At 66.5% G+C, this 55959-nt stretch carries 51 protein-coding genes, 5 tRNA genes and 2 pseudogenes (1 of these 58 only partly in view); 39 read left to right on the top strand and 19 right to left on the bottom strand.

The features are described 5' to 3' along the window. Positions 1–373, bottom strand: partial view of a ferritin-like domain-containing protein gene (locus tag ACFYOW_RS17245; protein WP_387288943.1) — the 5' portion only. The gene continues 62 nt to the left of window position 1, outside the view; only the first 373 of its 435 coding nucleotides appear in the window; its start codon is at positions 371–373; the stop codon falls past the left edge of the window. Positions 374–446: 73 nt separating this feature from the next. Beyond that, positions 447–1076 (bottom strand): hypothetical protein, encoded by a 630-nt coding sequence (locus ACFYOW_RS17240; protein WP_387288941.1) that lies wholly within the window; start codon positions 1074–1076, stop codon positions 447–449. A 240-nt stretch (positions 1077–1316) separates the two neighbouring features. On the opposite strand from ACFYOW_RS17240, the gene rimP reads away from it, so the two are divergent. The 8 genes from rimP to ACFYOW_RS17200 all read left to right on the top strand — a co-directional run bounded on the left by rimP (position 1317) and on the right by ACFYOW_RS17200 (position 9983). After that, on the top strand, positions 1317–2030 hold the full coding sequence (gene rimP, locus ACFYOW_RS17235) for a ribosome maturation factor RimP (protein WP_387288939.1): 714 nt from the start codon (positions 1317–1319) through the stop codon (positions 2028–2030). Beyond that, on the top strand, positions 2027–3058 hold the full coding sequence (gene nusA / locus ACFYOW_RS17230) for a transcription termination factor NusA (RefSeq protein ID WP_387288937.1): 1032 nt from the start codon (positions 2027–2029) through the stop codon (positions 3056–3058). Before rimP ends, nusA begins: the two co-directional genes overlap by 4 nt. A gap of 176 nt (positions 3059–3234) precedes the next feature. After that, positions 3235–3513: a YlxR family protein gene (locus ACFYOW_RS17225; protein ID WP_387288935.1), complete on the top strand. Its 279-nt coding sequence runs from the start codon at positions 3235–3237 to the stop codon at positions 3511–3513. Between the two features lie 108 nt (positions 3514–3621). After that, positions 3622–6660, top strand: a complete 3039-nt coding sequence (gene infB, locus ACFYOW_RS17220) for a translation initiation factor IF-2 (protein WP_387288933.1) — start codon at positions 3622–3624, stop codon at positions 6658–6660. Positions 6661–6747: 87 nt separating this feature from the next. Beyond that, entirely contained in the window at positions 6748–7038 is a 291-nt protein-coding gene (locus ACFYOW_RS17215; RefSeq protein ID WP_040693064.1) for a DUF503 domain-containing protein, read from the top strand. A gap of 101 nt (positions 7039–7139) precedes the next feature. Then, complete coding sequence (gene rbfA, locus ACFYOW_RS17210; protein ID WP_040693060.1) at positions 7140–7583, top strand: 30S ribosome-binding factor RbfA; 444 nt, start codon at positions 7140–7142, stop codon at positions 7581–7583. A gap of 22 nt (positions 7584–7605) precedes the next feature. Beyond that, positions 7606–8625, top strand: a complete 1020-nt coding sequence (locus tag ACFYOW_RS17205) for a bifunctional oligoribonuclease/PAP phosphatase NrnA (RefSeq protein ID WP_387288930.1) — start codon at positions 7606–7608, stop codon at positions 8623–8625. Continuing rightward, a complete protein-coding gene (locus tag ACFYOW_RS17200; RefSeq protein WP_387288928.1) occupies positions 8622–9983 on the top strand; it encodes an MATE family efflux transporter in 1362 nt (453 codons plus the stop codon). The genes ACFYOW_RS17205 and ACFYOW_RS17200 overlap by 4 nt, the downstream gene beginning before the upstream one ends. A 239-nt stretch (positions 9984–10222) precedes the next feature. Here ACFYOW_RS17200 and ACFYOW_RS17195 read toward each other — a convergent pair whose 3' ends face one another. Continuing rightward, positions 10223–11041: a hypothetical protein gene (locus ACFYOW_RS17195; protein ID WP_387288926.1), complete on the bottom strand. Its 819-nt coding sequence runs from the start codon at positions 11039–11041 to the stop codon at positions 10223–10225. 111 nt (positions 11042–11152) lie between these two features. On the opposite strand from ACFYOW_RS17195, the gene ACFYOW_RS17190 reads away from it, so the two are divergent. The 6 genes and pseudogenes from ACFYOW_RS17190 to truB all read left to right on the top strand — a co-directional run bounded on the left by ACFYOW_RS17190 (position 11153) and on the right by truB (position 18763). Further along, positions 11153–12967, top strand: coding sequence for an Hsp70 family protein (locus tag ACFYOW_RS17190; protein ID WP_387288924.1), 1815 nt, complete (start codon positions 11153–11155; stop codon positions 12965–12967). A 9-nt stretch (positions 12968–12976) separates the two neighbouring features. Further along, the gene (locus tag ACFYOW_RS17185) at positions 12977–15067 is read left to right on the top strand and encodes an Ig-like domain repeat protein (protein ID WP_387290024.1); all 2091 of its coding nucleotides are present in this window, start codon (positions 12977–12979) and stop codon (positions 15065–15067) included. Between the two features lie 260 nt (positions 15068–15327). Beyond that, positions 15328–15900 (top strand): annotated as a pseudogene (locus tag ACFYOW_RS17180) (TIGR03943 family putative permease subunit); the annotation flags it as partial. 157 nt (positions 15901–16057) lie between these two features. After that, a complete protein-coding gene (locus tag ACFYOW_RS17175) occupies positions 16058–17014 on the top strand; it encodes a metallophosphoesterase family protein (RefSeq protein ID WP_387290022.1) in 957 nt (318 codons plus the stop codon). A 172-nt stretch (positions 17015–17186) separates the two neighbouring features. Next, a complete protein-coding gene (gene npt / locus ACFYOW_RS17170) occupies positions 17187–17858 on the top strand; it encodes a 4'-phosphopantetheinyl transferase Npt (protein WP_387290021.1) in 672 nt (223 codons plus the stop codon). Continuing rightward, complete coding sequence (truB, locus tag ACFYOW_RS17165; protein WP_387288922.1) at positions 17858–18763, top strand: tRNA pseudouridine(55) synthase TruB; 906 nt, start codon at positions 17858–17860, stop codon at positions 18761–18763. Before npt ends, truB begins: the two co-directional genes overlap by 1 nt. On the opposite strand, the gene ACFYOW_RS17160 is transcribed toward truB, so the two are convergent. Next, complete coding sequence (locus ACFYOW_RS17160) at positions 18735–19337, bottom strand: TetR/AcrR family transcriptional regulator (protein ID WP_387288920.1); 603 nt, start codon at positions 19335–19337, stop codon at positions 18735–18737. The two genes, truB and ACFYOW_RS17160, sit on opposite strands and share 29 nt — an antisense overlap. 86 nt (positions 19338–19423) lie before the next feature. Here ACFYOW_RS17160 and ACFYOW_RS17155 point away from each other — a divergent pair, with 86 nt between their 5' ends. Together ACFYOW_RS17155 and ACFYOW_RS17150 are read left to right on the top strand one after the other, a co-directional pair. Further along, positions 19424–19837, top strand: coding sequence for a DUF4345 domain-containing protein (locus ACFYOW_RS17155; protein ID WP_387288918.1), 414 nt, complete (start codon positions 19424–19426; stop codon positions 19835–19837). Between the two features lie 131 nt (positions 19838–19968). Further along, on the top strand, positions 19969–20391 hold the full coding sequence (locus tag ACFYOW_RS17150) for an EF-hand domain-containing protein (protein ID WP_387288916.1): 423 nt from the start codon (positions 19969–19971) through the stop codon (positions 20389–20391). A 158-nt stretch (positions 20392–20549) separates the two neighbouring features. Here ACFYOW_RS17150 and ACFYOW_RS17145 read toward each other — a convergent pair whose 3' ends face one another. Then, positions 20550–21326: a metal-dependent transcriptional regulator gene (locus ACFYOW_RS17145; RefSeq protein WP_387288914.1), complete on the bottom strand. Its 777-nt coding sequence runs from the start codon at positions 21324–21326 to the stop codon at positions 20550–20552. A 149-nt stretch (positions 21327–21475) separates the two neighbouring features. Here ACFYOW_RS17145 and ACFYOW_RS17140 point away from each other — a divergent pair, with 149 nt between their 5' ends. From ACFYOW_RS17140 to ACFYOW_RS17120, 5 genes are all read left to right on the top strand, one after another. Further along, a complete protein-coding gene (locus ACFYOW_RS17140; protein ID WP_387288912.1) occupies positions 21476–22444 on the top strand; it encodes a bifunctional riboflavin kinase/FAD synthetase in 969 nt (322 codons plus the stop codon). Between the two features lie 127 nt (positions 22445–22571). Then, on the top strand, positions 22572–22841 hold the full coding sequence (gene rpsO, locus ACFYOW_RS17135; protein ID WP_327100954.1) for a 30S ribosomal protein S15: 270 nt from the start codon (positions 22572–22574) through the stop codon (positions 22839–22841). A gap of 539 nt (positions 22842–23380) precedes the next feature. Further along, complete coding sequence (locus ACFYOW_RS17130; RefSeq protein WP_387288910.1) at positions 23381–25654, top strand: polyribonucleotide nucleotidyltransferase; 2274 nt, start codon at positions 23381–23383, stop codon at positions 25652–25654. An 80-nt stretch (positions 25655–25734) separates the two neighbouring features. Continuing rightward, a complete protein-coding gene (locus ACFYOW_RS17125) occupies positions 25735–27045 on the top strand; it encodes a M16 family metallopeptidase (RefSeq protein WP_387288908.1) in 1311 nt (436 codons plus the stop codon). Between the two features lie 61 nt (positions 27046–27106). Further along, on the top strand, positions 27107–28606 hold the full coding sequence (locus ACFYOW_RS17120) for a tetratricopeptide repeat protein (protein WP_387288906.1): 1500 nt from the start codon (positions 27107–27109) through the stop codon (positions 28604–28606). Position 28607: 1 nt separating this feature from the next. Here ACFYOW_RS17120 and ACFYOW_RS17115 read toward each other — a convergent pair whose 3' ends face one another. Continuing rightward, positions 28608–28937 carry an ArsR/SmtB family transcription factor gene (locus ACFYOW_RS17115; RefSeq protein WP_387288904.1) on the bottom strand — a complete coding sequence of 110 codons (330 nt, stop codon included), beginning with the start codon at positions 28935–28937 and terminating at the stop codon, positions 28608–28610. A gap of 49 nt (positions 28938–28986) precedes the next feature. Here ACFYOW_RS17115 and ACFYOW_RS17110 point away from each other — a divergent pair, with 49 nt between their 5' ends. After that, a complete protein-coding gene (locus tag ACFYOW_RS17110; RefSeq protein WP_387288902.1) occupies positions 28987–30252 on the top strand; it encodes an MFS transporter in 1266 nt (421 codons plus the stop codon). An 11-nt stretch (positions 30253–30263) separates the two neighbouring features. On the opposite strand, the gene ACFYOW_RS17105 is transcribed toward ACFYOW_RS17110, so the two are convergent. Continuing rightward, entirely contained in the window at positions 30264–30803 is a 540-nt protein-coding gene (locus ACFYOW_RS17105; protein ID WP_387288900.1) for a helix-turn-helix transcriptional regulator, read from the bottom strand. A 124-nt stretch (positions 30804–30927) separates the two neighbouring features. On the opposite strand from ACFYOW_RS17105, the gene ACFYOW_RS17100 reads away from it, so the two are divergent. From ACFYOW_RS17100 to ACFYOW_RS17090, 3 genes are all read left to right on the top strand, one after another. After that, positions 30928–31791: an SDR family NAD(P)-dependent oxidoreductase gene (locus ACFYOW_RS17100; RefSeq protein ID WP_387288898.1), complete on the top strand. Its 864-nt coding sequence runs from the start codon at positions 30928–30930 to the stop codon at positions 31789–31791. Beyond that, entirely contained in the window at positions 31788–32642 is an 855-nt protein-coding gene (locus ACFYOW_RS17095; RefSeq protein ID WP_387288896.1) for an SDR family NAD(P)-dependent oxidoreductase, read from the top strand. The genes ACFYOW_RS17100 and ACFYOW_RS17095 overlap by 4 nt, the downstream gene beginning before the upstream one ends. Positions 32643–32772: 130 nt before the next feature. Then, positions 32773–34173, top strand: coding sequence for a pentapeptide repeat-containing protein (locus tag ACFYOW_RS17090; RefSeq protein ID WP_387288894.1), 1401 nt, complete (start codon positions 32773–32775; stop codon positions 34171–34173). 92 nt (positions 34174–34265) lie between these two features. Here ACFYOW_RS17090 and ACFYOW_RS17085 read toward each other — a convergent pair whose 3' ends face one another. Beyond that, positions 34266–34664, bottom strand: a complete 399-nt coding sequence (locus tag ACFYOW_RS17085; protein ID WP_387288892.1) for a VOC family protein — start codon at positions 34662–34664, stop codon at positions 34266–34268. Between the two features lie 216 nt (positions 34665–34880). Between ACFYOW_RS17085 and ACFYOW_RS17080 the strand changes: the two genes are divergently transcribed. Next, entirely contained in the window at positions 34881–35987 is a 1107-nt protein-coding gene (locus ACFYOW_RS17080; protein ID WP_387288890.1) for a zinc-binding dehydrogenase, read from the top strand. Positions 35988–36030: 43 nt separating this feature from the next. Here the strand turns inward: ACFYOW_RS17080 and ACFYOW_RS17075 are convergent, their stop codons facing one another. Next, positions 36031–36477 carry a MarR family winged helix-turn-helix transcriptional regulator gene (locus tag ACFYOW_RS17075; RefSeq protein WP_387288888.1) on the bottom strand — a complete coding sequence of 149 codons (447 nt, stop codon included), beginning with the start codon at positions 36475–36477 and terminating at the stop codon, positions 36031–36033. Between the two features lie 59 nt (positions 36478–36536). Here ACFYOW_RS17075 and ACFYOW_RS17070 point away from each other — a divergent pair, with 59 nt between their 5' ends. The 8 genes from ACFYOW_RS17070 to ACFYOW_RS17035 all read left to right on the top strand — a co-directional run bounded on the left by ACFYOW_RS17070 (position 36537) and on the right by ACFYOW_RS17035 (position 43671). Beyond that, a complete protein-coding gene (locus tag ACFYOW_RS17070; RefSeq protein ID WP_387288886.1) occupies positions 36537–36947 on the top strand; it encodes a MarR family transcriptional regulator in 411 nt (136 codons plus the stop codon). Between the two features lie 90 nt (positions 36948–37037). Then, complete coding sequence (gene dapB / locus ACFYOW_RS17065; RefSeq protein WP_063044537.1) at positions 37038–37784, top strand: 4-hydroxy-tetrahydrodipicolinate reductase; 747 nt, start codon at positions 37038–37040, stop codon at positions 37782–37784. After that, positions 37781–38299 (top strand): hypothetical protein, encoded by a 519-nt coding sequence (locus tag ACFYOW_RS17060; RefSeq protein WP_387288884.1) that lies wholly within the window; start codon positions 37781–37783, stop codon positions 38297–38299. The genes dapB and ACFYOW_RS17060 overlap by 4 nt, the downstream gene beginning before the upstream one ends. Before the next feature lie 598 nt (positions 38300–38897). After that, complete coding sequence (locus tag ACFYOW_RS17055) at positions 38898–39350, top strand: flavodoxin family protein (RefSeq protein ID WP_157124579.1); 453 nt, start codon at positions 38898–38900, stop codon at positions 39348–39350. Positions 39351–39467: 117 nt separating this feature from the next. Beyond that, the gene (locus ACFYOW_RS17050; protein ID WP_387290019.1) at positions 39468–40151 is read left to right on the top strand and encodes a response regulator; all 684 of its coding nucleotides are present in this window, start codon (positions 39468–39470) and stop codon (positions 40149–40151) included. Continuing rightward, positions 40115–41434, top strand: a complete 1320-nt coding sequence (locus ACFYOW_RS17045) for an ATP-binding protein (RefSeq protein WP_387288882.1) — start codon at positions 40115–40117, stop codon at positions 41432–41434. The genes ACFYOW_RS17050 and ACFYOW_RS17045 overlap by 37 nt, the downstream gene beginning before the upstream one ends. Further along, a complete protein-coding gene (locus ACFYOW_RS17040; RefSeq protein WP_387288880.1) occupies positions 41427–42440 on the top strand; it encodes a hypothetical protein in 1014 nt (337 codons plus the stop codon). The genes ACFYOW_RS17045 and ACFYOW_RS17040 overlap by 8 nt, the downstream gene beginning before the upstream one ends. Positions 42441–42471: 31 nt before the next feature. After that, on the top strand, positions 42472–43671 hold the full coding sequence (locus tag ACFYOW_RS17035) for a winged helix-turn-helix domain-containing protein (protein WP_387288878.1): 1200 nt from the start codon (positions 42472–42474) through the stop codon (positions 43669–43671). A gap of 6 nt (positions 43672–43677) precedes the next feature. Here the strand turns inward: ACFYOW_RS17035 and ACFYOW_RS17030 are convergent. Further along, positions 43678–44413, bottom strand: a pseudogene (locus ACFYOW_RS17030) (alpha/beta hydrolase). A 5-nt stretch (positions 44414–44418) separates the two neighbouring features. Continuing rightward, entirely contained in the window at positions 44419–44865 is a 447-nt protein-coding gene (locus tag ACFYOW_RS17025; RefSeq protein WP_387288876.1) for a toxin-antitoxin system HicB family antitoxin, read from the bottom strand. Between the two features lie 147 nt (positions 44866–45012). On the opposite strand from ACFYOW_RS17025, the gene dapA reads away from it, so the two are divergent. From dapA to ACFYOW_RS17000, 5 genes are all read left to right on the top strand, one after another. Further along, positions 45013–45921: a 4-hydroxy-tetrahydrodipicolinate synthase gene (gene dapA, locus ACFYOW_RS17020; RefSeq protein ID WP_387288874.1), complete on the top strand. Its 909-nt coding sequence runs from the start codon at positions 45013–45015 to the stop codon at positions 45919–45921. 67 nt (positions 45922–45988) lie between these two features. Then, a complete protein-coding gene (locus ACFYOW_RS17015) occupies positions 45989–47968 on the top strand; it encodes a ribonuclease J (protein WP_387288872.1) in 1980 nt (659 codons plus the stop codon). A gap of 59 nt (positions 47969–48027) precedes the next feature. Continuing rightward, complete coding sequence (locus ACFYOW_RS17010) at positions 48028–48654, top strand: TIGR03085 family metal-binding protein (protein WP_387288870.1); 627 nt, start codon at positions 48028–48030, stop codon at positions 48652–48654. A gap of 227 nt (positions 48655–48881) precedes the next feature. Further along, the gene (locus tag ACFYOW_RS17005) at positions 48882–51470 is read left to right on the top strand and encodes a DNA translocase FtsK (protein ID WP_387288868.1); all 2589 of its coding nucleotides are present in this window, start codon (positions 48882–48884) and stop codon (positions 51468–51470) included. 69 nt (positions 51471–51539) lie between these two features. Next, positions 51540–53234, top strand: coding sequence for a carbamoyltransferase N-terminal domain-containing protein (locus ACFYOW_RS17000; RefSeq protein ID WP_387290017.1), 1695 nt, complete (start codon positions 51540–51542; stop codon positions 53232–53234). A 218-nt stretch (positions 53235–53452) separates the two neighbouring features. Here ACFYOW_RS17000 and ACFYOW_RS16995 read toward each other — a convergent pair whose 3' ends face one another. The 8 genes from ACFYOW_RS16995 to ACFYOW_RS16960 all read right to left on the bottom strand — a co-directional run bounded on the left by ACFYOW_RS16995 (position 53453) and on the right by ACFYOW_RS16960 (position 55425). Beyond that, positions 53453–53812, bottom strand: a complete 360-nt coding sequence (locus ACFYOW_RS16995) for a hypothetical protein (RefSeq protein ID WP_387288866.1) — start codon at positions 53810–53812, stop codon at positions 53453–53455. Between the two features lie 173 nt (positions 53813–53985). Then, positions 53986–54561 (bottom strand): hypothetical protein, encoded by a 576-nt coding sequence (locus ACFYOW_RS16990; protein WP_387288864.1) that lies wholly within the window; start codon positions 54559–54561, stop codon positions 53986–53988. A 153-nt stretch (positions 54562–54714) separates the two neighbouring features. Next, positions 54715–54787 (bottom strand) — tRNA-Gln (locus ACFYOW_RS16985). Between the two features lie 4 nt (positions 54788–54791). Further along, positions 54792–54864 (bottom strand) — tRNA-Arg (locus ACFYOW_RS16980). Positions 54865–54887: 23 nt separating this feature from the next. Further along, positions 54888–54964: transfer RNA gene (locus tag ACFYOW_RS16975), tRNA-Leu, on the bottom strand. Positions 54965–54971: 7 nt separating this feature from the next. Next, positions 54972–55047, bottom strand: a tRNA-Arg gene (locus tag ACFYOW_RS16970). 80 nt (positions 55048–55127) lie between these two features. Further along, positions 55128–55201: transfer RNA gene (locus ACFYOW_RS16965), tRNA-Trp, on the bottom strand. Between the two features lie 77 nt (positions 55202–55278). Continuing rightward, positions 55279–55425, bottom strand: a complete 147-nt coding sequence (locus ACFYOW_RS16960; RefSeq protein ID WP_157187247.1) for a hypothetical protein — start codon at positions 55423–55425, stop codon at positions 55279–55281. Positions 55426–55959 lie beyond the last annotated feature (534 nt).

Below are 55959 nucleotides of genomic sequence, written 5' to 3'. Positions count from 1 at the left end.
CCAGGCGCAGCGCGCATTCGGTGAGGGCGTCGACACCCGTCCGGCGGATGGATTCGGAGCTGCCGTTCTCGACGACCGCGCGCCAGGCGACGGCGGTATCGGTTTCCACCGTGACGGCCAAGTTCGCCGCCGGAATCGGATCGTTCACCGGGAACGGCGTGGTGTAGGCGGCGTCCGGCGGCGGCACCGCGACTCCGGCCGCTTTCAACGCATCGATGGTGGTGTCGCGGCGGGCACGGTGGGCGGCGGTGTCCTGCGCGACCATGCGGACTCGCTCGGCGGACGCGTAGGCCGCGATCACGCCGTAGGCGTACACCGCTGCGTATTCGGCGCGCAACGCGTCGAGCAGGGCTTGGCGTTCGGCTTCGGTCATGTGCGCATCCCTGTCCGGATCAGTTGAGCGGTGCGCACGGCATGGCGCGCGAGGTAGGTCGAGGCGGCACGACTCATGCCAGCAACACCCCCGCGTGCGCCGCACACGACGCGCTGATCGAGGCCAATAGCCCTGCCCGATAACCGGATTGGGTGCGGGCGAGATCACCCGCGGACTGCTGCGACTTGGCCAGCCGAGTGCGCAACTCGTCGATGCTCGGCGGCGTGTTGGGTGATCCGGATCCGCCGCCCGATGCCGCGGGGGAAGTTCCGGAAGGGGGCGGGGACACTTCGCGGGTACGGTGCGTCGGAGTGGTGCCGTCACCGTAAACGCCGATCACACGGTTGATTTCGGCACGCAGCGCATCCGCGTGTGCGGTGCGTTCGTCCGCGATCGCGGTCAATGCGGCATGCCGCTGCGGCGTCACCGCGATCGCCGCCGTCGCGGCCGCTGCGTCGGCGCGCGCCAGGTTCTCTTGTGCGGCAAGCGGATCGGGCTGATGTACCGTCTTGTCCGTACATCCGGCCACCGCGCCGACGGCTAGCACACCCACGGTCGTGCCGCCGGCCAGCCGCAACGCGGTGCGGCGGTCGACGATGCCGATGCGGCCGACACCGGCGCTGCTGTGCTGGGATTGATGCCGGTCGTCGGGGATGCCGGAAGTGCACCCGGCGCGCGGCGGGGCGGGGAGGCGGATTGGCACGGCACCATCGTGCCAGATTCGCGCGGCACGGCCGACCGAGCGTCTACCGTGCGGTCGGTGCGAGGCCCGGCGCGCTGTATTGCGGGCGCGTGGCCAGGAAACTTGCTCGAGGCCGCTGGTCCATTACACTCTCGAGGCGCGTTACGCTAGATCTCCGGTAGAGAAATTTTCCGCTAGCGACTGCTTGCAGGTCGCTCGAAAAGATCAGCCGTCTGACAACTGAACCAGGAGCCGCCCCACATGCCCATGCCGACCGAGGAAAGGGTGAGCCAGCTCGTTGCTGGGCTCGTCGAGCGCCGAGGATTCGACCTCGAGGGTGTCGAGATCTCGACGGCGGGCAAGCATGTGGATGCCCAGGCTCGGGTGCAGGTCATCGTCGACAGCGATGCCGCTTCCGATCTCGATGCCATTGCCGGACTGAGTACGGAACTCTCCGAGGCCCTCGACAATGCGGGCGATTTCGGCGAGACGCCCTATCTGCTCGAGGTGACCAGCCCCGGCATCGACCGCCCGCTCACCGCCGATCGCCACTGGCGCCGCGCCCAAGGACGCAAGGTGCGGATCAAGCTACGCACCGGCGCGCCGTCGCCGGATCCGAAGTCATCGGACAAGTTCGAGGCCAGGGTCGGTGTTCTCACCGATGACGCGGTGGCGCTGGTGCTCGGCGGGAAGAACAAGCCGCACCGGGTGACGATTCCGCTGGCCGACATCGCCGAGGCCGTCGTCCAGGTGGAATTCAACCCGCCCGGCGCGCGGGAACTGGAACTCGCGGGCGGAGTCGCGCCCGGTCGTCCGCGGCCGGGGCAAGAGGAAGCGGTGGACCCCACCGCCGATGTCCGAGGAACAACCGATGTACCAAATGAACCGACAGGATCTGTAGCCGCCGGCGACCGCTCGCAGGTCGCTCGAAACAACACAGCGTCCGATTCGCCGACCGAAGGGATCGTGGAATGAACATCGAAATCGAAGCCCTGCGCGCGATTGTCGCCGATAAAGGGATCTCGATCGAGACCGTGATCTCCGCGATCGAGTCGGCACTGCTCACGGCCTACCGCCACACCGAGGGCCACCAGCCCAACGCGCGCATCGATATCAACCAGAAGACCGGCGTGGTCCGGGTGATGGCGCGTGAACTCGACGCCGACGGCAATGTGATCTCCGAATGGGACGACACCCCAGAGGGTTTCGGCCGGATCGCGGCGACCACCGCGCGCCAGGTGGTGCTGCAGCGGCTGCGCGATGCCGAGAACGAGAAGTCCTTCGGGGAATTCTCCACCCATGAGGGCGACATCGTCGGCGGCGTGGTGCAGCGCGATGCCCGCGCCAATGCCCGCGGCACCGTGGTGGTGCGGATCGGCAGCGAACTGCACGGCACCGAGGGACTGATCCCGCCCGCCGAGCAGGTGCCAGGCGAGAGCTATGAGCACGGCGACCGGATCAAGTGCTACGTCGTCGGTGTCTCCCGCGGCCAGCGTGGCCCGCAGATCACCCTCTCGCGCACCCATCCGAATCTGGTGCGCCGACTGTTCGCGCTCGAGGTGCCCGAGATCGCCGACGGTTCGGTGGAGATCGTCGCGGTCGCTCGCGAGGCCGGACACCGCTCCAAGATCGCGGTGCGTACCACCGTGCCCGGCGTCAATGCCAAGGGCGCGTGCATCGGTCCGATGGGTCAGCGCGTGCGCAACGTGATGAGCGAACTGGCGGGGGAGAAGATCGACATCATCGATTACGCCGATGATCCGGCGACCTTCGTCGGGAATGCGCTGTCGCCGTCGAAAGTTGTCTCGGTCACGATCGTGGATCCGGAGGCCCGCGCCGCACGCGTGGTCGTCCCAGACTTCCAGCTCTCGCTCGCCATCGGCAAGGAAGGGCAGAACGCCAGGTTGGCGGCCCGTCTGACCGGTTGGCGGATCGATATCCGCAGCGATGCCACCCCGGATGCGGGCAGCGGCAGTGTGCGGACGGAGGCGCATCGGAGTTGATCGATTCCCGCGAATCGGGCCCGCCGGATGACATGTTCGTAACTTCCGAAGGGGCGGGGTTCGGTGTTCCGAGCGGGACAGCGGTAGAGTGGTCTCAGGTTCAACGCGAGCCTTCGGTTTCTTTGCCCGAACGCATCACCGAGCTGACCCCGGCGCACCGACGTCGAGCGGCTCCGATGCGAACGTGTATCGGATGCCGAAAGCACGAGTTGGCCGTCGATCTGTTGCGGATCGTGGCGCAGGACTGTGAGACCGGTGACGGTTCCGAGGTTGTTGCGATAGTTCCCGACCCGCGGCGCAGACTTCCCGGACGGGGTGCCTGGCTGCACCCCGTTTCGGTTTGTTTGCGCACCGCAGAACGACGCCGAGCATTCGGCAGAGCACTACGAGTGTCCGGAAAACTGGATATCTCAGCCCTGGAGAAGTACCTCGAGAACAGGCACGAGCACTCATGAGCACACCGTGAAGCACCAACGATGAACGTCCATCGGAGATAACCCGAGGTCGTGCGGGCCCGCCACCCCTAGGCGGAGGCACTGCTCGACCTCTCAGTGAGGAGAGCAGTGGCAGGCAAGGCCCGCGTGCACGAGTTGGCCAAAGAACTCGGTGTCACGAGCAAAGAACTACTCGCAAGGCTCAAGGAGCAGGGCGAGTTCGTGAAGTCGGCGTCCTCGACGGTGGAAGCACCCGTCGCACGTCGACTGCGCGAGTCGGTGGCGGGGAAGTCCGCGCCGACCAACGGCACAGCGAAGTCCGGGGCCCGGCCCGGTCCCGCATCGAGCACCCCGTCCGCGAAGCCCGCCGCAGGTGGCGGTCCGCGTCCGGGCCCACGTACCCCGGCTCCTGCGCCCGCGCAGGCAGCGACCCCGGCGGCTCCGGCCGCCCGTGAGACGGCGGCTCCGGCCGCGCGTCCGTCCGACGCTGTGCGTCCCGGTCCGGCCGCACGTCCCGGCCCGGCCAAGCCCGCCGCCCGGGAGACCGCTCCGGTCCAGGAGACCCCGGCGGCTCCGGCCGCGAAGGCCTCCCCGGCGCCCAGCACTCCGGCGCAGAGCGGCCCTCGCCCGACTCCGGGTGGCGCACGTCCCGGTCAGCAGCAGCGTCCCGGTGCTCCGGCACACGGTGGTCCGCGTCCCGGTGGTCCGGGAGCCGGCCCCAAGCCGGGGCCGAAGACTCCGCGGGTCGGCAACAACCCCTTCTCGTCGGCGCCCGATCGTGAGCGTCCCGCGCCGCGTCCGGCCCCCAGCCAGGGTGGACCTCGCCCGGGTCCCGGCCAGGGACCGCGTCCGGGTCCGGCCCAGAGTGGTCCGCGTCCGGGTGGTACCCAGGGCGAGCGGCGTCCGTCTCCCGGCCAGGGTGGCCCGCGTCCCGGTGGGCCGCGTCCGAGCCCCGGCTCGATGCCGCCGCGCCCGAATCCGGGTGCCATGCCCGCGCGTTCGGCCCGTCCGGGTCCGGGCGGCGGCGCCGGTGCGGGTCGTCCGGGTCGTCCGGGCGGTGGCCCGGGTGGTGGCGGCGGTCGTCCCGGTGGTGGCGGCGGTGGCGGTGGCTACCGCGGCGGCGGCGGTGGTGGCGGCGGTGGCACGGGTGCGCCCGGTGCAGGTGCCGGTGCTCCCGCGGCCGGTGGTTTCCGTGGTCGTCCCGGTGGCGGTGGCGGCGGTCGTCCGGGTGGTCCCGGTGGCCGTGGTGGTGCGGCCGGTGCGTTCGGTCGTCCCGGTGGCGCCCCGCGTCGTGGTCGTAAGTCGAAGCGGGCGAAGCGCGCCGAGTACGAAAGCATGCAAGCTCCCGCCATCGGTGGCGTGCGGCTGCCGCGCGGTAACGGCGAGATCATCCGTCTCGCCCGCGGCGCTTCGCTGTCGGACTTCGCGGAGAAGATCGATGCGAACCCGGCGGCCCTGGTGCAAGCCCTGTTCAACCTCGGTGAAATGGTCACCGCGACCCAGTCGGTGAACGACGAGACCCTCGAGCTGCTCGGCAGCGAGATGAACTACGTCGTGCATGTGGTCAGCCCCGAGGACGAGGACCGTGAGCTGCTGGAATCGTTCGACCTGACCTATGGCGAGGACGAGGGCGGCGAGGAAGACCTCGAACAGCGGCCGCCGGTGGTGACCGTGATGGGTCACGTCGACCACGGTAAAACCCGACTGCTCGACACGATCCGTAAGGCCAACGTCCGTGAGGGCGAGGCCGGTGGCATCACCCAGCACATCGGCGCCTACCAGGTGCTCACCCATCTGGGCGATAACGACCGGCTCATCACCTTCATCGACACCCCGGGTCACGAGGCGTTCACCGCCATGCGTGCCCGTGGTGCGAAGGCCACCGATATCGCGATCCTGGTGGTCGCCGCCGACGACGGCGTCATGCCGCAGACGGTGGAAGCCATCAACCACGCGCAGGCGGCCGATGTGCCGATCGTGGTCGCGGTCAACAAGATCGACAAGGAAGGCGCGAACCCGGACAAGATCCGGCAGCAGCTGACCGAATACAACCTGGTTGCCGAGGAATACGGTGGCGACACCATGTTCGTCGACATCTCCGCCAAGCAGGGGACCAATATCGAGCAACTGCTCGAGGCGGTACTGCTGACCGCGGACGCGGCGCTGGATCTGCGGGCCAACCCGGACATGGACGCACAGGGTGTCGCCATCGAGGCGCACCTCGACCGCGGCCGCGGCCCGGTGGCGACCGTGCTCATCCAGCGCGGCACGCTGCGCGTCGGTGATTCGATCGTGGCGGGCGACGCCTACGGTCGCGTCCGCCGCATGGTCGACGAGCACGGCGACGATGTCGTCGCGGCGCTGCCGTCGCGGCCGGTCCAGGTCATCGGCTTCACGTCGGTGCCGGGCGCCGGTGACAACCTGCTCGTCGTCGACGAGGACCGGATCGCTCGCCAGATCGCCGACCGTCGCAATGCGCGCAAGCGCAACGCACTGGCCGCGCGCAGCCGCAAGCGGATCAGCCTGGAAGATCTGGATGCCGCGCTGAAGGAGACTTCGGAGCTCAACCTGATCCTCAAGGGCGACAACTCCGGTACCGTCGAGGCCCTCGAGGAGGCGCTGCTCGGTATCGAGATCGACGACGAGGTGCGCCTGCGGGTCATCGACCGCGGTGTCGGTGGCGTCACCGAGACCAATGTCAACCTGGCGTCGGCGTCGAACGCGATCATCATCGGGTTCAACGTCCGGGCCGAGGGCAAGGCGACCGAGCTGGCCAACCGCGAAGGTGTGGACATCCGGTACTACTCGGTGATCTACCAGGCCATCGACGAAATCGAGAAGGCCCTCAAGGGCATGCTCAAGCCGATCTACGAAGAGGTCGAGCTGGGCCGGGCGGAGATCCGCGCGATCTTCCGTTCGTCGAAGGTCGGCAATATCGCCGGTTGCATGGTCACCTCGGGTTCGGTCAAGCGCAACGCCAAGGCGCGCCTGCTCCGCGACAACATGGTGGTCGCCGAGACGGTCACGATCTCCACCTTGAAGCGGGAGAAGGACGACGTCACCGAGGTCCGCGAGGGCTTCGAATGCGGTATGACGTTGACCTACAACGACATCAAGGAAGGCGACGTGATCGAGGCCTACGAGCTGCGCGAGAAGCCGCGCGACTGATTTGTTCGTCGGTGGTCCGGTCCGGCCGTCAACGCTGGACCGGACCACCGAGACGATCTCTCGTAGGCGCCGATACAGGAGGCTTGGGTGTACCTGGGTGCACTGGAGTTCGACATCCTGCTCGGAGATGTGCACTCGCTGAAGCAGAAGCGTTCGGTGATCCGGCCCGTACTGGCCGAATTGCAGCGCTTCGGCGTGAGTGCCGCCGAGGGTGGGGAACAAGACCGCCACCGTCGCTCACTGCTCGGAGTCGCCATGGTCAGTTCCGGTATGGATCACCTGACCGAGGTACTCGACAAATGTGAGCGTCACGTCGCGGCTCGTCCGGAGTTAGAGTTGCTGGCAGTGCGCCGCAGGATCTTCGGACCCGAAGACTGAGCCGCGGCGGGAACGACGGGCCCGGAGGCGGTAGCTTGCGTAACCACGCAGGGCCCCGGTCCCGCCGCAAAATGAACACAGCAAGTGAGGAGGGTTCAGCCATGGTGGATCAAGCCAGGGCACGCCGACTCGCCAAGCGGATTTCCGCGATCGTGGCGACCGCGATCGAATACGAGGTGAAGGATCCGCGTCTGAATTTCGTAACCGTGACCGATGCGAAGGTCACCGGCGATCTGCGCGAGGCGACGGTGTACTACACGGTGATGGGCGAAACCCTCGACGTGGAACCGGATTACGCGGCCGCGGCCGCCGGTCTGGAGAAGGCGAAGGGTGTGCTGCGCTCGAAGGTGGGCGCGGGCACCGGCGTGAAGTTCACCCCGACGCTGGCGTTCGTGCTCGACAAGGTGCCCGACGCGGCACGGGATATGGAGGAGCTGCTGGCCAGGGCGCGGGCCGCCGATGACGCGGTCGCGAAGGTGGCGGCCACCGCCACCCACGCCGGCGATGCCGACCCGTACAAGGTCGAACGCGAATCCGACGAGTGACGTGCGGTAGACAATGACGACGATGCCCGTCGACCCGGGTAGGGGGGTCGCTGTCGATGCGGTCGATTTCGGACCGGCCCTTGCCGCATTGAACGCGGCACGTTCGGTCACCATCCTGTGTCATGTGCAGCCCGATGCCGACACCATCGGCAGCGGGCTCGCTTTGGCATTGGTGTTGCATCGGCGCGGTGTCCCGGTGTGGGTATCGTTCGCCGAGCCGGCCGAACTGCCCGCAACGATGCGGACGCTGCCCGGTGTGCAGCATCTGGTGCCGCCCGCGGATGTGCCCGCCGAGGTGGATCTGCTGGTTTCCGTGGACTGCGGCAGTGCCGGTCGGCTGGGTGCGCTCGCCGATCGATTGGCCGGGGCCCGAACAACTTTGGTTTTCGATCATCACCGCTCCAACACCCGGTTCGGGACGATCAATGTGATCGATGCGAGTGCGGAATCGACGACAAGTCTGATGGCGCGGCTGCTCGATTCCTGGCAGGAGCCGATCGATGCCGAAGTGGCACATTGCCTTTACGCCGGATTGGTCACCGATACCGGATCCTTTCGGTGGGTGCGCCCCGGCACCCATCACCTGGCCGAGCGGCTACTGGCCACCGGCATCGACGGTGCCGAGATCACACGCTCGCTGATGGATACGCATCCGTTCGGCTGGTTGCCGATGCTGTCGCGGGTGCTCGGCTCGGCTCGGTTGGAGCCCCAGGCCGGTGGTGGGACCGGGCTGGTGTACGCCATTGTGCGGCGCGAGGATGTCGATGGTGTGCGCTCGGAAGAGGTGGAGAGTGTGGTCGATATCGTCCGCACCACCTCCGAGGCCGGGGTTGCCGCGGTGTTCAAGGAATCGCGCACGATTCCGGATCGGTGGACGGTGTCGCTGCGGTCGCGCGACAGTGCGCCGGGGGCGCAGGACGGTGTCGATGTGGCCACTGTCGCAACATCTTTGGGCGGTGGGGGCCATCGGTTCGCGGCTGGATACACCACTAATGGCACGTCCGAATCGATCGTCGCGGCGCTGTTGGCCGAACTCGGGTGAGTTCGGAAGTCAGCGGGGTCGCGTCGAATCCGATCGGCGCGGTGGGGCCGCGACGGATTCTCGGACTCGCCTTGCCGACCTTGGGTGTGCTGGTGGCCGAGCCCATCTATCTGCTCTTCGACCTGGCCGTGGTCGGGCGGCTGGGGGCGTTGGCGTTGGCCGGGCTTGCGGTCGGCGGATTGATTCTGGCGCAGGTCAGTTCGCAGCTGACGTTCCTCTCGTATGGGACCACGGCGCGGGCGGCGCGGCGGCATGGGGCGGGGGATGAGCGCGGTGCGATCGGAGAAGGGGTGCAGGCGACCTGGGTCGCCGTAATCGTCGGGACGCTGGTTCTTGTTGTGGGGCAGGCGATTGCGGTTCCACTGACGAATGTGATCGCCGGTGGTGGGGATATTGCCGGGGAGGCGTTGGTCTGGGTGCGGATCGCGTTGTTCGGGGTGCCGCTGATTCTGATCGCGATGGCGGGTAACGGGTGGTTGCGCGGGGTGCAGGAGACGCGCAGGCCACTGCTGTTCGTTGTGGCGGGACTGCTGGTTTCGGGGGTGCTGTGCCCGACTCTGGTGCACGGGTTGCTGGGTGCGCCGCGGCTGGAGTTGGCGGGTTCGGCGGTCGCGAATGCGGCGGGCCAGTCCGTGACGGCCGGGCTGTTCCTGACCGCGCTGGTGCGCGCACGTGTTCCGCTGGCGCCGCACTGGTCGGTGATGCGGGCACAGCTGGTACTCGGTCGTGATCTGATCGCCCGCAGTCTCGCCTTCCAAGCCAGCTTCGTATCGGCGGCGGCCGTCGCCTCCCGGTTCGGTGCGGCATCGGTGGCCGCTCACCAACTGGTCCTGCAGCTCTGGAATTTCCTTGCCCTGACCCTGGATTCGCTCGCCATCGCCGCCCAAACCCTGGTCGGTGCGGCACTCGGCGCGGGCGATGCCACCGGAGCGCGCGGACTGTCGCGTCGCATCACCCGCTGGTCGGGCGGATTCGCGCTGGTCCTTGCGGCGGCCTTCGCGGCAGGCGTGACCGTCATCCCCGAACTCTTCACCGACGATCCGGCCGTCCTCGAACGCACCTACGTCGCCTGGTGGTTCTTCGTCGCTATCATCCCGATCGCGGGCATCGTCTTCGCCCTCGACGGCGTCCTCCTCGGCGCGGGCGACGCCGCCTACCTCCGCAACACCACCCTCGGCGCCGCCCTCCTCGGTTTCCTCCCCGCCATCTGGCTCTCCCTCATCTTCAACTGGGGCATAGCAGGCATCTGGACCGGCCTCGTAGCCTTCATGCTGCTACGTCTGGTCGCCGTAGTCTGGCGCGCAGAATCCGGCCGCTGGGCGCAAATCGGTACGGAGATCCCGCGTGTGAGTGCGTAGCCCGGTGCGCCACGGTTTCCCATCCCACGCATGTTTTCGCCGAGCGAACGTGCCCGGCGGCTAGCAGGTTGTGAGTGGTGTCGGCGGACGACCACTCCGGCTCGGCGAACTTGTTTGCGGCTGCAGCGGGTCGTCGGTGGTGTCGGCGGACATCTCACCCGCCGGGTGAGTTCGTGTGCGGCGGGTGTCGGCGGGCGCCGACCCTGCCGGACGAACTTGTTCGCGGCGGGTGGCGGGTGTCAGTGGTGTCGGCGGACGACCACTCCTGCCGGACGCACCGAGCGGCCGGAGACCGTCAGCCCGGTTTGGACGACCGATTCCACCGTGCGGTCCAATGCGGGATCGTTTGTCTTCGCGACATCCGCCGCTTCCATGGTGCGCGAGTCGAAGGCGTCATCGGGGCGCGGGGTGACGAGTGTGCCGCCGCGACCGACGATGAGGCGTTCGATGCGGGTGGCGACAGCTTCGAATGCTGTTCGCTCGCGCGGGGATTCGGCGGTGGCGGCGCAGGCGGCGGTGTCGGTGTGGAGGGCGAAGAGTTCCAGGATGAGCGGAAGGTCGGCGCCTGCGCGGTCGCGGCGGTCGCGGGCCTTGGCCTCGTCGGCCAAGCGGTCGATGGTGGTGGCTTGGCGGGCGGCTACTCGGGTGAGGTCGTCGATGCATTCCGCCAGGTGGGCGAGTGAGTCGGTGGATTCGAGCTGTGGTGTGTGGGAGTTGACAGGGAAATCGGTCTGCGGCGCGTTCAGGGCCTCGACCTGTGGCGTAAGGGGATTGGCGGTGTGACCGGCCCGTGGTGCGTCGTCGGTGGGGGTCTCGGCCTGTGCTGCGATTGGGTCGGTGCCGTGACCAGACGGTGGTGCCGCTGCATAGGTCTCGGCCCATGGAGTGCGGGATTTGGCGGGGTGACCAGTGGGCGGTGCGGTTGAGTTGGTGACGTTTTCGAGCGGTGGCGTGAGAGGGCTGTCGGGATGGCTGACCTGTGGTGCGGTCGGGGCCTCTACCTGCGGCGCGGCGGGGGTGGCTGGGTTCTCGGGGTCCGGCGCGGCGGGGTCGGTCATGTTCGCACTTTAACGCGATTTCGCGGGGGTGCTGCGATTGTTTTGGGCGGCATCGGGATCCACTGTCGGGAACTGGGCTGGTGTCGGATGTGGCTGCTACCATCGCGTCTCATGGGGGTCTACGGCATCGACCTTGGTACGACGAATTCGGCGATCGCGCGGATAGACGCCGATGGTCGGCCCGAAGTCATGATCGGTTTGAACGGCGAGGCGACCGTGCCTTCGGTCGTTTTGTTCGCGTCGGCATTCGATCATCTGGTGGGCGAGGGTGCGCGGCGACAGGCCAGGCTCGATCCGGAGCATGTGTGCGCGCTGGTGAAGCGGCGGATGGGCGATACGGATTGGCGTTTCGCCGCGCACGGCCAAACCTGGTCCGCGCCTGCGGTTTCGGCGCTGATTCTGAAAAGCCTTGCCGCAGATGCCGAGTTCAGCGGTGGCGAACCGGTGAAGCGCGCGGTCATCACCGTGCCCGCCTACTTCGGTGACGAGGAGCGGCGCGCGACCATCCAGGCGGGCACGTATGCGGGCTTCGATGTGGCGGGCGTTCTCTCCGAGCCGATCGCCGCGGCATTGTCCTACGGTTTCGGCCGGCTCGACGGCAGCCCTGCGGTGCGAGCGACGGGCCCGGAGGCGGTAGCGCCCGGACAGGCACAGTCGGCCGAAGGCGGCCCGGTGTGGGTGGCGGACGGTGACGGGCGGGCCCACGGAGGGCACCGGGAGCACCGCGAATTCAGCACCGACGTCGGCAAGCCGGGCCCGCGCGAGACGGTTCTCGTCTACGACCTCGGCGGCGGCACGTTCGACGCGACGGTCATCGAACTCGCCGACCGCCGCATTTCGGTGCTCGCGGTCGAGGGCGATCACCAACTCGGCGGCGCCGACTGGGATGAGCGCATCGCGCTGTACCTTTCGCAGAAGTTCTGCGAGGCGAATCCGGATGCCGAAGACCCGCTGGACGATTCGGCGGGTTCGCAGATGCTGGTGCTGGCCGCCGAACGCGCCAAACGCGAGCTGACCGATGCCGAGCGCACCGATGTGGTGATCGCGCACGATGGCGCCCGCGCGGTGATCCCGCTGACGCGCGCCGAAGTCGATGCGATGACCGCCTCGCTCATGCGTCGCACCATCGACCTGACCCGCGATTGCCTGACCGCGGCGAGCAAGCGTGGTGTCGCATCCGTCGACCGTCTGCTGCTCGTCGGCGGCTCTTCACGTATGCCGATGGTCGAGCGCGAACTGCGCAAGGAACTCGGCCTCACCGGTGAACTGCGCGATCCCGACCTCTCGGTGGCGCGCGGCGCGGCGCTGTACGGCGAGAAGCTGGAAATGGAACGTCTCGTTCTCGCCGACCTCACTACCCGCGGCCGACTGCGCGACGGCGCGAATATCGAGGACGCCGCGCCGGCCGATCTGGACCAATCGATCGCCCGCGTGGCCGCCTCCTTCGGGCAACCGGTCGGGCTAGTGCGCCGGATGCTCGAAATCCAGGTCGATACTGTCGTTTCACGCGGTTTCGGTGTCCTCGCGCTCGACTATCAGTACGGGCTGGCGGCGACCTGGTTGGTGCATCGCAATTCGACGCTGCCGGTGAAGGTGCGTCGTTCCTTCGGCACCGTGCGGGCCGATCAGGACGAAATCGCGCTGACCATCGTGGAACAGCAGGGCCAGGCGGCATCGGCGCGCCCCGAGGATGCGAAGGTGCTGGTGGAAGGGCGCATTCGCGGCATCCCCGCGGGCTATCCAGAGGGCAGCGAGGTGCGGGTGACCTTCGAGATGGGCTTCGACGGCGTCCTGCGCGTCACCTGCCATCACGTCGACGCCGATATTCCGTTGGTTCTGACCGCGCAGACCGGCGCGACCCTGTCACAGGCGGATGTGGCGCGCGAACTCGATCAGGTCCAGCGCACCCGCCGCCGCGACAGCTGAGCCGTGACCATGCAGGCGTTCGACCCGAACGACTACCGCAAGCGGGTGCTCGCCGCAGTCGAACGCCGCGGCGGGCTCGAGGAGTCGGATCCGTTCGAGCTTTACGACATTCCGCTGGAGGAGGCGGAGACGCTGAGCGATGCCGAGATCGCCGCGCGGGTGGAGGAGGTCTGGGGTTTCTGGCAGCGCCAGCGCGACCATCCGAAATACCGGGTGCTGGTGGGGCTGCTGGTCGACGCGCACCCGAAGCTGTCTCGCGTACTGCTGGATTCGGCGCTCCGCCGGGTGGAAGCGGCGCGAATCCGGGAGATGCGCGAGCGCCGGGATGCGGACCGCTACGAGATGCTCGACGCGGCGATCTCGCGATTGTTGCAGCGTCACGGCGGGGTTCCGGCCGGGAAGGTCCCCGGGCTGGAGGAGATCGGTGCGATGGGCGGGCTCAGTGCCGCCGAGGTCGCGACTCGATTGCGCAGGCATCGCGTCATCGAGGATGCCCCCGCGCCCGCCGGTGTGCTCACCGACCAACGCAGACAACAGATTCGGCAGTTGCTCGGCGAATGGGAACGGCTCGTCGACGGTGAACCGACGCCGACGTTGTTCGCGCTGCTCCGGGTGGATCCGGCGAAGGCCGGTCAGACCCAGGAGATTCGACTGCGCGCCGAGGCATTGCGCGCGCGGTCCCGGGAGCTGCCGCCCGGTCGCATCCGAGTTGTGTTGGACGAGTTGCTGATTCACATCCACGATGTGCTCGAATCGGGTGACGCGCCGCTGCGGGCGTATCTGCGGACGGTAGCCGAGGATGTCGCCAAGGAATTGCGACCCAAGGTCAGGGCGGCGGTGCTGGTAGAGGACGAACTCGTCGGCGACGACTTCCATTATCTGCTCGACGAGGCGATGCGGTTGGGCCTCGAACGGGCCGACGCCACCCGTGTGCTCACCGAGATTGCCGCGGAACTCGGTGCGCGAGTAGCCAATTCGCCGCCAACCGCGCCACCGCGACCGATATCGCAACCGCCTGCACCCAGACTTTGGGAACCACCGCTCAAGGCTGCCCGAGCGGCGCTGCGTGGGGGTCGCCCACAGGAAGCCGCGCGGCATGTCGAGCAGGCGCACCGGCTGGTCGGGCCCGACGGGGAAGGGCTCACTCCGATCCGTTCGGTATCCGATGAGGTCGACCGGGTGCTGAACGAGGCACAGGCGCACTGGCGTGATGCGACGGTCGCGTGTGCGGCACGGCGATATGTCGAGGCGCTGCCGCATCTGGAACAGGTGCGCCGCACCGCAGCCGATCTGCTGCCACCGAATCAGGTGCCGAGTATCGACCAGTTGCTCGCCGAGGCCCGAGCGGCCATTGCCGAGGCGGACCGGCTCGTCGCCGAGGCACAAGCTGGACCGGCCGATGCCAGGATGCGCGGGCTGCTCGCCGCGGTCGAGGTATGCGCCGATCACGCCGGTGCGTCCGCCGCGCTCGCGGAGTCGCCGATCGAGGCCCCGCAGCGCGTCGAGGCCACCAGATTGGCGAATGGGTCGGTGCTCGTGGCGTGGTCGCCGACATCGACGGATAACGTCGCCTACCGGGTAACCAGGTTGCAGCCGGACGGATCGTGGCGCGTGGTCGGCCGCACACAGGCGACCGAACTCGAAGACGGTGGCGCACCCGCCGCCGGGCAGCCGGTGTACGCGGTGGCCGCCGCTGTCGCCGGCAGATACTCCGAGACCACCCGATCGGATACCGGCCAGGTCGCGAAACCGCAAGGCAGACGGGAACAACCGCGCGACGATCCGTCGCCGAGTGGTATTCCGACCGTGACCGGACTGGCCGAGCAGGCGGGGCTACTGGTTTTCACCTGGCCCATCGGCGTCACCGAAGTCATGGCCGTTGTGCGACCCGACCAGCCGCCGACCGCCCCGGACGACCCCCAGGCCCGCTGCTGGAAGGTCACCAATATGCGCTACGAAATCGACGGTGGTGTCCGGATACCGCCCGATATCCCGCGACCATGTCATATCGCGATCGCATCCTGCCGCCGTGAGACGAACGGAAAGCTCACTGTCGCTGCGGGTTTCGCACCGACGGCGCGAATCCGCTGGCTCGGCTAGCCGGGTGCGAGGATCCGCTGGCTCGGATAGCCGAGATCGGTCTGCGTGCCGTCGATTCCGAGATACAGACTATCTGCGGCCGGGGCGTCGGCACCTCGATAGTGCTGCGTGCGGCCCGCGCCGTCCATTGTTGTGTGGATTCCCAATTCGCACCCGGACCCTGCGCGGAATTGTGTGCGGACGTGCGAGGTTGCGCGCCAACCGGGTCGCCGCGAAATGGGCGGCGCCTCGGCCAGGCGAATTCGCACGGCGACGGTGACATGCTCGAGGGAGCATTCGGCGGCGAGGATGCACTGAGCCACGCCAACGCACGGAGCCACGACGATGCATTCGGGCACGGTGCCGCGCAGGGCGACCATGAGCACGGTTCGGGCCGCGCGCAATGGTTGTTGCTCGCCCCCGTCGCTGCCCTCCTGCTCATCGCACCACCCGCACTGGGCGCGGGCGCGGCGGTAACCAGTTCGCCCGTCCAGGTCGTCCCGCGCGACATCGCCGCGGAGCAGCCGAAGCTCTGGGCCTTTCCACCGTTGCCAGCTGAGCAGGCGCCGCGGTTGCCGATTGTGGATCTGGTGGATCGGGCGCTTCGGGACTCCAGTCACTCGCTGGACGGTCGTGAGGTCACTATCGGTGGGTTCATTATTCGGTCCAAGGATCTTGAGCAGCAGCATCCGGATACGCCCGATGCGGATCTCGCGCGCGTGGTCATCACCTGCTGTGTCGCTGATGCCCGGTATGTACTCGTGCACCTGTCGGGGATGCCGGAGGTGATCGAGGACGATGCCTGGCTCGAGATCAGGGGGGTCGTCCAAACCGGTAGCGCCCAACGGGATCCGGATCACACGCCCACCCTCGTCGTCACCGACTACCAGCGGATCGAGGCTCCGGACCGGCCTACGAACGCGGCCGTTAGCGGGCGGACTCGAACCGGTATCGCCCATGATCATCGAGCCGAACGGTGGCAACTCCCGCGGATATGCCAATGTAGGTGTGGTGATACCCAAGTTGATGGCGGTGAGCGACATTCACGTCGGGCACCAGGGGAATCGTCCGGTCGTCGAGCAGATTCGGGCGGATTCGCCCGAGGACTGGCTCATCGTGGCCGGGGACGTCGGGGAGAAGTCCGACGATATCCGCTGGGCGCTGGAGTTGCTGCGCGGCCGCTTCGCCAAGGTGATCTGGGTGCCGGGGAACCACGAATTGTGGACCACGGCGAAGGATCCGGTGCAGATGCACGGTGTCGCGCGCTACGACTACCTGGTGTCGATCTGCCGGGACCTCGATGTCATCACTCCGGAGGATCCGTTCCCGGTGTGGACCGGAGCGGGGTCCGAACAGCACGGCGGTCAGGTGACGCTGGTCCCGATGTTCCTGCTGTACGACTACTCGTTCCTGCCGAAGGGCACCAAGACGAAGGCCGAAGGCCTCGCCCTGGCCCGGGAACGCAATGTGGTGGCCACCGACGAATTCCTGCTGTCGCCGGATCCGTATCTGACCCGTGATGCCTGGTGCCACGCCCGAGTGCAGGTCACCAAGCGGAAACTGGACGCGCTGCCACCCGAGACGCCGATCGTGATGATCAATCACTTCCCGCTGGTCCGCCAGCCCACCGAGGTGCTGTGGTACCCGGAATTCGCGCTCTGGTGCGGCACCGATCTGACCGCCGACTGGCACACCAGCTACAACGTGGTCTGCTCGGTCTACGGCCACCTGCACATCCCGCGCACCTCCTACTACGACGGCGTGCGCTTCGAAGAGGTGTCGCTCGGCTACCCGCGCGAATGGCAGCGTCGCGGACTGCCCGACCAGTTGCTGCGCCAAATCCTCCCGACCCCGGACTACCCGCCGGGTTCGCTGAACAAATGGGGCGGCCACTTCAAGGTGACACCCGAGATGGAGGCCGCAGCAGCCGAGATGCGCGCAAAAGCCGAGCGTCGCCGCGGCGTTTGACCTCTGTCCGGCATCGCGGCGGCAAATTTGATTCGCAGCGCAACTACTGATTTGGTGTGTACATGGGTAACTCGTCGGGTACGGGCAAACTTGCCTGTCCCCTGATCGCCGGACGCCGACGCTGCTTGCGTGGCAGACGAGTCTGGCCTGAAGGTTCGGGGAGGCGGAGGAGCTGATCGAGAAAATTCTTCCCGCTGGCGTGGCTTCGGCAGAGCTCCTGGAGTATCCCGAGGATCTGCAGCCGCATCCGGCCGAGGCGCACCTCATCGAGAAGTCGGTGGAGAAGCGCCGCCGGGACTTCATCGGTGCTCGGCACTGCGCCCGGCTGGCGCTGGTGGAACTGGGTGAGGCTCCAGTCGCGATCGGCAAGGGCGAGCGGGGGGCACCGGTGTGGCCGCGCGGCATCGTCGGCAGCCTGACGCACTGTGACGGCTACCGGGCGGCGGCCTTGGGCCACAAACTGCGGTTCCGCTCGATCGGCATCGACGCCGAACCACACGGCACGCTCCCCGAGGGCGTGCTGGATTCGGTGAGCCTGCCCCCCGAGCGGGACTGGTTGGCGCGGGTCGATGGTTCCGGACTGCACCTGGACCGCTTGCTGTTCTGCGCGAAGGAAGCCACCTACAAGGCGTGGTGGCCATTGACCGCTCGCTGGCTCGGCTTCGAGGACGCCCACATCACCTTCACCATTGATGAGAGTTCCGACGGTGCGGGTTCGGGTACGTTCCACAGCCAGATCCTGGTGCCGGGACAGGTCACCGATGGTGGCGCGCCGCTGATTTCCTTCGACGGCCGCTGGATGATCGGCGACGGACTCATCCTGACCGCGATCGTGCACGACTGATGGCCGACGCCCGGATCGACGCACTCGGCGGTCTGCTGATCGTTGACAAGGACGGCGGCTGGACCAGCCACGACGTCGTCGCGAAATGTCGAAAACTATTGCGTACCAAGAAGATCGGCCACGCCGGCACGCTCGATCCGATGGCCACCGGCGTGCTGGTGCTCGGCGTCGAACGCGCCACCAAACTGCTCGGCCTGCTCACGCTGACCACCAAGGCCTACACCGCGACCATTCGTCTCGGCCAGGCCACCACCACCGACGATGCCGAGGGCGAAGTACTCTCGACCGCGTCGGCGATCCATCTCACCGACGCCGAAATCGCCACGCACACTGCGAAATTGACCGGCGATATCGAGCAGGTGCCTGCCACGGTCAGCGCCATCAAAGTGAACGGCGAGCGCGCCTATGCCCGGCACCGGGCCGGTGAAGACGTGCAGCTCGCCGCTCGCCCGGTCACCGTCTCGCGCTTCGATATCCTGGCCCGCCGGGATATTTCGGGATTCGTCGATCTGGATGTGGCCGTCGAATGTTCGTCCGGCACCTACATTCGTGCCCTGGCGCGCGATCTGGGCGCCGCACTCGGCGTCGGCGGCCATCTGACCGCCTTGCGCCGCACCAGGGTGGGCCCGTTCACCCTCGAACACGCCAGAACCCTTGACGAATTGGCCGAATCCGAGAACGCGTCGTTGAGTCTGGATATCGACGACGCCATCCGAACCGCGTTCCCGCACCGCGATATCGATGACAAGCAGGCCGACGATCTGCGCAACGGTCGCTGGCTCGAGCCGGTCGGCATATCCGGTGTCTACGCCGCCATCGACCCGTCCGGACGCGCAATCGCGCTATTGCAGGAGAGCGGTAAGCGCGCGGCCTCGGTCATGGTCGTGCGTCCGTCGAATCTTTGACCGCACCGAGCGGTTCCAGCGCGCCGAGCAGCGCGCCGACGCAGATATCGCGGAGTTCGTTGCGGGTGCAGGTGCGGTTTTCCAGCCAGTCGACCGATAGCACACGGACGAAGGTCAGCCAGCCCGTCAGCACCGATGAGGTGAGCTCGCGGATTCGGCCTTCGACGCCCATGACGTCGAGCAGGCGCACCCGGAGTTCGCCGAGTTCGCCCGAGATGATCGCCTGTATGGTCGGATCGCCCGAGAGCAGGCGGTTGGCGGCCACCACCGTATTGGCATTGGCCTCGAAATAGTCGAAATGCTCGTCGAGTCCGGCCGCGAGCTGTTCGGGCAGCGGGGTTTCGGAATCGAGTTTCGTGGCGACCAGCAGGCGATCGGCGGCCAGCTGGTAGATGCCCGCGAAGAGGTCGCGTTTGGTCGGGAAGTGGCGGTAGAGCAGGGCGCGCGAAACACCGGCCGCCGCCGCGACATCCTCCATCAGCACCGCATCGTAGGCGCGTTCGGCGAATAGTTTCGCGCCCGCGTCGAGCAGCAGGCGGCGGCGTTCGTCGGGGGCGAGGCGGCGGCGGGTCATCCTGGGAAGCTTAGTTGACGTATGTCTACTAAGCGTCGTAGGGTCGAGGTTAGTAGACATACGTCTACTAGTGAAGGGAGGAATTCATGACCGCGGCACTCAAATGGCTGTCCATGGCGATGGGCGTTGTCATCGTTGGTATCGGCATATTCCACATGGCCGCCGGAATCGACGGCATCCCCGATATGCGCTCCTCCGGCGTCACCGCCGACAGTCAGACTCGCTTCTTCGGCGGCATTTTCCTCGGCTACGGCCTCGCTTGGATCTGGGCAGCCCGCCAAAATCCGATTTCCGCACCCGCGGTGCGCTGGCTCGCCGGAATCTTCCTACTGAGCGGCGTCGCCCGGTTGATCTCGGTCGCGGTTTACGGCTGGCCGCACTGGTTCCAAATCGTCCTCACCGCAATAGAATTCGCCCTCCCACCGATCTTCTTCTGGCTGGCCGCCGCCCACGAAAAGCGCACTGCCTTCACAACCGACCGCGTGCCCGCCGCCAGCTGACCGGTGTCGCATATCGGATGACTACCTCGCATGGGGTGTGCCCTATGCGAGGTAGTCAGTGGCTATGCGTCAACAAGGCCGGCGATCCGTACAGTGGGCGCGGTAGATAATGCGACGAAGGCAGTGGGGCGATGAGTGGACAACCGGTCGATACGTTCGAGCTCTGGGACCGGGACGGCGACGGTCTGGTGTCGGTCGAGGACATAATCACCGGAATCCGTTCGCTCGGACTGGAAGTCGATGACGAGGCCGTCGAACGGATGGTCGCCGCCGCCGATACCAATGGCGACTTCCTGGTCTCCCGAGCCGAATTCGATGCCGCACTGGTCGGCGGCCGTATCGAGGTCACCGATGCCGATGCGGCCTTCACGGTCTTCGATATCAACGGCGACGGCAGAATCTCGGTCGACGAACTCGAATCCCTGATCCGCCATGTCGGTGCCGGACTGATCGACGAGCCCGCCGAATCGCTGCTTGCGGCGGCAGATACAGACGGGGACGGCTACCTGTCGCCGTCGGAATTCCGTGCGCTGCTGAATTTCCTGTCGCGCTGATCGATTCGGCGCGCGAAATTTCTACGGGGCTTGACCTGTGGTAACTCCCAGGCCCAATGATGCGATAGGTGGATATCGGAGTTTGTTCTTGCCGCGGACGCGGTGGCCGCGGCGGCGTGCGGTGGTGACAACGAATCGTCACCACCGGCACGCGATCGTCAGTCGCTGAGCCAGATGGCTTCGGCCGCAGGGCGGCCGAGATCGATGGTGCGCTCCCCGATGCGAATCGCGATAGTGCCCGCGAAGTCTCGGCGTTCCACCACGACGATCGGTGTATCGAGGGCGATGCCGACCGAATCGAAGTAGCGCAGCATATCCGGATCGGCATCGGAAATCCGTGCGACATGGCCGGATTCGTCCGCGCGGAAGTCGCTGAGCTGGCGGGCGGGCGGCGTCGGCACCGCACCGTCGACCGAGGGAATGGGATCGCCGTGCGGATCCCGGTCCGGATAGCCGAGTTTCGCGTCGATGCGGGCCATCAGCAGCTCCGAGACCGCGTGCTCGAGCACCTCGGCCTCGTCGTGTACCTCATCCCAGCCGTAGCCGAGTTCGTTGACCAGGAATGTCTCGATCAGCCGATGCCGGCGCACCATGGCGACCGCCGCGCGACGCCCGTGTTCGGTGAGGGTGATGGATCCGTACCGGGCGTGTTCGACAAGGCCTTGATCGGCGAGCTTGCGTACCGCCTCGGAGACGGTGGAAGCCGAGACGCCGATCCGTTCGGCGAGCAGTTTCGTAGATACCTTTTCCTGCGACCACTCCTGAGCGGTCCAGATCACTTTCAAATAGTCCTGGGCGACCGAGGTGAGCTCCGGCGCAACCGTCGCGGTGCTGCCGTGGGGGCCTGTGGTCTCGGTCGGCTGCGCTGCGGTGTCGGCCAGCTCGCGTCGGGTTGCGATGTCTCGTTTACCGGGCACATCTTCGAGCTTATGCATTGGACTCCCGATTCACACATTCAGACACTTGAACACTGCTCACCCAGCTGAACCCGCAATTCACCCCATGTACACACGGGGCTCTGGCCGGAGTGCGGATTGACACCTCCGAATACTGTTCGCCCCTCGTTTTGCGTAGGCTGCGGACTGTGCAGAGATGGCGAAGCCTCGATGACGTACCTGCGGACTGGGGGCGGTGCGTGCTCACGATCGGCGTATTCGACGGTGTGCATCGCGGCCACGCGCAGCTGATCAGCAGGGCCGTGAAGTCCGCTGCCGCGCGGGGTGTTCCGGCGGTGCTGATGACCTTCGACCCGCACCCGATGGAAGTGGTGCGCCCCGGCTCGCATCCGGCGCAGTTGACCACGCTGACCCGGCGCGCGGAATTGGCCGAGGAACTCGGCGTCGACGTGTTCTGCGTCATGCCGTTCACCCAAGAATTCATGAAGCTGCCCCCGGGGCGCTACGTACACGATCTGCTGGTCGAGCGGCTACATGTGACCGAGGTCGTGGTCGGTGACAACTTCACCTTCGGCAAGAAGGCTGCGGGCACCATCGAGACCATGCGTGAGCTGGGTGAGCGCTTCGGCTTCGAGGTCGACGGCGTGAAACTACTCGGCGAGCACGCGGTCACCTTCTCCTCCACCTACATCCGCGCCTGCGTCGACGCGGGAGATATGGCCGCGGCCGCCGAGGCGCTCGGCCGTCCGCATCGGGTCGAGGGCGTGGTCGTGCACGGCGACGGCCGCGGCCGTGAGCTCGGCTTCCCGACCGCGAATATCGCACCGCCCATGTACGCCGCCATTCCGGCCGACGGCGTCTATGCGGGCTGGTTCACCGTGCTCGGTCCCGGCCCGACCATCGGCACCGTGACGCCGGGGCAGCGCGCGATGGCCGCGATTTCGATCGGCACCAACCCCACCTTCTCGGGGCGCGCCCGTACCGTCGAGGCCTATGTGCTCGACAGTGAGGCCGACCTGTACGGCCAGCACGTCGCGGTCGATTTCGTCGAACATCTGCGCGGTATGCGCAAATTCGATTCCATCGACGAACTTCTCGAGGCCATGTCTCGCGACGTCGAGAACTCCCGCAAGGTCCTCACCGCCGCCGACTCCTGACCGGATTCGGTTCGGCGTGGCGGTGTCGGGTAAGGTGGCTCCTCGGGTTTGCTGCGGTCCGCGGTGGCACCCGGCCGGGTAACCGGAATCCTCGAGCGCGGAACTGAGAAATAGGAGTGGATGCCCCATGGCGCTGACCACCGAGCAGAAGTCGGCCATTCTCGCCGAGTACGGCGTGCACGAGAAGGACACCGGTTCCCCGGAGGCGCAGATCGCGCTGCTGTCCAAGCGGATCGCCGACATCACCGAGCACCTGAAGAAGCACAAGCACGACCACCACACCCGCCACGGCCTGATGGCGCTGATCGGTCGTCGCAAGCGCCTGTCGAAGTACCTCGCCGACAAGGACATCCACCGCTACCGTTCGCTGATCGAGCGCCTGGGTCTGCGTCGGTAACTGTGTTTGATTTGCCGCGCCTGCGGCGCGGCGTGTTCGCGGCCCCTTGGTGTCTCGCGTCCGAGCCGTCGAGACTCGCGACTTCGTCGCATGCGCTTCGACGGCTCGGCCGCGAGACGGGCCGCGAACGTCGCTCGTAAGACTCGCTCCGTGATGGCGGGGTTGGGTGCGCAAGCGCTCGACACGCTGCTCACCCGAGGCGGTCGATCAGGTAGCCAACGGGGAGAAGTACAATCTCCCCGTTGGCTATATGTGTATGAGCGGTATTTACTCCCCGTTTGCACGACAACATTGCACAGCCGTATGCACCCGCCCGCGTGGCGTCGGTCTTCGGTAGTGGCCTCCCGGCAGGCGAGCAGTCGCCGGCGGGCTTCGATCGATGACCGCCTCCGCGTCGCCGGTTCCAAGGGGATTCGGCCGGGTGTGCGCGTCGCAGCCAGGAGGGTTGCCGCGCGTCCGTATCCGGTACGGCTGACGAGAGCTGGATCGCGCCCACCCGGCGCTCGATCCAGCGAAGACGAGAGGTTGAGAGCAGAAAAATGTCTGAAACAACTACATCTTCGGCTATCGAGGTCGAACCCGGTGTGTTCGAATCCGTCGCGCTGATCGATAACGGCACCTACGGAACCCGCACCGTCCGCTTCGAGACCGGCCGTCTGGCCCGCCAGGCTGCCGGTTCGGTCGTCGCCTACCTGGACGACGAGACCATGCTGCTGTCCGCGACCACCGCGGGCAAGCACCCCAAGGATCAGTTCGACTTCTTCCCGCTGACGGTCGATGTCGAAGAGCGCATGTACGCCGCGGGTCGCATCCCGGGTTCGTTCTTCCGTCGTGAGGGCCGCCCCTCCACCGACGCGATCCTGACCTGCCGTCTGATCGACCGTCCGCTGCGTCCGTCCTTCGTGGACGGCCTGCGCAATGAGATCCAGGTCGTGGTCACCGTGCTGAGCCTGGACCCGAACGACCTGTACGACGTCGTGGCCATCAACGCCGCCTCCGCGTCCACCCAGATCTCGGGCCTGCCGTTCTCCGGCCCGGTCGGCGGCGTGCGCGTCGCGCTGATCGACGGCCAGTGGGTCGCGTTCCCGACGGTCGAGCAGCTCGAGGGCGCGGTCTTCGACATGGTCGTCGCGGGTCGGGTCGTCGAATCCGGTGACGTGGCCATCATGATGGTCGAGGCCGAGGCCACCGATAAGGTCGTCGCACTGATCGCCGACGGTGCGCAGGCGCCGACCGAGGCCGTGGTGGCGCAGGGCCTCGAGGCCGCCAAGCCGTTCATCGCCCGCCTGTGCAAGGCGCAGCAGGATCTGGCCTCGCTGGCTGCCAAGCCGACCGAGGAGTTCCCGCTCTTCCCGCCGTACGAGGCCGATGTCTACGAGGCCGTCGAGGGCACCGCCAAGCGCGAGCTGGGCGAGGCGCTGAGCATCGCCGACAAGCAGGAGCGCGAGGCGAAGATCGACGAGATCAAGCTCGCCGTGCTGGACCGGCTGGCCGACGACTTCTCCGGTCGCGAGAAGGAACTGGGCGCGGCATTCCGCTCGGTCACCAAGAAGCTGGTGCGCCAGCGCATCCTGTCCGACGGCTTCCGCATCGACGGTCGCGGTCTGGCCGATATCCGTGCCCTGTCCGCCGAGGTCGCCGTGATCCCGCGCGCCCACGGCTCGGCGCTGTTCGAGCGTGGCGAGACCCAGATCATGGGTGTCACCACCCTCGACATGGTGAAGATGGCCCAGCAGGTCGACTCGCTCGGCCCGGAGACCTCCAAGCGCTACATGCACCACTACAACTTCCCGCCGTTCTCCACCGGTGAGACCGGTCGCGTCGGTTCGCCGAAGCGTCGCGAGATCGGCCACGGCGCGCTGGCCGAGCGGGCGCTCATCCCGGTTCTCCCGAGCCAGGAGGAGTTCCCCTACGCCATCCGTCAGGTCTCGGAAGCGTTGGGGTCCAACGGTTCCACTTCGATGGGTTCGGTCTGCGCCTCGACCCTGTCGCTGCTGAACGCCGGTGTGCCGCTGAAGGCGCCGGTCGCCGGTATCGCCATGGGCCTGGTGTCGGACACCATCAAGAACGACAAGGGCGAGGACGAGGTCCGCTACGTCGCGCTGACCGACATCCTCGGCGCCGAGGATGCTTTCGGCGACATGGACTTCAAGGTCGCGGGCACCCCGGACTTCGTCACCGCGCTGCAGCTGGACACCAAGCTGGACGGCATCCCCTCGCAGGTGCTGGCGGGTGCGCTGAGTCAGGCGCACGATGCCCGCACCACCATCCTGGAGGTCATGGCCGAGGCCATCGCCACCCCGGACGAGATGAGCCCCTACGCTCCGCGCGTCACCGCGATCAAGATCCCGGTCGACAAGATCGGTGAGGTCATCGGCCCGAAGGGCAAGGTGATCAACCAGATCACCGAGGAGACCGGCGCCAATATCTCCATCGAGGACGACGGCACGGTCTACGTCGGTGCGACCAACGGCCCGGCGGCGCAGGCGGCGATCGACCAGATCAACGCCATCGCCAACCCGCAGCTGCCGAAGGTCGGCGAGCGCTTCCTCGGCACGGTCGTCAAGACCACCGCCTTCGGCGCGTTCGTCTCGCTGCTGCCCGGTCGCGACGGCCTGGTGCACATCTCCAAGCTGGGCAACGGCAAGCGCGTGGCCAAGGTCGAGGACGTGGTGAACGTCGGCGACAAGCTGCGCGTGGAGATCGCCGATATCGACAACCGCGGCAAGATTTCGCTGGTGCCGGTCGACGAGAGCGCCGACGAGCCGGAGGCCGCCGAATCCGTTGATGCGGGCCAGGCGGAGACCGAGTAGTACTTGTCTCTGTGACGAAGAAGAAGACGACAACCCCTCTGCTCCGCGGCGAGCAGGGGGGTTCGTCTCTGGAGCTGCGGATGGACCAGATGCGGGGCACCGACGCGGGGGTACGGCGCACCGTACTACCCGGCGGGCTGCGCGTGGTCACCGAACATGTGCCCGGCGTGCGTTCGGCGTCGATCGGGGTCTGGGTGGGGGTCGGCTCGCGCGACGAGGGACCGACCGTCGCGGGTGCCGCGCATTTCCTGGAACACCTGCTGTTCAAGGCGACTCCGACGCGTTCGGCGCTGGATATCGCGCAGGCGATGGACGCGGTCGGCGGCGAGCTCAACGCGTTCACCGCGAAGGAGCAGACCTGCTACTACGCCCATGTCCTCGACGAGGATCTGCCGCTGGCCGTCGATATGGTCTCCGATGTCGTACTCAACGGCCTGTGCCGGGCCGAGGATGTGGACGTCGAGCGGCAGGTGGTGCTCGAGGAGATCGCCATGCGCGACGATGATCCGGAGGATCTGGTCGGCGACGCATTTCTGTCCGCGCTCTTCGGTGATCATCCGATCGGGCGGCCGGTGATCGGCTCCATCGAAACCATCGAGGCGATGAATGCGGCGCAGTTGCGCGGCTTCCATCTGCGGCGCTACCGGCCCGACCGGATGGTCGTCGCGGTCGCGGGCAATGTGGAGCACGACCACACCGTGGAATTGGTGCAGCGCGCATTCGCGCCCCGGCTCGACCCGGCCGCCGAGCCGGCCCGCCGTCGTGAGGGCCGCTTTCGGCCGCACAGCGCACCTGAGCTGCACTGGTGCCATCGCGACAGCGAGCAGGCGCATCTGGCCTTCGGCGTGCGCGCCTTCGGGCGGCACGAGGGGGAGCGTCGCTGGCCGCTGTCGGTGCTCAATACCGTGGTCGGCGGTGGCCTGAGTTCGCGGCTGTTCCAACGCATTCGGGAGGAACGCGGACTGGCGTACTCGGTGTATTCCAGCGTCGACACCTTCGCCGATACCGGCGCGTTCTCGGTGTACATCGGCTGTCAGCCGGAAAATCTCGGCAAGGTGGCGACATTGGCGCGCGGGGTGTTGGAAGAGATTGCGGCCAATGGCATTACCGACGCGGAGTGCGCGCGCGCCAAGGGTTCGTTGCGTGGCGGACTCGTGCTCGGCCTGGAGGATTCGGCATCGCGGATGAACCGGATCGGTCGCAGCGAACTGAGTTACGGCAACCACCGCAGCGTCTCGGAGACGTTGACGCGCATCGATGCGGTGACTACCGATGAGGTTTCCGCGATCGCCCGTACCCTGTTGGCGCGACCGTTCGCGGCCTCGGTGGCCGGACCGTACCGGCGCACCCGGGACTTGCCCGCCGCGGTGCGGCGATTGGTCGAGGACTGAGGTAGATCAACAAGGTGGCCGGTGCGATTCGCGCCCGGCCACCGATCCGATCGGGGTGGATATGACGGGATCGGCGCTGGGGCGTGCCGAGGTGGCGGTCGAACTCGGACGGCTCGACGAGGCGCGCCGGATCATCGGCGAGGCATTGGTCGAGCAACCGGACGATCCGGTGTTGCTGGAACGCATGGCCGACATCGCCTATCGACTCGATCAGACCGACGAGGCGCTGCGCTATGCGACCGCGGCGATCGCCGCCGACCCGGCGCGCATCGACGCGTACCTGACCGCGGCCCTGGCCTATGACGCCTACACCATGCGTGACGAAGCGCAACGGCACGCCCGCATGGCGACTCGGTTGGCACCCGATAATGTCGCCGCCCTGCTGGTGCTTGCGCGAGTCGTCGCCGATGCGGCGACCTCCGATAAACCACGAGCCGAAGCCCGCGATGCTCTCGAACGGGCGATCCAACTCGCCCCAGCACATGCGGGCACACACGCCCACGCGGCGGAAACCTATCGGCGACTACATGATTCGGATGCGGCCCGACGCCACGTCGAGGCCGGTCTCGCCGAGGACCCGGCGCATGCCGAACTGCTGCAGACCCGCGCGCGGCTGGATTTCGAGAACATCGCGACCAGGGATAAGGCAGTCGCGACGCTGCGTGGACTGCTCGGCTCGAATCCGGGCAATGCGGGTGCACGTCGGCTGCTCGCCGAAATCATGTGGCGGGCGCTGATCAGGCTGGCCGCCTGGGTGTGGTTCTTCGCGGCCGCCGTGGTCTCCCTATCGATGTGGATTCCCACGGGTGGTGTGCGGGTGCTGACACCGGTGCTGTTCGTTGGTGTCCTCGGTGCGTGGTTCGGCGTGTTCCGGAAACTGAGTAGTCAGTTGCCGCCGGGATATATGCGTAAGCGGTTGCTAGGGCGTCCGGAAGCGTTGTCGGCGTTGGTGATCGGGCTGCTCTCGAGTTTCGTCGCCGATATCGGTGCGCTGGTATTGCGATCGGATTGGTCGGCCGAGGATGTGCGCGGCGGGTACATCGTGGTGCTGGTCGGGGTGGTGGGTGCCGCGCTGGCGCATCTGCTGCTGTTCGGGGCGTGGGTCGTGCGGCGCGACAGTGAGTCGGATCGCAGTGCGGGGGAGGAGTTCGCCCTGTTGAGCGTGATCATCGTGGTCGTCGGCGGGCTGCTGCTCGTCGGAATGCTTGCCGCGCTGCGGCATTGGGCTCGTCAGCCTGCGGCGTTCGGGGTGTTCGTCGTGATCGTGGGCATTGTGGTTGCGACGTTGCTGCTCGAGATTCTGCTGGTGCAGGCGCTGGAGTACCGGTGGCGGATGTTCGACGCATATGCCGGGGGCGTGCTGTTGGTCGCGGCGTTGATGGCGCTCGCGATCTGGTGGGGTTTGCAGCAAACCGCGACGCAGACCTTCCACAGCGATGAGCGAACTCCGGTGCCGACCGCCCCGAAATCACCGCCGACTGTGCCGACCTTCCACTTCGCACCGCCGCCCATTCCGACGTTCCATTTCACGCCGCCGGCGCGGCCGACGCCAACGGGTTGACTCAGTCGCTGTGGGCGCGGTTCGCCGCCTCGACGATCGAGGGCAGCAGGCCGGGCAGGGCATTGTCGAGGTCCTCGGAGCGCAGACGCTGGCAGGTCTGCCCATCGATAATCAGTCGCTCGATGACACCGGCTTCGCGCAGAATCTTGAAGTGATGGGTGGCTGTCGACTTGTTGATCACCTCATAGAGCGCACCGCAGCGCACGGCGGTGCCCGCATTGCTCAGCCGTCGCACCATCTCCAGCCGCACCGGATCCTGCAGGGCGCCGAGCACGGCGGGTAACGAGGCGACCGGGAGCGCCTCGGTGGCCGATTCCTTAGTTTCGGTCATGATCTACCTCACAGTGGTTTGATGGTCATCGTACCGGCTGTATCGTCTAATGAAGTTCGATCATCATCAAACTTACCTGATCGGGGTTCCGATGGCAGCGACAATGACGGTGGCGGCCGACCAGCAGACCTCTCAGCGCTGGGCCTACGCGCTGATTCTGGCGGCGAGCGGGGTGGCGCTCGGTGTCTCCGGGGTGCCCGCGCCGCTGTACGGCATGTACCAGAAGGAGTGGCATTTCACGCCACTCACGACGACCTTCGTCTTCGCGGTATACGCATTCGCGGCGCTGGCCGCGGTGCTGGTATCCGGTCGCATCTCCGATGTGGTCGGTCGCAAGCCGGTGCTGCTCGGCGCATTCGCCACCATGATCATCGGGCTCGTGGTGTTCCTGTTGGCCGACAATGTCGCGATGCTGTTGGTTGCGCGGGCGTTGCACGGGCTGGCGGTCGGCTCGACGGTGGTCGCCGGTGCCGCGGCACTGCTGGATCTGCGGCCGAAGCACGGTGCGCGGTCCGGTCAGCTCAGTGGTGTTGCCTTCAACGTCGGCATGGCCGTGGCGATTCTGGGCTCGGCATTGCTGGCGCAGTACGCGCCGCATCCGCTGCGCATGCCGTATGTCGTCATCACGGTGGTGTGCCTGCTCATCGGCGTCGGTGTCATCGCCTTGCGGGAACCGCATACCGCTCGGATCGCCGGACGCATCACGATCGCGAAACCAGCGGTGCCGCAGGAGATTCGCGGTGACTTCTGGTTCTCCGCGCTGGGTGTGATGGCGGCCTGGTCGGTGCTTGGCGTGCTGCTGTCGCTGTATCCGTCGCTCGCTTCGGCGGAAACCGGCATCCACAATCTGGTCTTCGGTGGCGCGGTCGTCGCGTCGACCGCGGTGGCCGGTGCCACGGCGCAGCTCTTCGCGACCGGAATTCCGGCGCGGCGCGCGGCAATCGGCGGCGATACCGGTATGGCGGTGGCGCTGGTGCTCACCGTGCCCGCATTGCACACCGGCAACTGGGTAGTGGTGCTGCTGGCCGGAGTATTACTCGGCGCGACCTTCGGACTCGGCTTCGGCGGTTCGCTGCGGCATCTGTCCGAGGTTGTGCCGCAACACAAGCGCGGCGAGACCATGTCGGCGTACTACCTGCTCGCGTATACCGCCATGGCGCTGCCGACCATCCTCGCCGGCTGGGCGGCCACCGAATGGGGTCTGAGCGAGGTGTTCCCATGGTTCGTCGGTGCGGTCGCCTTCGCGTGCCTGGTGGCGGCGGGGCTCGGACTGCGCCGGAATCAGGAAGCGAAAATGCAAGGGGCGCAGGGGTAGCCGATTCGGCGCTACCCGTCTGGCGACTCCTGCGACAGGCGCGCTTTGGTCCAGTCCGCCCACTCGCCGAGGGCCGAGGACAGCCGGATTCCGGCCTCGGCGGCGATGCGCAGCGAATCCGTCTGCGGGCTTCGACCGTATTCGCCGCGATCCTTGGCGGCGGCGATCTTGCGGTAGTTCTCCGCGAGGCCGTGGTAGTAGGCGGCCTCGCGGTCGAGGTGCTCGGCTACCTGTTCAGGTGTCATCAGCCAGAAGAACACCGAACGCAGCAGCGGTTCCAATCGAATGGTGTGGTCTACTTCGGTCTCGGTCAGCCAGCGCCTGACCTCGGTCAGGCCCGCCTCGGTGATCCGGTAGTCCTTGCGTCCGCGCGGGCCCTCGGCGTCGACGGCGATGTATCCGTTCTCCTGCAATTTGCGCAGCTCGCTGTAGATCTGTGGATGCCCGGCGGGCCAAACCGAACCCAGTACCTCGTCGAATCGCTGGCTCAGATCCCAGCCGCTCGCCGGGTTCTCGGCGAGTAGTCCCAGCAGGGCATGCCTCAGTGACACAGTTGATCACCCGCGTTGTGTTCATGTGGACATGTTCCTGTTGACATGTCGATAGACATCTGAGAGGCTTCCTTCGCATTCACCTGTTCAAAGTAACATGTTGATTCGAACATCTGGAGGAGCCGTGCCGAAACACGGTCAGGGCAATGTCTTCATTACCGGGTCCACCGGCGGCATCGGCGCCGCGGTCACCGATCTGCTGATCCAGCGGGGCTACACCGTCTATGCGGGTGTGCACTCCACGGCACCCAGTCATGATTCCGCCGAAATTCGTTCGGTAGCAATGGATGTCACCGATCCCGACAGCGTGGCACGAGCGGCCGCCGCCATCGCCGAGCAGGTCGGCTCCGAGGGGCTGCACGCGGTGATCAACAACGCCGGAATCATCGTGCAGGGGCCGCTCGAGCTGGTAACGCCCGATCAGCTGCGCCGCCAGTTCGACGTGAACACGCTCGGCCCGGCCTACGTCTGCCGAGAGTTTCTGCCGCTGGTGCGCGCGGGCCGAGGCCGCATCGTCAATATCAGTGCGCCGACCGCGCGCCTCCCGATACCGTTCATGGCGCCGATTTCGGCCAGCAAGGCGGCTCTGGCCTCGTGGTCGAATGCACTGCGGCTGGAACTGTCCGCCTGGAATATTCCGGTGGTTCTCGTTGAGCCGGGCGGCACCCGCACGGAGATCTTCGCCAAAGCGGAACTGGGTGCACAGCAAGCGTTCTCCGAGTCCGATCCGGAGCGCGTCGCGCTCTACCGCAGCCAGCTCGACGCCGTCGCGGCAGCCGGTGAACGCATGCGACTCGGTCCGGTCGGTCCGGTCGCGCGCGCGGTGGTGCAGGCGGTGACGACGCGAAAGCCCAAGCGACACTACGCCGCGGGAACCGGCGTCCGCACTTTCGCGCTGCTGGTCCACCTGCCCGCATCGCTGCGCGAACGCGTGATATCCGCCGTCTACGGGCTGCGCTCGGCATCTGGTGTGGCGGGTGCGGCATGAGCGCATCGGTATCGCGAACCATCGTCTTCGTCGGGGCCACATCTGGAATGGGCAGGCATGCCGTGCGGCGGCTGGCGCGCGACGGACACCGGTTGATCCTCATCGGGCGTGACCCGCGCCGCACCGCCGAGTTGCGCGTCGAATTGCCGGATGCCACCGTGATCACCGCCGATGTCGCCACGGCGGCCGGAATCGACCGTGCCGCAGGGCAGATCGTCCAGGTCACCGACGCGGTGGACACGCTGGTGAACAACGCCGGAGTGATGGTGCCCGACCGAGAGGTCACCGCCGAGGGCGTCGAGCTGAACTTCGCCGTGCACCACCTGGCGCCCTTCTCGATGACCAGCGTTCTCCTGTCGCTGTTGCGGCGCGGTGCCGGGCGAGTGGTGAATGTCAATTCCGAGGGCCATCGCGCAGCGCTGTTCCACTCGGGTGCAATAGATCTCGACTTCGCCGACCTCGGCAGCGAACGTCACTACGATCCGTTCATCGCCTATAGCCGCAGCAAACTGGCAAATCTCTTGTTCAGCTATGAATTGCAGCGTCGGCATCCCGAGTTGGCCATCCTCGCATTGCATCCTGGAATGGTTCGCTCCGATCTCGGACGGCAGTTTCCGCGCCTGCGGGTGGCGGCCATGCACGCCATTTCGCTTCCGACGGCCAAGGGGGCGGCGCCGATCATCGAACTTGCCACCAGCTCTGACATCGAAAGCGGTTCTTACTACAACAGATTCAACCCTGTCAGGTCGTCCCCACAGTCTTACGATGTGGCCACCGCGCGGCGGCTGTGGGAGGTGACCGAACAATTGCGCGGCCGGTTCGACCAGCAGCCGATCCGGGGGCGTGCCTGACCGATCTGCCGTGACCGCCGGATCGGTCACCCCGCCACGCATCATGAATCGCATTCGAAAAGGTAAGGGGCGCAGGGGTAGCTGATCCGGCCGGGTAGTCGGCGAGCGACAATCCAGCTACCATGCGGGGATGCGATGGGGGCGGTTCGGCAACCGACTATACCGCGCGGCACTGTTGCTCGCGGTGGTGGGCGCGGTGGTCGGTGGATTGGTGATCGCCGGGCTGACCTGGTGGTTGTTGTGGTGGCTCTTGGGTGCGAAGGCCGAGACGCCGAATCAGTTGGACCTCACCAAGATCGCGCTGTCGGTGGCCGCCGGGGTTGGCGGAGCGGTCGCGCTGGTGGTGGCGTATCGGCGGCAGCGGGATCTGGAGCGCGGGCGGTTCGCGGAGTTGTTCGGAGCGGCGGCGCGGCAGTTGGGGGATGCGGATGTGGCGGTGCGGATCGCCGGGGTTTACGCGATGGCGGGGGTGGCCGATGAGTTCTCGGCACCGAGTCGAAGACAGCAGTGCGTCGACGTGCTGTGTGGGTATCTGCAGTTGCCGTACGAACCGGACGATGGCGCGAATCATCTTGTCTCGCGGGCCGAATCGACGGAGGAAACGGGGATCAAGGTCGAGCGGGTCTACCAGTTCCGGCAGAACGATCGGGAGGTGCGCCGCGCCATCGTTCGCGTGATCGCACAGCACCTGAGACCGTCGGCGGACATCTCGTGGTCGGCGTGCAACGTGTCTTTCCGAGGTGCGGTGCTGGAGACGGCTGATTTCCGAGACGCGGTGTTCTCGGGGCGGCACACGGCGTTCGCCGGGGCGAGGTTTATCGGACCCTCGACCTTCGAGCGCGCGCGGTTCGACGGTCACCATGTCACCTTCCGTGGCGCGACCTTCCGGGACGGCCCGGCGCTGTTCGACCGCGCGACGTTCGATACCAGCCTCATCGAGAAGCGGGAACCAGCAGGCTATGGTACGACCTTCGCTGACGTCACTTTCGAAAGTTCGGTGTCATTCGAGAGTGCGACTTTCAAAGGTCCGCGCACAAACTTCAGCGGCGCCCGCTTCCTCGGCGCGCGAACCTCGTTCCAGGACGCGAAGTTCCGGGCGGAGCTGACCTTGTTCGAGCGTGCCGCCTTCGACGGTGACCACATCGCCTTCGATCGCGCTGAATTCGTGAGTGCCCGTGTCACATTCGGAGGCGCGCAGTTCTACGCCACACTCACGGCCTTCGACGAGGCCAGAGTAGGTGCGTCGAATCGACTGCGAAACAGGGGCACCCGCGAAACGGACTTTGCGCGCGCCGAGTTCCACGGTGGCGTCAGATTCCCGCAGACGGTGCTCGGCGGGCGCATAGTCGATTTCACCGAAGGCGACTTCTTCGGCGACATCTCCTTCGTCGGCACCCGTTTCGCCGCCCAGGAAATCAACTTCGATCGTCCGAAGGCCTGGGTGGGCATCCACTTCGATTGGGATGATGTGCCGACCCGCAAACCGACCAGCGTCAAACCCAATCCCTGGCCACCGACCGCCGCGGTGTGACGCTCAGCCGATCCGCGCGAACAGGCAGGCAGGGCTCCGCAAAACCAGCCCGTCGGGGCATCCGCAGGTGACGGCTGCCCCGACGGAGCGCACTACGTCGGCCACCCGCCGTAGGGAACGGTGATCAATTCCATGAAGTGACCACTCGGGTCGAGGAAATAGACGCCGCGACCGCCATCGTTGTGGTTGATCTCGTTGACGCCCTGTTGTCGAGGGTCGGCCCAATGCTCCAGTTTGTAGCGCTGGATCTTGGCGTAGGCCGTGTCGAACTCGGCCTCGGAGATCAGGAATGCGTAATGCTGGGGCTGGATTTCGGTGATGTGCGGCGGCACGTTCGCGAAGTCGAAGGTGACTCCGTTACCCGTCGGCAACGGGATGAACGGACCCCACTCTTTTCCTAGTTCCAAACCAAGGATGTCCGACCAGAATTCGGCTGACACCCGATTGTCGTGGCAGCCGACGATGGTGTGATTGAACTGGACAGAGGGCATCGCGGAGCGATTCCGTGAGGGGTGGTGGTCGGGTGACGGGTGGGCCAGGGGATTTCTCCTTGTGTCGTGACGGTCCCGACCCCGGGCTCGGTACAAGGCGGCCTACGGGAGCACCGTCACGGGCGTCGAGGTTAGCCAATCGCGCTCTATGGTGCCACCCCCGAGTGATGCGGGCCATGCTGGTCGGTCTGTGACGCTGCGCGGTAGCGTCGTGGAATGAAGATTCGAGGGGCGGTCCTGGAGCGGATCGCAGCGCCCACGCCGTTCGCCGAGTCGGCGCCGATCACCGTCTGTGAGCTGGATCTGGGGGAGCCGGGTCCGGGTGAGTTGCTGGTGCGGATCGAGGCCGCCGGGCTGTGTCATTCCGACCTGTCGGTGGTGGACGGAAACCGGGTGCGACCGGTGCCGATGCTGCTCGGGCACGAAGCGTCGGGCATCGTCGAAGCCATCGGGCCCGGTGGCAGTGATCTCGCGGTGGGGCAGCGCGTGGTGATGACCTTCCTGCCGCGCTGCGGGGAGTGCGCGGGCTGTGCCAGTGAGGGCCGAACGCCGTGTGGGCCGGGCAGCGTTGCCAACAATGCGGGTGAGCTATTGAACGGTGGACGACGGCTGCACCGCGAGGGTGCGGAGGTGCATCATCACCTCGGCGTGTCCGCCTTCGCGACGCACGCCGTCGTCGATCGCCGATCGGTGGTGCCGGTCGACGCCGATGTCCCGCCGGAGGTTGCCGCGGTACTGGGCTGCGCGGTGCTCACCGGTGGTGGTGCGCTGCTCAACTCCGCGAAACCCGGTGCGGCAGATCGGATCATGGTCGTGGGGCTCGGCGGCGTCGGCATGGCGGCGGTGCTCGTCGCGGTGTCGCTCGGTGGGCATGAGGTGATCGCCGTCGATACCGTGCCGGAAAAGCTCGCTCTCGCAAAGGAACTCGGCGCGAGCGCCGTGTACACACCGGCCGAACTCGCGGAACAGGACATACAGGCCGATGTCGTGGTCGAGGCCGCAGGCAATGTCCGTGCCTTCGAAACCGCCATTGCCGCAACAGGACCCGGCGGTACGACCGTTACCGTCGGACTGCCTGCCCCCGATGCCCGTGCGAGCATTTCGCCCCTCGCACTGGTCGCGCAGGGCCGCACCATCATCGGCAGCTACCTGGGCTCGGCGGTGCCCTCCCGCGATATCCCGGAGTACGTTCGGATGTGGCGCGAGGGTCGGTTGCCCGTGGAGAAGCTGGTTTCCTCGCACGTCGGATTGGACGAAATCAACCGCGCCATGGATGAACTCGCTGCCGGGCATGCGCTGCGGCAGGTCATCGTGTTCGATTAGCGCGGCGGTGTTTTCGTCCTCTCGTGGGGTCTGTGCAGGGTTTTCAGTCGCGCGGACCGGGGTGTTGGTCGAGTGCGTCGACGAATCGTCCTAGCAGGCGGGCGAATTCGGTGCGCTCACGGTCGGTCCAGTCCGCCATCGCGGCCGCCATGGCGCTGCGGCGGCCGTCGCGTGCTGCGGTCACGACGGCGCGTCCGGCGGGGGTCAGTCGCAGCACGGCTCGCCTGCCGTCCTGCTGATCCGCCACCCGCTCCAGGTGACCGGATGAAACCGCCTGGGCGACAAGGCGACTCGCGCGAGGCTGATCGACGCCCAACGCCGGGGCCAGGGCTCCGACGGTGTCCGCATTCGCGCCTGCTACCGCGTCCAGCACCCGGAACACCGCGATCGGCACCGGCGAATCTTTGCCGAGTGCCCCGCGGGTCTGCCGCCGCCGGATCCGCACCATCGCCGCCTCGACGTCCGCGGTCACCGCATCGCGCTCTTCCATCGGGCCTACTTTCATGTCATATTACATGTAGTTGTAATTCTACATGCTTTGGAGGAACGATGGCAGCACTACGTCCGATCGGCTATTGGCTCAAGGAACTCGATCGCCGGATCGACGCCCGCTTCGAGGACGATCTCGCCGCGTCCGGTCTGACCCGCCGCCACTGGCAGATCCTCAACTCACTCGCCGAAGGCCCGCGCCCCGCCGCCGACGTCCGCGACGGCCTCGCCCCCTTCTGGAACGACCCCGCGGAGTGGGGCATCCAACTCGCGCAGCTGGTGGATCGCGGTGACATCAGCGACGATTCGGGCACCCTCGCCCTGACCGGCACCGGCCGCACCACCCACCACCAAGCCTTCACCCTGATCGGCAAGCGCCGCCGCGCCATGCTCGACGGCATCACCGACGACCAGTACGTCGAGACCGTTCGCCTGCTGGAGCAGATGGCCGAGAATATGGCAGGCGCCTGAGCTGCGTGCCGCCGATCACCGGAGGTCAGCGGACCGGGAGGGAGCGGGGTCGATAGGCTGGCGGAGTCGTTGGTGGAATTAGGAGGTGCGGTGACCATTCGGGTCGGAGTGCTCGGTGCGCGGGGGAAAGTCGGTCAGGCGATCTGTGCGGCGGTGCAGGCGGCCGACGATCTGGAGTTGGTCGCGACCGTCGACAAGGACGATTCGCTCGAGTCGTTCACCGAGTCGGGCACCCAGGTGGTCGTCGACTTCACCAATCCCGATGTGGTGATGGGGAATCTGAAGTTCCTGGTGGAACGCGGAATTCACGCGGTCGTCGGGACCACCGGATTCGATGAGGGGCGCCTCGACGAGGTGCGCGGCTGGTTGGCCGGACGGCCGGAGACCGGTGTGCTCATCGCCCCGAACTTCGCCATCGGCGCCGTGCTGTCCATGCGGTTCGCCGAGCAGGCGGCGCGGTTCTTCGATTCGGTCGAGGTCATCGAACTGCATCACCCGAACAAGGTCGACGCGCCCTCGGGCACCGCATATCGCACCGCGGGCCTGATCGCCGCCGCGCGGGACAAGGCCGGAGTCGGCCGCAGCCCCGACGCCACCACGCAGGAACTCGAAGGCGCGCGCGGCGCCGATGTCGACGGCGTTCGGGTGCATTCGGTGCGCCTGGCCGGACTCGTCGCACACCAGGAGGTGCTCTTCGGCACCCAGGGCGAAACCCTCACCATCCGCCACGATTCGATCGACCGCTCCTCCTTCGCCCCCGGCGTATTGCTCGGCGTCCGCGAGATCGCCAATCGCCCAGGCCTGACCGTCGGGCTCGACCCGTTCCTGGATCTGTGACACAGGAACCGGTCCAGCCGGAAGACCAGGGCTCGGACACCGACGCGCGCGGCACCGACGTCCGCAAGGTCGTCGCATTCATCGCGGCCCTGGTCGTCGTGCTCGGCTTCTACTTCGTGTTGCTGGGCCGCATCGCGCTCAGCCTCATCGGTTCCGGTGACCTCGCAGCCGTTGTCATCGGCATCGGCGTGCTGATCCTGCCGTTGCTCGGCGTCTGGATCGTCGTCGCCACCGTCCGTGCGGCCCTGGCGCATCAACATCTGGCCCGCCGCATCCACGACGAGGGCCTCGAACTCGACACCTCGAACCTCCCGCGCCGCCCCTCCGGCCGCATCGAGCGCGCCGCCGCGGACGAACTCTTCAACAAGGTCAAACAGGAATGGGAGGCCGACCCCGACAACTGGCGCGTGTCCTACCGCCTGGCCCGCGCCTACGACTACGCCGGCGACCGCACCCGAGCCCGCGAAACCATGCGCCGCGCAGTAGCCCTGGAAAAACTGGACCACACCCCCTGACCCATCGCCATATTGGAGCCACCCCGAATCCGCTCAGCCGATCACCATGCATTGGCGCACCCAAACACCAGGAAGCCCCCGCCACCAGCGCATTCTCGTGGGCTTCGATGTCCTGTGCCGAGGGATTCCTCGCCCCTTTCGCCGACCCCCGCGCGCCGAGCAAGATGGATGATCACCATGTAGTGGTGGCGGCAAAAGCGAGAAGGCTGCGCCATCAGTGCATTGTCGTGGGCGCGATATGTGCGGCATCGGGATATGTCCGGATGTCGCCCGAATAGCTGGAATCGAAGGCGCTCCCGATTTGAGCCCTCGGGAACAGGCCCTCGAGCAAAAGAACCCCCACACAGAGCAGTCCCCGGTAGTCTCCATCGAATTCATGAGCTTCAGTCGTCGCTGACAGCTCCGATATTCGACTGGCTTGCCGGGGGCCTGGCCAGATCCTCGAAAGTGTCTCCGATGCCTTTGGACGTCTCCGCCGACAGTTCGGCACTTCCGGTTTTCTGGTGTAAACCTTTATTTTCCTCTTATTTTGTCGCCAGTCAATAGCTAAGGGCACTTAGATCCGACTCGAGTTCAAGGCGGCAGTACGCTGCTGGATGTGCCACGGCTGCTGATCATTCATCACACTCCGTCACCGCATATGCAGGCGATGTTCGAGGCGGTGGTCTCGGGAGCGACGGATCCGGAGATCGAGGGGGTGGAGGTCGAGCGCAGGGCTGCGCTCGCGGTCACCGCGAGTGATGTGTTGGCCGCCGATGGTTATCTGCTCGGTAGCCCGGCGAATCTGGGCTATATGTCCGGCGCGCTCAAGCATGCGTTCGACACGTTCTACTACCCGTGCCTCGATTCGACGCGCGGTCGGCCGTTCGGCTTCTATCTGCACGGCAATGAAGGCACCGAGGGGGCCGAGCGGGGTGTGCGAAGCGTGACCACCGGACTCGGCTGGGAGCAGGTTGCCGCGCCGGTCATCGTGATGGGCGCGCCCGGTAAGGAGGAGATCCAGCAGTGCTGGGAACTCGGCGCGACCGTTGCGGCGCAGCTCATGGGGTAATGCGCGTCCCCCGAATTTTGGTGTCTGACCGGCATCCGGCGGATCCGGGCATACTACGAGGCGACGATGTAGCGGCGGGGATGTGACGAGTTTGCTCGGGAACGGAGTATCGAGGTGATGTGGGCCGAAGGGGGCGAAACAGCACCGCGCCGGATCGGGCTGGTCGAAGACCACGAATCGGTGGCGATCGGGCTTGCCGCGATGCTGGCGCCGGAACCCGATCTCGATCTGGTGCTGACCGCGGGAACCGTACCGGAACTGCTCGCGGCGGCGGCGAATAGCGCCCCGCTGGATCTGGTCGTGCTGGATCTGCGACTGGCCGACGGATCCTCGCCCGAAGACAACGTGCGCGGGCTGCGCAACCGCGGCGTCGAGGTCCTCGTATTCACCGGCGCGGACAACGCGTTTCTCGTGCGCGCCGCGGCGAAGGCCGGTGTGCTCGGCGTGGTGCGCAAATCCGAGGATGTGCCGACGGTGGTCGCGGCGGTGCGCCGCGCCGCCTCGGGTGAGCAGGTGGTGACCACCGACTGGGCCGCCGCCATCGACGGCGATCCGCAACTGTCCGATGTCGGTCTGAGCCCGCGCCAGGAAGAGGTACTCACCCTCTACGCCTCCGGTGAGAAGGCCTCCCGCGTCGCGCGGCTGACGGGTCTGTCCGAACAGACCGTCAACGATTATCTGGGGCGCATCCGGCAGAAGTACGCCGATGCGGGTCGTCCGGCTCCCACCAAGACCGACCTCTACAAGCGGGCGGTAGAGGACGGATGGCTACCGGTTCCCGAGCGGCATCCCCGCGGATGACCGCGTCCAGCGCGCTGGACACCTCGATAACCACTGCGAGCTCCGCCGACCCGTTCCGGGCGAGTCGGTGGCGCCGTGGGCGGACCGCGGTGTCCAGGGAGAAAATCATCGAAGCGGCCTCGGATCGCATTCTGCGCCGGATGGGCCTGGCCGTCGGAATCGCCGGTGTGATCGTCGCGATCGTCGAATTACCCGACATCGCCGACCAGGCGAAATTCGTCTCCGGCCCGTGGGCGAGCCTGGTGGTCGGTGTGGCGCTCGGCTGGTTCCCGGTGCTCGCGGTCGTCTCGTTCACCATGGGCCGCAGGGCGATTCGCGTGGTGGCCGGTGCGGCAGCGCTGAGTTATCTTGCGGCGCTTACGACCATGCCGTTCATCTATGCCGTGCCGTTGACCGACACCACATCGGTGTGGATGTATCGGGTGATCGCACTCGGTGTGCTGGCGGCCGTATTGGCCTGGCGCCCGGCGCTGGCCACCTGCTATCTGCTGGTCGGCGTGGCTACCGCGGCACTGGCGAACCGGTATGTGCTGCCCGAGGCGACGGTCTGGTCGCTGATCGGCGATTTCGCCAGGGCCGCCGGCCTGTGCGCACTGTTCCTGTGGTGCTGCGTCTACGCACTCGCGGCGGCCGCGCGGGTGGACCGGGAATCGGTGATCGCGAGCCGCCGCGCGGCCGCCGTGGCCGGCGCCGCGGCACGCGATCGCGAGCGCGCCCGCTTCGCCGCATTGATCCACGACGCGGTGCTGTCGACCCTGCTCGACGCCTCGCGGGCGGGTGCCGAATCGCCGGTGCTGCGCAGTCAGGCCGAACGCACACTGGAACAACTCGACGAATGTCGCGGCACCAATACCGAACCCGACCGACTGGACGCGCAATCGGCGATCGGCTTCCTGCGCTCGGCCATCCACGAGGTGAATCCGGGCATCCGATTCACCGCGCGCCGCTGGGCCGGACTCGACGACCTGAACCTGCCGGTGCACGCGGCGGGCACCATTGCCGCTGCCCTGGCCGAGGCGGCGCGAAATAGTCTGCGCCACGCCACCGTTGCGGGCCGCACCGTGCAGCGCACCGTCACGGTGACGATCAGTGCGGGCGGTATCCGTGTCGTATTCCGCGATGACGGCGCGGGTTTCGATCTGGACCGGGTGCCCGCCGATCGGCTCGGCGTCTCGGTCAGCATCCTCGGCCGGATGCGTCAACTGGCCGGCGGCGCCGGATTCGTGGAATCCCAACCGGGGGAGGGGACCACGGTGACCTTGGTCTGGGGTGGCGATGGCTGATACCGATAACGAATTCGGCCTGCGCGACCTGCTCGGGCTGCGGGACCGGTCCGCCTGGCTCTTCCTGGTCATCTTCGAGGCCACGATCCTGCTGTACATGGTGCGCAATTTCGCCGAATCGCCGCTGCTGCTGGCCGCGACCGCGCTGGTGTTGGTGGCCGGCGCCGGAGTGCTGGTCCTGGTTATCCCGGTCGATCCGCTGCCGCTGCCTGCCGCCATCGCGGTGGCCGCCGCCGGTCCGATCGCGGCGGCGCTGACCACCGTGAGTATCGACCACGGCATGTCCAAGCAGGTCTGGACCGCATTCGCGTCGTCCTATGTGCTCGCGGTGCTGGTGGTCCGCGGCCGGTTGGGTGCGGCGTGGTGCGGTGTCGCGGGCATCGCCGCGGTTATCGCGGTGGTCGGCGCGACGAACGGCCTGCGGGTGGTGGTCGGATCCATCGTGCCGATCGCCACGGTTGCCGGCGTCTCGATCGGCGCGGCGGTCATGCGGCCGATGCAGCGCTCGCTGCGGCTGCTGCGCGAGGAGGCCACCATGCGCGCGGCCGCCGAGGCGACCATGGCCGCGCAGAACGGCGAACGGGATCGGCAGCTGGCCCGGCTCGACAAGGTGGCGCGGCCGATTCTGGAACGCATCGCCGACGGCGCCGAACTCACCGCGGGCGAACGCGAAGAGTGCAGGCTGCTGGAGGCCGAACTCCGGGACGGTCTGCGCGCACCGCAATTGGTGACCGACGAATTGAGCAGTGCCGCCCGCGGCGCACGTTCGCGCGGGGTCGAGGTGGTGCTGCTCGACGACGGCGGATTCGCCGGGGTGCCGAAGTGGGTGCGCCAGCAGGTGATCGAGTCGGCGACCCGGGAATTGGATGCCGCCAATGCCGGTTCGGTGACCGTGCGGGTATTGCCGATGGGCCGACGGGTACTGGCTACGGTGCTCGCGAACGCACCGGATCGGGATCGGCGCACCGAGATCGATACCGCGGGAGAGGTCTCGGTCTCGACCTAACCTGTCGTACCCCCATGGCATTGTCGTGATCATGCGGACGATGAGTGCGGTCGCGGCGCGCCGGACGGCGCTTGCCGCGCAGGGGTTCGGGCGGCGCAAACCGGCCGCGCCGACCCGGCGGACGATCCTCGACGTGCTCGGCAGAACCCAACTGCTGCAACTGGATTCGGTATCAGCGGTGGTGCGCGCGCACTACGCGCCGGTGTTCAGCCGGATCGGCGGTTACGACCGAACGGTGCTCGACGATGCCGCCTGGAGCAATGGTGTGCGCCGCCCGCGGCGGCTGGTCGAATACTGGGCGCACGAGGCCGCACTCATCCCGGTCGAGGACTGGCCGCTCATGCGCTGGCGGATGCGGAAATACGAACACGGGCGCTGGAGCGGCATGCGCCGGGTGACCGAACGCAATCCCACCCTCGGCAAGGACATTCTCGACGTCATCACCGAGGTCGGCGCCGCCACCGCCGGTGAGGTGGAGCGCCACCTCGAGCTGGACAAGCCGCGTCCCAAGGGCTCCTGGTGGAATCTCAGCGATACCAAGATGATCTGCGAGGCGCTGTTCGCGGCAGGTGCGCTATCGGTCGACAAGCGGGTCGGGTTCACCCGCCACTACGACCTGGCCGAGCGAGTGATCCCACCGGAGATCTTGGCGCGCAACGTATCCGAGGCCGATGCGGTACGGGAATTGGTGCTGCGCGCGGCCACCGCACTCGGCGTCGCGACCGAGACCGACCTGCGCGACTACTACCGCCTGCACCGCTCACAGACCGAACCGGCCATCGTGGAGTTGGTCGATGCGGGAGAGCTGGAACCGGTCGAGGTGGCGGGCTGGGGGAAACCCGCCTATCTGCGGGCCGGTGCCTCGACACCGCGCCGAATCGAGGGCGCGGCCTTGCTGTGCCCCTTCGATCCGCTCATCTTCTTCCGAACCCGCACCGAGCGGATCTTCGACTTCCACTACCGAATCGAGATCTACACGCCGGAACCCAAACGGGTGCACGGGTATTACGTATTTCCGTTCCTCCTGAACGGAGAACTCGTGGGACGCGTCGACCTACGTGCCGAGCGTGCGTCAGGCAGGCTGCTTGTGCCGGGTGCCTTCGCCGAACCGGGCCACAGCACTCCGGAGACAGCGCGGGCACTCACCGATGCGCTGCGTGAGATGGCCGACTGGCTCGAACTCGACGAAGTGGTGATCGGTGATCGCGGAGATCTCGCGCCGCTGTTGTGAATTTGCTCAGGCCGATTTCGGTTTCCGAGTGGACTGCGATTCCACCCGCGCCACGAACTGCTCGACGTCAGCGAGCGCCTCGTCGGCCTCCGGGAGGAGCCGATACGCCAGCTGGAATACATGGAACATGCCCGGCCACGTCTGGACCGCGCGCAGCGCCGCACCATATGCTTCGGCGTCGGCCGACAGCACCTCGGCGGCGCCTGCCTGCAACAGGATCGGCGGTAGATCCGGCCCGTCCGCACCGAGCACATTCAACCGCGGGTCGTCGAAATGGTCCGAGCCGGTGTAGAGCTCGGTCAACTTCTGCGCTGCCCGCACTCGCATAAACGCGTCATCGACGGGCGGTTCGCGCTCCCGCGACAACGTCCAGGTCGAGTCGACCAGCGCCGAGAACCCGACCACCGCCCTGGGCTGCGCGAGCCCCAGCTCACGCAGTTGCACACACCACCCGAGCGCGAGATGGCCGCCCGCCGAATCACCCATGACGACGATGTCCTCGGCCGCATGTCCGCGAGCGAGCAACCACAGGTAACCGTTGAGCGTGTCATCGTGGGCAACGGGAAACCGGTGCTCGGGCGCGGCGATAATCCAGGCTGAAGGCCGGTCGGTCCAACCGCCGCGACAGCTCGCTGACCAGGCCGCGATGAGTTCCCGGAGTGCAGCCGACATAGCCGCTGCCGTGCAGGAAGTAGAGCACGGGACGGCCCGGTTCGGGCACCACGCCGACCCGAAGTGACATCCAAGTTAGATGTCGCGCTTGGGTCCGTACCCGCGCATCTGATCGCGCAATGCACCGCTGACGGCATTCGACAGCCACGAGTTCAATGAAACCCCGCTGGCCGCAGCGGCTTCCTCGGCTTTGGCCTTCAATTGCTCGACCATCCGCAGGGTGACTCGGCTGATATCGCCGGTCATCTCCTCGATCGTCGGATGCTCGTTTTCCGCCGCCGGATTCTTTCGGACGTCGACGGTCGCATCGGTGCCGTCCACCGAGACGTGAACTGTGCGGTCGCCGAGCTCCGCGCTGACCTCCGCGGCGAGGTCCGAGAGCGCCGCGAGCAGCGCCAATCGTGCCGAACTCTCTGTCGCAGCGGCTAGGGCGGCGGCGGTGGCCTGGGTCTTTTCGTCGCCGAGCGCGGCGGCCGCGATGAGGTCCTCGCGTAGCTGTGCGGTGTATTTGTTCAAGTCCATGACATCAGTGTGACGCCATCAATGGCGTCATTCAAGGGTCGATTTGACATCATGATCGAGTACTGCGAGGTGAATCACTCGCCGTGGCAGGCCGTTCGGTGATGAGGGTGTCGAGGCTGTTCCCGGGAGCGGGTAGCCTTTCTGACCATGACGAACGGTGAATCGACGCCTACGGAGCTGCGTGCGTCCGGCACAGTAGGTGTCGCGATGGTGACTCCCTTCGGTGTCGACGGCAAGCTCAATGTCGATGCCGGGGTCGCACTCGCGGCCCGCCTGGTCGACCGCGGCGTCGATTTGCTGGCGATTTCCGGTACCACCGGGGAATCGCCGACCACCACCGAATCGGAGAAGGCGGATCTACTGCGCGCTGTGGTCGATGCCGTCGGCGCTCGCGCCACCGTGATCGCGGGCGCGGGCACCTATGACACCGCGCATTCGATCGAACTCGCCCGCAATGCCCAGCGTGCGGGCGCGCACGGCCTGCTCGTGGTGACGCCGTACTACTCCCGGCCGACCCAGGACGGCCTGATCGCGCATTTCACCGCCGTCGCCGATGCCACCGACCTGCCGGTCACCCTGTACGACATTCCGCCGCGCTCGGTGGTTCCGATTGCCAGCGACACCATTCGCAAACTCGCTGAACATCCGCGCATCGTCGCGGTCAAGGATGCCAAGGGGGATCTGAACGCGGGCGCGGATCTCATCGCGAATACCGACCTGGCCTTCTACTCCGGTGACGACGCGCTGAACCTGCCGTGGCTGTCGGTCGGCGCGACCGGATTCATCAGTGTCATCGGACATCTCGTGCCCGAGCGGCTGCGCGCCCTGCTCGAGGCCTACACCGCGGGTGACGTGGTGCGCGCCCGTGAGATCAATGCGGGCATGTTGCCGTTGAACGCCGCGATGTCGCGACTTGGTGGCGTCGCGATGAGCAAGGGCGGGCTGCGTCTGCTCGGTGTGGATGCCGGCGAACCGCGCCTGCCGCAATTGATGCCGACCACCGAACAACTCGATGCCCTCGCCGTCGACCTCCGGCTGGCAGGGGTGCTTTCATGAGGAGTGAGCGAATCAGAATCACCGCATTGTCAGACATGATCGAACCGACCAGTAGTGAGGTGCAGTCATGACTGAAGCAGCAGGTCGTCGCCCCCGCCGGACCGCGACCCGGCCCGCGGGCGCGCCAGAACCCGCCGCGCAGCGTCCACCGGCCGGCACCGAAAAGTCCGATCGGACAGCGCAATCCGACGTCGGCGAGCTAGCACAGTCCGATACCGTGTCCAGGCAGACCGCACCGGAGCAGGCCCCCGCGAAAAAGGCCGCGCTCAAGGCCCCGGCTGAGCAGCCACGCAGACCGGCGCGCGGCCGTCAGCAGCGCGGCCGCGGTCGCGGTGAGCAACCCGTGTCTGCTCCCGTCGAGCGGGCAGCAGCCGACCGGCTCGGTGCCCCGCCGAAGCTGCCCAAGAATGGTCTGCGTGTCTTCGCCCTGGGCGGCATCGGCGAAATCGGCCGCAATATGACCGTTTTCGAGTACGGCGGGAAACTGCTCATCGTCGACTGCGGCGTGCTTTTCCCGGAGGATCAGCAGCCCGGCGTCGACCTGATCCTGCCCGACTTCCGGCCCATCGAGGACCGGATGGACGATGTCGAAGCCATCGTGCTCACCCACGGCCACGAGGACCACATCGGCGCGGTGCCGTTCCTGCTGCGCCTGCGGGCCGATATTCCGGTCGTCGGTTCGAAATTCACCCTCGCGCTGGTGGCCGCGAAATGCCGCGAGCACCGGCAGCGTCCCAAGCTCGTCGAGGTGATCGAGGGCCAGCACACTACGCACGGCCCGTTCGGCTGCGAGTACTTCGCGGTCAACCACTCGATTCCCGATGCCATTGCCGTCGCCATTCGCACGCCTGCCGGTGTCGCGCTGCACACCGGCGATATCAAACTCGATCAGCTGCCCCTGGACGGTCGCCTCACCGATCTGGCCGGTTTCTCCCGCCTCGGTGACGAGGGCGTAGATCTTTTCCTGGTGGACTCCACCAATGCCGAGGTGCCGGGCTTCGTCACGCCGGAACGCGAAATCGGCGGCGTTCTGGATACGGTGATCGGCAAGGCCAGGCACCGGGTGATCGTCGCCTCGTTCGCCAGCCATGTGCATCGCATCCAACAGGTGGTCGATGTTGCCCAGAAGTACGGGCGGCGAGTGTGTTTCATCGGTCGCTCGATGGTGCGCAATATGGAGATCGCGCAGGAACTGGGCTATCTGACGGTGCCCGACGGTGTGGTCGTCGATCTCGATGTCGCCGCGACCCTGCCGGGCGATCGGCTGGTGCTCATCTCGACCGGCTCGCAGGGCGAACCGCTTTCGGCGCTGTCGCGGATGGCGCGCGGTGAACACCGCCAGATCAATATCCGCGCCGACGATCTCGTGGTGCTGGCCTCCTCGCTGATTCCGGGCAATGAGAATTCGGTATTCGCCGTGGTGAACGGTCTGTCGCGGCTCGGCGCCACGGTGATCACCCAGCAGAATGCGAAGGTGCACGTCTCCGGGCATGCGTCCGCGGGTGAATTGCTGTACCTGTACAACGCGGTGCGGCCCACCAATGCCATGCCGGTGCACGGCGAATGGCGGCATCTGCGCGCCAATGCCACGCTGGCCGTGGCAACCGGTGTGGCGGAGGATCGGGTGGTGCTCGCCGAGGACGGCGTGGTGGTGGACCTGGTCGACGGGATCGCTTCGATCGTGGGACGCGTGCCGGTCGGACATGTGTATGTCGACGGACTCTCGGTCGGTGATGTCGGTGAATCGACGCTCTCGGATCGACTGGTCCTCGGTGAGGGCGGGTTCATTTCGATCACCCTCGCGGTCGACTCGACCACCGGTAAGGCGGTCAGCACGCCCGAGGTCAGCGGACGCGGGTTCTCCGATGATCCGACCGCACTTGTCGATGCCGCGGAACTCGTCGAGGCCGAACTGCTGCGACTGGCCGGTGAGGGCGTCACCGATACCCACCGCATCGCACAGAGTGTGCGGCGGGTGGTCGGTCGCTGGGTGGCCGAGACCTACCGTCGCCGCCCGATGATCGTGCCGACGGTCATCGGCGTCTGACAGCTACGTCCGTCGGAGTCGGACTGCCGCGCCGACTCCGCATCCGATATGTTCGGCAGATGAGCATGGCGCAACGGGAACGTCGGGCACTGGTGGACACGATGTCTGCGGTGGGACCGGACGCGCCCACGCTGTGCGGCAGCTGGACGGTGCGAGATCTGGCCGCGCACTTGGTAGTTCGGGAACGTCGCCCGGACGCGTCGCCCGGCATCATGCTGAAACCGTTCGCCGGATATCTGGAGTCGGTGCAGGCCAAGGCGGCGCGGCGGCCGTTCCCGGACCTGCTGGCGGATGTGCGCTCCGGCCCGCCGTGGTGGTCGCCGCTCAAACCGGTCGATGCGGTCGTCAATCTGACCGAGATGTTCGTCCATCACGAGGATGTGCGCCGTGGCGAACCCGGCTGGGAGCCGCGTGACCTGTCCGCCGCCGAGGAGGACAAACTATGGTCGGCGCTGCGGCGCATGGGCCGGATGGCCTACCGCAAAGCGCCGGTCACCGTCGAACTGGCCACCCCCGACGGCAGGCGGGCCGTGGTGCACGCGAAGTCCGGAACGGCACAGGTAACGCTGACCGGCAAGCCCTCGGAACTACTGCTGCACGCCTTCGGCCGCGATGAGGTCCGGATCGAAACCGCGGGTGATCCGGTGGATGTGCGGGCTGTCCTCGAGGCGGATCGCTCTTTGTAATCAGGGCCGACACGCCATGAGCGACCGATTTTCGCGACAACTGATTTCGTACGCACATGGGTAACTCATCGGGTACGTCCAAAAGCTGCCTAGCTCATTACTTCCGGCCCGGTCAGGTACTCCAGTGGCACTCACGACCGGCAAAATACTCGGGGAGGCGGGGGAGCGACGTGCGATACTCGTGTGGTTGATGGTCTGGATGGGGCGTTTGCGGCTAGCCTGAGTCCATGGCAGGTAAGTCCCGCAGCTCCACGACCTCTCGTGCGCGGGCGGGATCGGCCCGGGGGAGGACCACGGCGGCATCTCGTTCGAGCCAGGCTCGCACCACCGCTCAACGCCGCTCGCCCGCACCGCGCGCCCGCACCACACCGGCGCGCCGCCCGGTCCGCCGCAAGTCCGATACCGCACCGCTCGCGGTGATCAGCCGCGGGATCAGCAGCGGCTGGAATATGCTCGCGCGCGGACTCGGCGCCACCACGAGGGCCGTGAGCCGGGCGGGCGAAATCGAACACGGTCATCGCCGCGACGGCATCGCGCTAGCCCTCATCGCCCTCAGCGCGGTGATCGCGGCCGCGGTATGGCTCTCGGCGGGCGGGCCGATCGGACACTGGGTCGAGGAGGCGATTCGTGCGGTCGCCGGGTCGGCATCAGCCGGATTGCCGTTCGTGGCTACCGGAATCGCCATTGTCCTGATGCGGACCGAGGCACGTCCGGAGATCCGGCCGCGGCTGGTACTCGGCGGATTGCTGATCGGATTGCCGATACTTGGCCTGTGGCATATCGCCGCCGGATCGCCGACCGATGCGCACGGGCGTTCGCGCGCAGCGGGGTTCATCGGATTCGTGGTCGGCGGCCCGCTCACCAACGGGCTCACCGCCTGGCTTTCGGTGCCGATTCTGTTGCTGGCCATCGTTTTCGGCGTGTTGCTGGTAACCGGAACCACTGTCCGCGAGGTACCGCAGCGGTTGCGCGAGTACTTCGGCACCGGCAGCGGTGGCGACGAATACGGTGATTATGACGGCGAATCCGATTTCGATCCGGCCAATTACGATGCCGACGGATTCCCGCTGCATCGCAATACCAAGTCGAAGCGGCGCGGTCGCACCCCGGAGGAGAACTACCCGCCCGACGAATTCGGCGGCTCCGATGCGGTCACCGAGGTCATGGGCGAACCGCCACTGCGCGATGCGAAACCGATTGCGACCGAGGCGGCGCCCGAAGAGAAGCCCAAGCCGAAGAAGCGCGCCCCGATCAAGGTCGAGGACCAGACCCCACCGCCGCCCAAGCAGCTGGAGTTCATCAACGACCGCGAGGTCGAGGGCGACTACACCCTCCCGCCGCTGACACTGCTCACCGACGGCGATCCGCCCAAGAAGCGCAGTGCCGCCAATGAATCGATGATCGAGGCGATCACCGAGGTGCTGGTGCAGTTCAAGATCGACGCGGCGGTCACCGGTTTCGTGCGCGGCCCGACGGTCACCCGCTACGAGGTGGAGCTCGGGCCCGGTGTGAAGGTCGAGAAGATCACCGCGCTGGCCCGCAATATCGCCTATGCCGTTGCCACCGAGAATGTTCGGCTACTGGCCCCGATTCCGGGTAAGTCCGCCGTCGGTATCGAGGTGCCCAACTCCGATCGCGAACTGGTGCGCTTGGCCGATGTGCTCAAGGCCCCCTCGACCCGAAATGACCACCACCCATTGGTGATCGGACTCGGCAAGAATATCGAGGGCGATTTCGTCTCGGCGAATCTCGCGAAAATGCCGCATCTGCTGGTCGCCGGTTCGACCGGTTCCGGTAAGTCGAGTTTCGTGAACTCGATGCTGGTGTCGCTGCTGGCGCGCTCGACTCCGGACGAGGTCCGGATGATCCTCATCGACCCCAAGATGGTGGAACTCACGCCGTACGAGGGTATTCCGCACCTCATCACCCCCATCATCACCCAGCCGAAGAAGGCCGCCGCCGCGCTGGCATGGCTGGTGGAGGAGATGGAACAGCGCTACCAGGACATGCAAGCCAATAAGGTGCGCCACATCGACGACTTCAACAAGAAGGTCAAGTCGGGTGCCATTACCGCGCCGCTGGGCAGCGAACGGGTCTATCGGCCCTATCCGTACATTCTCGCCATCGTCGACGAGCTCGCCGACCTCATGATGACCGCGCCGCGCGATGTCGAGGACGCGATCGTGCGCATCACCCAGAAGGCCCGCGCCGCAGGCATCCACCTGGTACTCGCGACGCAGCGGCCTTCGGTGGACGTGGTCACCGGTCTGATCAAGACCAATGTGCCGTCCCGATTGGCCTTCGCCACTTCGTCACTGACGGATTCGCGAGTCATCCTGGATCAGCCCGGCGCGGAGAAGCTGATCGGCATGGGTGACGGACTGTTCCTGCCGATGGGGGCGAACAAGCCGACCCGGATGCAGGGCGCGTTCATCTCCGATGAGGAGATCCACGGGGTCGTCGACTTCACCAAGAACCAGGCCGAACCCGAGTACCAGGAGGGCGTCACCGCCGCCAAGGCCGGTGAGAAGAAGGATGTCGATCCCGATATCGGCGACGATCTGGATGTCTTCATCCAGGCCGTGGAACTGGTCGTCACTTCACAATTCGGCTCGACCTCCATGCTGCAGCGCAAGCTGCGTGTCGGCTTCGCCAAGGCCGGTCGCCTGATGGATCTGATGGAAACCCGCGGTGTCGTCGGCCCCAGTGAGGGGTCGAAGGCACGCGATGTGCTCATCAAGCCCGATGAGCTCGAGGGACTGCTGTGGACGATCCGTGGTGGCGGGGACGCGGAGCCGGGTACCGGCGAAGAGTGAAAATGCCTCGGCGGCAACTATTCTCACCGTCGGTGGGGCGCGGTGTCGTCGGTACAGTGGCGCGACGTGATGATCTGCGGAATCAAGGTGTCGCACGACGGCGGTGTCGCGATTGTCGAGGACGACCGGTTGGTGTTCAGCATCGAGATGGAGAAGCTGGACAACGGACTCCGCTACAGCCAGCTGGGTGATCTCGACCGGGTCGCCGAGATCTTGCGGTCGGAGGGGTTGCGGCCAGCCGATGTCGACCGGTTCGTCGTCGATGGCTGGTTCGCGAATGGTGCAGTGCCGGATACGGATTCGACGGAGCCCACGAGCATTGCGACGCTATCCGGTGGTCGCCCGATCGAACTCGCGGTCGCGCCGTATCAGGATCGGCCGGGACGTACGGTTCCGCTCGCGCGACATCGCTTCCATGGGCACGGATTCGGTTCCGCCGTTGCGGAATACGTCAGCTATCACCATGTGGACCAGCACATCATGGGTGGCTACTGCACGAGTCCGTTCGCGGAGCGCGGGGAGGATGCGCTCGTGCTGGTCTGGGACGGCGGCACTGTCGCGCGGGTGTACCACGTCGCGGCGGCGGCTCGAAAGGTCCGCTCGGTCGCGGTCGTGCTGCCGATCGTCGGTAACAGTTTCACGTACTTCAGCGAACGATTCGAGCCGTTCATTCCGAACGTCGAGGGTCGATCGCGGGATCGGATCCTGCGTCAGCACCTGGCCATTCCGGGTAAGGCCATGGCTTATGCCGGGCTCGGCACCGTGACTGAGTCAGTGTATCCGGTGTTCGACGAGATCATCGCGGCCGCCGAACCTCGGGCATCGCAGGATGCGGCCCGGCTGGTCGGGGCGAAGGTGGCGGCTGATCGGGGCGAGCTGCTTCCCGGATTGTCCGAGGCCGATCTCATCGCCACCTTCCAGGCGTATTTGGGGGACCGGTTGGCGCGTGGACTGAATTCACTTGTGCGCCAGTATCCTTCGTTGCCATCAAAGCTGGTGGTGACAGGGGGATGCGCGCTGAATATCAAGTGGAACTCGCTGCTGCGGGCGAAGGGGATTGTCGAGGAGATCTGGATTCCGCCGTTTCCCAACGACTCCGGCGCGGCCATCGGCGCCGCGTGCTGTGAAATGTTCCGGAAGGGGCGTGGTCCGGCATTGCGGTGGGATGTGTACTCCGGTCCGCGGGTCGGTGTCTGTGGTGTGCCGACCAACTGGCGCAGGCGGCCCTGTGACGAGTCGGGAGTGGCCGAGTTGCTGCACAGGGAAGGAGAGCCGGTCGTGGTGCTGTCGGGTCGTGCGGAGATCGGTCCGCGGGCGCTCGGCAATCGCAGCATCCTGGCTCCCGCAACGGATTCGGCGATGAAGGACCGTCTCAATGACATCAAGAACCGGGCCGCCTATCGGCCGGTCGCGCCGGTGTGTTTGACCGAGCGGGCGGCGGAGGTCTTCCAGCCCGGCGGTCGCGATCCGTACATGCTCTTCGAGCACCGCACCCGTCCGGAGTGGACCGATCGCATTCCCGCTGTGCTGCATGTGGACGGTACCGCCCGGCTGCAGACCATCGATGCCTCGGCCAATAGCGCGACCGCGCGGATTCTGGCATCGTACGAGGCCATCAGTGGGATTCCGGTGTTGTGCAATACGAGCGCGAATTTCGAAGGGCGCGGATTCTTTCCGGATGTGGCCGCAGCGGCCCGATGGGCCGGCACTCGATACATCTGGTCCGAAGGATATCTCTACACGAATCAGACCTTCGGGGGATGACCGGCACAGCCCGGCCGGGATCTCCGGCCGGGCTGCGCTCGGGTCAGCAGCGGTTCGACGGAACCTGCGGCATGTCGACCTGTCCTTGCGATGCGAACATCGCGGCGATCATATTCAACAGTGCGTCCACGGAACTACCTCCTCTCGGTTGTCGTTCGACCCGGACCCGACCGGAGCGGGGCATGTCCGAACGGCTCGGGTTCGTGGCGGTGTGGTGCCTACTGCTTGTCGAGATCGGCCAATTTGCAAACACACAGGGTCACGGTGTGCGCGAGAATGCCGCCGAAGTAGCTCTTGCAGAACCCCGCGTAGCCGATCGGGTCGCACTGGTGCGCGTGCCAGGCCGAGTCGACCTCGAGGTCGTCGGGCAGGTAGTTGCCCTGCATGCCGCTGGCCCGGAAACGCTCCAGCGACCGCTGATAGCGGGTGACCCGGTCCTTGATCTGCGCTTCGGTCAGCGCCGTGGAGCCCGGCCAGAACAGGTGGCCCCAGCGCAGATTCTCCTCGAGGTGGGTGGTATCGAATTCGGCAGGGGGGACATCGATTTCGGTCGACACCGGGGCGGTCGTAGTCGTCATAGCCTGGTTCCTCGATTCGCTGAGAACTCACCATGTCGGCCAACAAGGCTCCAGAAATGCTGGAGAACTACGAGTTTCGGCAACGGCCCGAACAGTGTCAACGATCACATCATCCCCAGCCTTGGGGGTCATTGAAGTTGAAACTTGTGCCGCAAAAGGTTTGCTATACCCTGTCAGAGGTCGGCGGGGAAGTCGTAGTGGTCGGGCACCGCCGGCGTCATCGCGCGGGTGCCGACTACCAGCGCGACTTCGTCGTGTGGCGCAAAGCGATACGATCCCGGATCCCCGGGGAACCGGGTGCCGTTGATATAGAGCTGGACGGTCTCGACGGGTGTGAGGTGAATCGGGCCGACCTGGTCGCCGGTCAGCGGCTGGCCCCACTGGGTGAAGAACTGCTCGAGGGTGAAGGGGATGTCCTCCTCCGACTCGAGGTGCACGATACCGGTCGCATCATGGGTGTGCATGGGCGAACCCATTCTCCTGGCGTCGTCGATACCGACCAGGGCCGGAACGACGACCGGCTGTCCGTACACGATGACATCGAGATGCGCGTGATAGTGGTACGTCGTCGACATCGTGCTCAGCAGCGGCAGACCAGCGGCGTGCACGGCGGCGGCGGTATCCGTCGGCAGGTCCCAGCTCGTTTGCAGCAATGCCGAACCGGACGGCGGCGCAGCCACTGCGGTGGCGCCGACCGGACCGGCCAGCGTGACCAGTGCGGCGACGAGAAGTGAAGAGGCAATTCGCATTTCATGACACTATGCACGAGCGGACACTGGACCCGCGCGTCATTCCCATGGGTGACGATGCGGTGCGGTGGTAGCTCATCGTGGAGTCGAACCACGCGGCAGGGCCTTATGAGAGCCCCGGGGCGAACCTGCATGAGCCTCGGTCGGTGTGCGCTGGAGTGCCAGGATTCGAACCTGAACCGGCGGAGTCAAAGTCCGTCATGCTAGCCGTTTACACCACACTCCATCGGTGCGCTCGGAAGGATTCGAACCTCCATCCGCCTGAGTCGTATTCAGGTGCTCCGTCCGTTGAGCTACGAGCGCTGATCCACGCAAACCACGCGGACTGGTTCCCTCGGCGAGATTCGAACTCGCACCGTCCGGATTCTAAGTCCGGTGCCTCTGCCAATTGGGCTACGAGGGAATGGTTTTGGTACCCGTGGGTGGGATCGAACCACCGGCCTGCGCCGTCGGGGGATGCCGCTCTGTCCACTGAGCTACACGGGTTCAAAACTGGTATGCAGCAGGGTTATTCATATCCAGTAATACGAAATGCCTACTGTCGTATATTCACTGTGGAGTTATTGCGCGGATGGAGGGACTCGAACCCCCAGGCCGACGACTTTGGAGATCGTTGCTCTTCCAGTTGAGCTACATCCGCTGGACAGAAAAAGGGCCGCTCCGTGGCGAGTATTTCGCCGGGAGCGGCCCCTGCTCAGGCCTTCTCGAATCGAGACCTCAGGGGCGGCTCCGGATACTCGCCTGTCGCAGCTGCGACATCAACAGCCAGGTCAGGCGCAGCTGCGACATCGGCCGCCGGGTGCCGGAACGCAATTGCCAGGCACCGGCGAGGGAGCGTAGTCCCTGGTCCTGGGTGCTGGTCATTGCCTTTGCCTTTCGCGGTTCCGATTACCGATCGATTACGTTCTGGATAACGCTAACACCGAAAGACGCGATGAGGAACCCATTTATTCCCCACCGGCGCGTTGTCGGCGTGCCTGCAGTGTGTAAGTCAGTGGAAGACGTTCCGGATGCTCGCTGAGCCGCCACTCGCCATTCGCCTCGCGCACCATCTGTCCGGGCAATGCCTCTCAGGGAACGCTGCGGTGCTCCACCCGTCCGGTGATCGTCATACCGTGATCGAGAAGCGCGGTCACTACATCACCGAGTCCGTGGTCCCGGTCGTGCGTTGTGAACTGTATGAATTCCGTATCGGTCTCGACATAAGTCGTTCCAGACGAAAACACAGTGGGCTCAGGCATTTCGAAGTAGGGATCGCCGACAGTCGGTCGGTCGCTGCGGGTTTCGTCCATGAACCGCCGCTAGGACGCTGCTGAATAAGGCTGATTCCGGGGGTGGGGGCCCGGGGCGGGGGGCCCCCCCCCCCCCCCGGGGGGGGGTTGGGGGGGGGGGGTGGGG

Origin of the sequence: Nocardia sp. NPDC006982 (assembly GCF_042869435.1) — a bacterium.
GTDB lineage: Bacteria > Actinomycetota > Actinomycetes > Mycobacteriales > Mycobacteriaceae > Nocardia.
This window is presented reverse-complemented; position numbering and strand designations above follow the sequence as displayed.

Excerpts from the sequence above, each read along its gene's own strand:
- rimP (WP_387288939.1), top strand. The coding sequence starts at position 1,317 with ATGCCCATGCCGACCGAGGAAAGGGTGAGCCAGCTCGTTGCTGGGCTC.
- nusA (WP_387288937.1), top strand. The coding sequence starts at position 2,027 with ATGAACATCGAAATCGAAGCCCTGCGCGCGATTGTCGCCGATAAAGGG.
- ACFYOW_RS17225 (WP_387288935.1), top strand. The coding sequence starts at position 3,235 with ATGCGAACGTGTATCGGATGCCGAAAGCACGAGTTGGCCGTCGATCTG.
- rbfA (WP_040693060.1), top strand. The coding sequence starts at position 7,140 with ATGGTGGATCAAGCCAGGGCACGCCGACTCGCCAAGCGGATTTCCGCG.
- ACFYOW_RS17205 (WP_387288930.1), top strand. The coding sequence starts at position 7,606 with ATGCCCGTCGACCCGGGTAGGGGGGTCGCTGTCGATGCGGTCGATTTC.
- ACFYOW_RS17195 (WP_387288926.1), bottom strand. The coding sequence starts at position 11,041 with ATGACCGACCCCGCCGCGCCGGACCCCGAGAACCCAGCCACCCCCGCC.
- ACFYOW_RS17190 (WP_387288924.1), top strand. The coding sequence starts at position 11,153 with ATGGGGGTCTACGGCATCGACCTTGGTACGACGAATTCGGCGATCGCG.
- ACFYOW_RS17185 (WP_387290024.1), top strand. The coding sequence starts at position 12,977 with ATGCAGGCGTTCGACCCGAACGACTACCGCAAGCGGGTGCTCGCCGCA.
- truB (WP_387288922.1), top strand. The coding sequence starts at position 17,858 with ATGGCCGACGCCCGGATCGACGCACTCGGCGGTCTGCTGATCGTTGAC.
- ACFYOW_RS17160 (WP_387288920.1), bottom strand. The coding sequence starts at position 19,337 with ATGACCCGCCGCCGCCTCGCCCCCGACGAACGCCGCCGCCTGCTGCTC.
- ACFYOW_RS17155 (WP_387288918.1), top strand. The coding sequence starts at position 19,424 with ATGACCGCGGCACTCAAATGGCTGTCCATGGCGATGGGCGTTGTCATC.
- ACFYOW_RS17150 (WP_387288916.1), top strand. The coding sequence starts at position 19,969 with ATGAGTGGACAACCGGTCGATACGTTCGAGCTCTGGGACCGGGACGGC.
- ACFYOW_RS17145 (WP_387288914.1), bottom strand. The coding sequence starts at position 21,326 with ATGCATAAGCTCGAAGATGTGCCCGGTAAACGAGACATCGCAACCCGA.
- rpsO (WP_327100954.1), top strand. The coding sequence starts at position 22,572 with ATGGCGCTGACCACCGAGCAGAAGTCGGCCATTCTCGCCGAGTACGGC.
- ACFYOW_RS17130 (WP_387288910.1), top strand. The coding sequence starts at position 23,381 with ATGTCTGAAACAACTACATCTTCGGCTATCGAGGTCGAACCCGGTGTG.
- ACFYOW_RS17125 (WP_387288908.1), top strand. The coding sequence starts at position 25,735 with ATGGACCAGATGCGGGGCACCGACGCGGGGGTACGGCGCACCGTACTA.
- ACFYOW_RS17120 (WP_387288906.1), top strand. The coding sequence starts at position 27,107 with ATGACGGGATCGGCGCTGGGGCGTGCCGAGGTGGCGGTCGAACTCGGA.
- ACFYOW_RS17115 (WP_387288904.1), bottom strand. The coding sequence starts at position 28,937 with ATGACCGAAACTAAGGAATCGGCCACCGAGGCGCTCCCGGTCGCCTCG.
- ACFYOW_RS17110 (WP_387288902.1), top strand. The coding sequence starts at position 28,987 with ATGAAGTTCGATCATCATCAAACTTACCTGATCGGGGTTCCGATGGCA.
- ACFYOW_RS17095 (WP_387288896.1), top strand. The coding sequence starts at position 31,788 with ATGAGCGCATCGGTATCGCGAACCATCGTCTTCGTCGGGGCCACATCT.
- ACFYOW_RS17090 (WP_387288894.1), top strand. The coding sequence starts at position 32,773 with ATGCGATGGGGGCGGTTCGGCAACCGACTATACCGCGCGGCACTGTTG.
- ACFYOW_RS17085 (WP_387288892.1), bottom strand. The coding sequence starts at position 34,664 with ATGCCCTCTGTCCAGTTCAATCACACCATCGTCGGCTGCCACGACAAT.
- ACFYOW_RS17080 (WP_387288890.1), top strand. The coding sequence starts at position 34,881 with ATGAAGATTCGAGGGGCGGTCCTGGAGCGGATCGCAGCGCCCACGCCG.
- ACFYOW_RS17075 (WP_387288888.1), bottom strand. The coding sequence starts at position 36,477 with ATGGAAGAGCGCGATGCGGTGACCGCGGACGTCGAGGCGGCGATGGTG.
- ACFYOW_RS17070 (WP_387288886.1), top strand. The coding sequence starts at position 36,537 with ATGGCAGCACTACGTCCGATCGGCTATTGGCTCAAGGAACTCGATCGC.
- ACFYOW_RS17050 (WP_387290019.1), top strand. The coding sequence starts at position 39,468 with ATGTGGGCCGAAGGGGGCGAAACAGCACCGCGCCGGATCGGGCTGGTC.
- ACFYOW_RS17045 (WP_387288882.1), top strand. The coding sequence starts at position 40,115 with ATGGCTACCGGTTCCCGAGCGGCATCCCCGCGGATGACCGCGTCCAGC.
- ACFYOW_RS17040 (WP_387288880.1), top strand. The coding sequence starts at position 41,427 with ATGGCTGATACCGATAACGAATTCGGCCTGCGCGACCTGCTCGGGCTG.
- ACFYOW_RS17035 (WP_387288878.1), top strand. The coding sequence starts at position 42,472 with ATGCGGACGATGAGTGCGGTCGCGGCGCGCCGGACGGCGCTTGCCGCG.
- ACFYOW_RS17025 (WP_387288876.1), bottom strand. The coding sequence starts at position 44,865 with ATGGACTTGAACAAATACACCGCACAGCTACGCGAGGACCTCATCGCG.
- dapA (WP_387288874.1), top strand. The coding sequence starts at position 45,013 with ATGACGAACGGTGAATCGACGCCTACGGAGCTGCGTGCGTCCGGCACA.
- ACFYOW_RS17015 (WP_387288872.1), top strand. The coding sequence starts at position 45,989 with ATGACTGAAGCAGCAGGTCGTCGCCCCCGCCGGACCGCGACCCGGCCC.
- ACFYOW_RS17010 (WP_387288870.1), top strand. The coding sequence starts at position 48,028 with ATGAGCATGGCGCAACGGGAACGTCGGGCACTGGTGGACACGATGTCT.
- ACFYOW_RS17005 (WP_387288868.1), top strand. The coding sequence starts at position 48,882 with ATGGCAGGTAAGTCCCGCAGCTCCACGACCTCTCGTGCGCGGGCGGGA.
- ACFYOW_RS17000 (WP_387290017.1), top strand. The coding sequence starts at position 51,540 with ATGATCTGCGGAATCAAGGTGTCGCACGACGGCGGTGTCGCGATTGTC.
- ACFYOW_RS16995 (WP_387288866.1), bottom strand. The coding sequence starts at position 53,812 with ATGACGACTACGACCGCCCCGGTGTCGACCGAAATCGATGTCCCCCCT.
- ACFYOW_RS16990 (WP_387288864.1), bottom strand. The coding sequence starts at position 54,561 with ATGCGAATTGCCTCTTCACTTCTCGTCGCCGCACTGGTCACGCTGGCC.
- ACFYOW_RS16960 (WP_157187247.1), bottom strand. The coding sequence starts at position 55,425 with ATGACCAGCACCCAGGACCAGGGACTACGCTCCCTCGCCGGTGCCTGG.